Source organism: Microbacterium sp. As-52 (genome assembly GCF_049949185.1).
Classification (GTDB): Bacteria; Actinomycetota; Actinomycetes; order Actinomycetales; family Microbacteriaceae; genus Microbacterium; species Microbacterium maritypicum_A.
Window position 1 is genome coordinate 3,599,591 of record NZ_CP188171.1, and the last position, 57,671, is coordinate 3,657,261.

Here is a 57,671-nt window from a genome sequence, read left to right on the forward strand (position 1 = left end):
CGCCACGCAGGCGCGCCGATGCCCAACGCATGTCGATGGTGTGGGAAGAACGACCGAGAACACAGCACGGAGTGGGTGGCGTCGGTTGGCTTCCACAGGTGGGCTACCCCTACGCCCCAGCAGCGTCGCGCCCGTATGCTCGCGCGTCGCTCGCTTTAGTACTCCGCGCGTCTGATCAGCTCAGTGAAGAGGGCATGGAGTGGCTCGGGAACGTCTTCAGGGGAGCGCAGGCCGACCGCTAGTTTGCTGAGAATCTCCGGCTTGCCGCTGACCTCGACAGAGCTCTTTTCTCGGACCATCTTCTCAACGAGTGAACTGAACTTACCTGCCCGATGCGCCGCAAAATCATCATCTGACCATGGCTATCCATCCACTCGAGGCCACTCACGGTTTGCGCATGCAGCCCACTGAGCGTCTGAGAAGCAGTCTTCTAGTTCTCTTGTACCTACCGTCATCACGTGATCTTGAAGGCTCAGATCGTGCCGGCTCAGAGAGCCTTCTGAAAAGACCTTCAAGTCGCGCGAATCTTCATCGACAACAAGAACAACGTCACGCCCATGACGGTGGAGGTACTGAGCGAACCTCAACGCGCCGTCGTTGTTGTCACACGGCCAAACCGCGATTCCGCAGGCTTGTAGGTGTCGACCTGTTGCCAGCTTGAAGAGCACAGGCAGTGCCCGACTCTCGGTTGCTCCTTCAACTCCAACGAAGAGGCGCTCATGCAGAAGCACGGTGTTCCGGAGTCCGAGCGACGCTGCGATAGAACCGAGATGCGAACCGACCTCTGAATCGTCGGTTACCTGATCCGCGGTGGTGCGACTGTTGACATGGCGAAGGTGAACGATGCTCGCGATGTCGACACCGTCGATGAGGTTCATAGAGTGGGTGGCTACCACGACTCTAACGTTCTCTATCTCGGACTGCGCCTTCAAGAGCTTCATGAATCCGCGCTGGTGACTGTAGTCCAGGTGCGTATCCGGCTCGTCATAGAGCAGAACAACATCGGTGTCGGAGCCGCTTAGCAAGTCGGCATTGAACTCCCACACAGCTAGGGCAATTCGCCGTGTTCGCCCCGCGCCTGATTGACCTAGATGGACTGCTTCGCCGCGTTGGTTCGTCGCACTGACTTCGATTGACTTGAGGCCGCTGTCCAGACGCACAGACGGGTGAATCGCAATCTCGCCGATGTCTTCGCAAGTCTTCTTGAGGTGCTGTCTCAGAGACTCGGCGTCGTCCGCGACGCGTTCTTGCAACGTGCGTGTGATGGTGTCCAGATCGCCCTTGATTTCCTCGTCCTGGGTGTGGCTTGCGTACGAGGTCTTCAGTGTCGCAAGGATGGCGTCTTCGGGGTCCTGCGTCGACGTCGCATCGAACCGTTGCACACGGGGGAGCAGGCGTTTGATGTCGGCTACGGCTGGCACCCATTGCTCAACCTTTTCCGCATCAGGTAGCAGCGAACTGAGCCTGTCGATTAGCTCTGCCTTCAGGCCCTGGTCACTCATACCGAAGCCCTGCAGGCGGAATTTCAGAGTCTTGACGTCTTGCGCGGTGAGATCTTGCAAGCGCTCATCCACCGGCACTGCCGACAGCACCTCCAACGCGGTGCCCTTCTCGTTGTATACGCGTCGAAGCCGAGCGGTGGTGTCTCCGTCGAAGTACTGTTGCTCATCCGTACGGAGCTTGAACTCCCCCTCAACGACAGTCTCGCTAACACGTGTGGGTTGACCGTCTGGGCCAGTCTTGTCGTATGTGCGATCGCGGTCTGACAATTTGACGGCGTCTAGAAGAAACGCGATGGCCTCAATCGCTGCACTCTTCCCAGCATCGTTGTGGCCCGCGAGAACGGTGGGCGAACCGACAGGTACGCGCAAAGGTCCATCGATGGATCGGAACCCGCTGATAGTCACTGCCTCGAGAATCATTTTGCCCCCGCGTCGTTGCCAGATGTGTTGATGCCGACTGTATCGGGTCGCATGCCCGGACTCCCACGGTGGGGAGGGTCCGGGCCTTCTCTCGTGGCAGATGGGCGCTCGCAGGCGGTCGGCTCCGGGAGGCCGGATCAGCGCGAAAACAGCGCCGCCGCTACTCCCGGACGGTCCCGGACATCCCCGGTCGGTGTCCCGCGATCCGCGTGTTTCGGGGCTTTCCGGGGCGGTCGGGGTACGTCGGGGACTCAGGCCCAAGCTCTCTTAATCAGTGGGTTCTGGGTTCAAGTCCCAGGGGGTGCACGGAACAGCCTCAGTAGATCTCGCCATCTACCGAGGCTTTTCTGTTTTCCCGGTTGCTCCCCGATGGGGCGAACCTTTCCGCCCGCTTCTCCTCGACGTGTCGGCCGTGCTCGCCCCGCGTGACGACGGCGATGTCATCGTGTGTCCGAGCGACGAGCGCGACGGATTCTGCGGTATCGCGTAATGGATCGAGCCCGCCGCCGTCTCTCATATGGGGACACATGCCTCGCGCCCTCGGACGCCTCACTGCTTCGCAGCAGCGCCGACGGGATGGGCTACATCAAGAACTGGGGAAGATCTTGTACGAGAGAAACGGTGGCGCCGTCGTGCGCCGGAAGACAACCGCGATCATCGCCGCTGCGGCCGCAGCGCTGGGCGCCGTGATCACACTGGCCGGTGCGGGAGCCGCCTCAGCTGCGGAGTACGACTATCCCGCGGCCATCGATCCTTCGTCGATCACCGTGACCACGGTCGGGGGCGGCGGAGCGGTCTCGCAGTGGGACCAGGTGCGGGTCGACGCCGAGTGGTCGGTGCCGGACGGCGCGGTCGGTGGACAGACCTTCGGGTTCACCCTGCCGAAGGAGTTCGCCCGGGCGGGGACATCCTTCTCGGTACCCTCTGCGGAGGATCCGAGCAAGACGATCGCCGAGTGCACCGTGAGCACCGACGCCGCACCGGTCGTCACCTGCACGCTCACCGACTACGTGAACGGGCGCACCGGGGTCAGCGGCTCCCTGTGGTTCGTCGCCTCCGCCGATGAGCAGACGACCGAGAGCACGGTGGAGTTCACCGTCGATGGCACCATCACGCCCGTCGAGATTCCCGGCGGCGGCATCGGACCGTCGTCGCCGCTGCCCACAGAACCGCAGAAGTGGTCGTGGCAGACGGATGACGGCAGGATCGCGTGGCAGCTGGCGCTGCCGGGTGCGAGCTTCGCGGGCGCGGAGTCGATCGTCGTCGACGACACCCTGACCGGGGCGGGCGACGGATTCGCCGAACATCACAACGAGGATGAGCAGCTCGAGGTATGGAGCACGACGATGCAGGATCGGGATCCGCAGTCGATCACGAACTGGACCGGATCATGGAACGACGGCGGCACGGCCTTCCACCTCGTGATTCCCGGCCCGATCGACCCGACGCGGATGTACTTCGTCAAGTACTTCACGGTGCCGAGCTCGCAGGTCGACGGTGCCACCTACGCCAACACCGCCGACGTCAACGGGATCAAGCTCCAGGACAGGGAGGTGTGGTCTGTCACCGGTGGGGGAAGCGGAGACGGCGACGCCACCGGCGCATTCACCCTCACTAAGGTCGTCGGCGGCTCCGGTTCGTCTGAGGTACCGGCCGATGCCGTCTACACCGTGCGCTACAGCTATGGCGACCCGGTCGTCGAGCGCACCGTCACGGTCACGGCGGGGGCGACCGCACCGCTCATCCAGCTGCCCACGGGGACCGTCGTCACACTCGTGGAACTCACGCCACCGGCGGTCGAGGGGGTCGACTGGGGTGTTCCCGTGTTCTCGGGACCCGATGTGCACTCCGTGGCCGACGGCGGAGCGCAGTTCACCGTCGGCTCCGGTACGACACTCGCGGTCACGCTCACCAACACCGCGACGACGACGCCGCCCGTGATTCCGCCGACGACACCGCCGACACCGCCCACCGCGGTCACTCCGCCCACCGAGCTGCCACTCACGGGTGGGTCGTCGCTGGCCACCACCGGTGGCTATGTGCCCGCCGCGATGCTCTGGGGCGGCGCCGCTGCGCTGCTGCTCGGCATCGCTCTGACCGTTCTCGGAGCGGTCCGGGCGCGCTCGCGCGCGGCCCAGGACTGATCCATCGGACGACTGATCCATCGGACGACTGGTCCATCGGACGACTGATCCACCGGACGAGGCCGGTGCCGAGGAGTCTCCTGCTCCGCGGTACCAATTTCGTCGTACCGGCTTCGTCGCGCGCGGGAGAGCAAAGGCTCTCCGGTCTTCCGCGAGATCCTTCTCCGTGAGGTCGTTCCCGGGAGTCAGACGACGGCGATCACCGTCGCGTCCGTGATACGGCGGAGCTCGTCGAACGTCAGTGGCATGACGGTGTGCGGATGGCCCGCGGCCGCCCACAGCTCTCGATGGTCCCGCAGTGCTTCGTCGATGAACGTGCGGAGCGGCGCGGGGTGCCCGACAGGCGCGACGCCGCCGATCGCCTGGCCGGTCGCCGAGCGGACCACGGATGCGGGCGCCATGGACACGTCGTCCGCGCCGATGCTCGCCCGCAGGGTGGAGAGCTCCACGCGGTGACCGCCGCTGGTCAGAACCAGGACGGGGACGCCATCGGCGAGGAACACCAGACTGTTGGCGATCGCCGCGACGTCGCACCCGATCGCCGCAGCGGCCTCCACGGCTGTGCGTGCGGAGTCCGGAAGCACACGGATCGCTGTCTCGACGCCGGCGTCCACGAGATGCTCATGCACGAGACGGCTGCGTTCGGGGAGGGAAGGCGTTTCGCTCATCGCCCCACGATATCCAAGGCGCAGGCTGCCGGATCCAGAGGGTGCAGGCTGCGACGCCGGAGCGGGCTCCGCTGGCCGTTCCGACGTCGCAGGTCCGGTTCAGGCGGCGTCGCCCACGAGGATAGCCGCGGCGTCCTCCGTCGTCGCGTCCGCAGGCTCGTCGTCGATGTGCGCGAGCACTCGGCGTCCCAGGAACACCGTGAGTGCGGCCAGCAGCACCGAGGCAGCGGCGAACAGGTAGGGAACCGTCGCGTTGAACGCGTGCCACAGCAGCGCCGCGATCGGAGGAGCCATCGCACCGCCGAGGAATCGCACGGCGGAGTACGCCGAGGAGGCGACGGAGCGCGGAAGATCCGTGGCCTCCATCACGGCCTCCGTGAGCACGGTGTTCATGACGCCGAGCAGGAGCCCGCCGATGACGATGCAGGCGACGAGAGCAGCGGCGTTCGCGACCAGGAGGCCGGCGGCGACGAGGTCGATCGCCAGGAGGGGGAGCACGACGAGGATGATGCGCGTGCGGGGCATCCGGCGCATCAGGATCGGCGCGACCCACACGCTGGTGACGGCGAGTGCGACGCCCCATCCGAAGAACGTGAAGCCGATTCCCATCGCGCCGAAGCCGAGGGGGAACGGCGAGAACGCCAGCAGCACGAAGAAGCCGATGTTGTAGAACAGCGCTGTGATCGCGAGGACCGCCAGTGCGGGACGCCGCAGCGCGGCGAACGGCGCGGAGAACTTCACGGGAACCCGCTTCTCCCCGGGCCCCCGCAGCAGCACGAGCACGGCAACGAATGCGACGGCCATCAGCACGACGACGCCGAAGAACGGGCCGCGCCAGCTCTGCTCCCCGAGGAGTCCGCCGAGGAGAGGGCCCACGGCGATCCCGAGGCCGAGCGCCGCTTCGTAGAGCACGATGGCGGCGCTGCTGCCACCTGACGCGGCGCCGACGATCGTAGCGAGCGCGGTCGAGATGAACAGGGCGTTGCCGAGGCCCCAGCCTGCCCGGAAACCGATGACGGCGTCGACACTGCCGCTCAGGGCGCACAGCAGGGCGAAGACCACGATCAGCGCCAATCCGATGAGCAGGGTGGCCTTCGCGCCGATGCGGCTCGAGATCCAGCTGGTCACGAGCATCGCGAGCCCGGTCACGAGGAGGTAGCTGGTGAACAGCAACTCGGTCTCGACCGGCGAGGCCTGGAGCGATTCCGCGATCGCGGGCAGGATCGGGTCCACGAGGCCGATGCCCATGAAGGCGACGACGCACGCGAATGCGACGGCCCACACCTGGGCCGGTTGCTTCCACACCGAGGGGGTGGCGGGGGTGTTCACCGAGATTCTCCTGTTCGATCAGTGGCGGTGTGCGCGGCGAGAATCTCCGCCGCACGCGTGAGGGCAGCCCATTCCTCGTCGCTCAGCGCGGCGAAGCGCGGGGCGAGCGTGTCACGGAACTCGGCGCGCCAGGCGGCGAGGGCGGCGGTTCCCCGTGGAGTGATGTCGACGACCGTCGCTCGTGAATCGTCGGGATCGGGGGAGCGGAGCACGAGTCCTTCCCGTTCCAAGCCGCCGAGGAGACGGGTCATGCCGGGTTGGGTGGTGCGGGCGGCCGCGGCGAGTTCACCCACCCTTCTCGCGCCTGCCTGTTCGAGGAGGCTCAACACTCGCCACTGCGCCGCAGGTGCGTCGTTCCCGGCGTCCTGAGCGGCGATGCGGCCGAGCGCGTACCCCGACAGCACCAGAGAGGGGATGACATCGACGCGATTCATACCAACGAGTATATACCGGTTGGTATGAATGGTCGTCACCGCCTGGTGCTGGCGATCCTCGCGGAGAGTTGGTGCGCGTGCGCGAGGAGCGTGCGACCGAGTTCGGCCATCCGGTCCGGGCCGAAGCGGAACTCGACGCCGGTCAGACTCAATGCCCACTCCGGACGTCCGGCGCGATCGAAGACCGCAGCGCCCAGCCCCCAGCTGCCCTCGACGATCAGGCCGGGGTTGACGGCATAGCCCCGTTCCTTGGTCTCGGCGAGGCGTGCTCGGAGGGGGAGCTGACCGTGCGCGCGCCCCCACGCTCCCTCCAGCTCGGGGTGGCGGTCGAGATAGGCATCCACATCGTGGTCGGGGAGGAACGCCAGGATGGCGAGTCCGGCGCTGGCGACGCCGAGAGGGAAGCGGACCCCTTCGCTGAGCACGAAGGAGCGGATCGGGAACGACCCTTCCTCGCGAAGCAGGCACACCGTCTCGTCCGCCCGTCGCACGGAGAGGAACGCGCTCTCCTCGGTCTTGACCGCGAGGGAGCGAACGATGTCGCGGGCGAGCGTGGTCACGTCGTAGCGCGCCGCCGCCACGGATCCCATGAGGAACAGCTCCGGCCCGGGCATCCATCGCGTGCTCGCGCCGTCGCGATCAACGAGACCTTCCGACTTGAGGGCGCTCAGAAGACGGTGGGCAGTGGAGCGCGAGAGCTCAGCGGCGACGGCGAGCTCCTGTAAAGAGGCTCCGTCCGAGCCGGCCGCGGTCACCAGGCGCAGCAGGCGCGCGGCCCTCGCGATCGCCTGCGTGCCGGGTACTGAAGAGGCGGGTTCCATAATGTGGACGCTACCTCCGTGTTCGGCCACATCGCAAGATCTGGCTTCCCCGCAGACGGCTCTTCGGCGGATGCTGGGGTGAGCACGGAATCGAAGGAGCCGACGTGATCGACAAGCAATGGGAGTCTGCGGAGGCTGCCGTCTCCGACATCGAGGACGGAGCGTCGCTGGCCGTCGGCGGTTTCGGCCTGTCCGGGAACCCGATCGCCCTGATCGAGGCTCTCCTCGCGCAGGGCACCAAGGGCCTCAGCGTGGTGAGCAACAACTGCGGAGTGGATGACTGGGGACTCGGCGTGCTGCTCGCCGCCCAACGCATCCGCAAGATGACCTCGTCGTACGTGGGGGAGAACAAGGAGTTCGAACGTCAGTTCCTGAGTGGCGAACTCGAACTCGAACTCACCCCGCAGGGCACCCTGGCAGAGAAGCTCAGGGCCGGCGGCTCGGGGATCGCCGCGTTCTACACCCAGACGGGCGTCGGCACGCAGGTCGCCGAAGGCGGGCTGCCGCGTCGGTACAACCCCGACGGAACCATCGCCACCGCCTCGCCGGTGAAGGACGTGCGCGTCTTCGCGGTGAACGGGCAGCCGAAGGAGTTCGTCCTGGAAGAGGCGATCACCACCGACTTCTCGCTCGTGCACGCGGCACGCGGCGACCGACACGGCAACCTCGTGTTCAACAAGGCCGCGCGCAACTTCAATCCGCTCGCCGCGATGGCCGGTCGCATCTGCATCGCGCAGGTCGAGCAGCTGGTGGAGCCGGGCGAGCTCGACCCCGACGACATCCACCTCCCCGGCGTTTTCGTGCACCGGATCGTCGAGGTGGGCACTGACATCCCCAAGCGCATCGAGCGGCGGACCGTCGCCGTGGAAGGAGCCTGAGATGTCACTCACCCGTGAGCAGATGGCGGCCCGCGCGGCGATCGAGCTGGAGGACGGCGCCTACGTCAACCTCGGCATCGGCCTGCCCACCCTCGTACCCAACCATGTCCCGCCCGGGGTCACGGTCGTCCTGCAGTCGGAGAACGGCATCCTGGGCGTCGGTCCCTACCCGCGGGAGGACGCTGTCGACCCAGACCTCATCAACGCCGGCAAGGAGACGGTCACCACCCTCCCCGGAGCGGCGTTCTTCGACTCCGCGACCAGCTTCGGCATGATCCGCGGCGGCAAGATCGACGCGGCCATCCTGGGAGCGATGCAGGTCTCCGTGAGAGGCGACCTCGCGAACTGGATGATCCCGGGCAAGATGGTCAAGGGTCCCGGCGGCGCCATGGATCTGGTTCACGGAGCCGGCCGCGTCATCGTGCTCATGGAGCACGTGGCCAAGGACGGCTCCGCGAAGATCGTCGACGAATGCTCGCTGCCGTTGACCGGTCGCGGTGTCGTCGATCGGATCATCACCGACCTCGCCGTGGTCGATGTGACGGCCGAAGGCCTGGTGCTCGTCGAGACGGCGCCGGGCGTCACGGTCGACGAGGTCATCGCCGCCACGGAACCACCGCTCACCATCTCCCGCACTCTCCTCACCGGAAGGACCACAGACCATGACTGAGAACGATGTCGTCATCGTCGCCGCCGCCCGCACGCCTCAGGGTCGCCTCAAGGGGCAGCTCGCCGCGTTCACCGCACCTCAGCTCGGCTCCTTCGCCATCCGAGGTGCGCTGGAGCAGGGCTCGATCGATCCGGCTGACGTCGACGCGGTCATCGTCGGCCAGGTGCTCGCCGCGGGGTCGGGGCAGAACGCGGCGCGTCAGGCGGCCATCGGCGCAGGGATCGGGTGGGACGTTCCCGCGCACTCCGTGAACAAGGTGTGCCTGTCCGGTTTGACCGCCATCATCGACGCGGCGCGGATGATCCGCACCGGCGACGCCGATGTGGTCGTCGCCGCCGGGATGGAATCGATGACGCGCGCGCCCCATCTGCTCATGGGATCGCGCGACGGCTGGGCGTACGGCAGCGTCGAGGTTCTCGACCACATGGCATACGACGGCCTCACGGATGCGTATGACCGGGAGAGCATGGGCGCGTCCACCGAGCGGCACAACGCGCGCTTCGGACTGACCCGTGAAGCGCAGGACCGGGTGGCCGCGCTGTCGCATCAGCGGGCGACGGCAGCGCAGGAGGCAGGTCTCTTCGACGAGGAGATCGTCGCCGTCGACGTGCCGCAGCGTCGGGGAGAGCCCGTGCGCGTGACGAGGGACGAGGGCGTGCGTCCGGACACCACCGTCGAGACCCTCGCGGGACTGCGTGCCGCGTTCGCAGAGGGAGGTTCGATCACGGCGGGGAACTCGTCACCGATCTCCGACGGTGCCTCGGCTGTGGTGGTGACGACACGACGGACTGCGGACGCCAAGGGATGGCCCGTGCTCGTGACCGTCGGAGCGAGCGGTCAGACCGCCGGTCCCGACAACTCGCTGCAGGCGCAGCCGGCGCGTGCCATCGAACGTGCGTGCGAGAAGCAGGGCATCGCGCCCGCCGATCTCGACCTGGTGGAGATCAACGAGGCCTTCGGCGCTGTCGTCTCCCGTTCGCAGGAGGAGCTCGGCCTGGACGAGGGCATCGTGAACATCCATGGCGGCGGCATCGCCATCGGCCACCCGATCGGCGCATCGGGGAACCGGCTCGTGGTGCATGTCGCACATGAGCTCGCTCGTCGAGGTGGCGGTACGGCCGCCGTCGGCCTCTGTGGCGGTGGCGGTCAGGGAGAAGCCCTCATCCTCACCCGGTGACAAGAGTCTCGGGCGGGGAGGACGTCAGGGGCGAGCGTCCTTCGCGTGGTCCTGCGTGTCGGCGAGAGCCTTCTGCGACCGGAACTGCAGTCGCTGGGCCTTCTTCGCCTTCTTGACCGACTGGGGCGAGTCGGCGTCGACCAGGACGCCGCGGCGCTCACGGTTCATGTCGACGACGGCGCCGACCGCGAGTGCCATCGTGATTCCCCAGCTCACCCACGACAGGACGGCGCGCCAGGTGATCGGCTGCTCGCGCGTGCCGCGCAGCAGGGAGACCCCGGCAGAGATCGCAGCGACAAGTCCAGTGCTGAAGAGGTAGCGCATGCCCCCACGCTACCTTCCCGTACCCCAGGTCGCACCGAGCCTTGACAAGCCCTCCCTGATCCTGGCAGGGGAGTATGTGGTGAAGGACAGGCGGAGGGTGCGTTCGTCGGGGATACCGGAGAAGAACGACGTGCCCGGCACGAAAGCGACGTCGTGAGCGAGCGCTGCGGGAAGCGCCGATGCGGCGTCCCGTCCCTCGGGGAGTCGAACCCAGACGAACATGCCACCGTCGGGTCGGTTCCAGCTGCTTCCGTCCGGGAGCGCGGAGGGAAGCAGCTCCAGCATCGCGTCGCGACGAGCGGCATACGCTTCGCGGATGCGTGAGAGCGCGAGCTCGCCGCGACCCGAAGCGAGGTAGTGGGCGGCCGCTGCCTGGTCGATCGTGGAGGTGTGCAGGTCGGCCGCCTGTTTGGCGATCGTGATCGACGAGCGGATGTCGGCCGTGGTGCGGATCCAGCCGATGCGCAGGCCGGGTGCGATCACCTTGGAGAAGCTGCCGAGGCTGATGACATGTTCGGGGGCGAACGCGGCGAGCGAGGGGAGGGCATCCCCCGAGTACCGCAACTGGCGGTACGGCTCGTCCTCGACGATCCGGAAGCCTCGGCGCTGCGCGATCGCGGCGATCGTGCGTCGTGCTTCGACATCGTGCGTGCGTCCGGTCGGATTCTGAAACGTGGGCACGGTGTAGAAGAACTTCGGTCCATGGTGCGCGGCGAGGCGGTCCAGTGCGTCGAGGTCGAGGTCATCGCCGACGTAGGGGACACCGACGACGCGGGCACCGGCCAGCGCGAACGTCTGGAGCGCTGCGAGGTAGCAGGGCTCCTCAACCAGGATCGTGTCGCCGGGATCGACGAGCGTCGTCGAGATGAGCCCCAGCCCCTGCTGCGACCCCGTCGTGACGATGAGGTCGGATGCCGCGGTGGGTAGCCCGTCGGACGAATAGCGTCTGGCGACCGCGTCCCGCAGTCCCGGGTCTCCCTCGGACGTGGAGTACTGGAGCACCCCCGGGGAGTCGAGCACGGCATCGAACGCGGCGCGGATGCCCTCGACGTCGAAGAGCTCGGGCGCGGGGAGCCCGCCGGCGAACGAGATGACCTCGGGGCGCGCGGTGAGGGCCAGCAGGTCGCGGACCGGCGAGGTCTTGGCACTGCCGGCACGCTGTGAACGCGACGGGAGGGAGAGGATCGGCGCGGCGGCCTGCGGGGCAGTGGGCAACGGGGACTCCTCGGGCGCTTGTCGTTGGGCGGGTGTCGCCCAGACTAGACCCGTCCCGAGGCGCCGGCTTCCCTGCTGTTCCCCGGGCCGACCCGCTATCATGGTTTGGTCGCGGCTCGCCCGCGGCCGCACCCCGTGTATCTACCGGCCGTCGGCATTCCGACGGACAGCGGCGGCACCCGACATCGCGTCCTCGACGCGCGAGAGCCATGACACGCGCCACAGCAATCCCACCACTCACCGAGCCGAGCCTTCTGCGTCTCGCCGGTCTGCCCTACTTCCTGATCGCCTTCATCGCGCGGCTGCCGTTCGCCATGATGGTGGTCGGCGTCCTGACCGTGGTCGTGTCCGCCCGCGGTTCCCTGTCCCTGGGCGGGCTCACCTCCGCAGCCGTCGGCCTCGGCACGGCCTGCTTCGGGCCTCTTCTCGGCGCCGCCGCAGACCGCTTCGGTCAGCGCGTCGTCCTGATGGTGCTCGCCCTCGCCAACGGCGCCATGCTCCTGCTCTTCACGTTCGTGGTCTATGGCACCGCGGCAGACGGCTTCGTGCTGCTGGCCGCAGTGGGCATCGGAGCCACCGCCCCGCAGGTCGCACCGCTCTCGCGCTCGCGGCTGGTGACGATCATCAACGAACGGATGGCCGTGGCTCGCCGCGCCAAGACGGTGTCGGGCACGATGGCCTACGAGTCCGCGGCCGACGAGACCGTGTTCGTCTTCGGTCCCTTCCTGGTCGGTATCCTCGCGTCCGCCATCGCGCCGTGGGCGCCTCTGGTCGGCGCGGCCGTGCTCACGGTGGTCTTCGTCGGTGCCTTCGCTTTGCACCCCAGCGGTCGACACGTGTCGCAGGATCGCGACGCCGACGGCAGGGCGCCGTCCGCCGTCTCCGAGCTGTTCCGCCCGCAATTGCTGATCGTCGTCCTCGGCATCCTCGGAGTCGGGATCTTCTTCGGCACGATGCTCACCTCGCTGACGTCGTTCATGGCCGATCGCGGCGCGCCGGAGCAGGCCGGGCTCCTCTACGGGGTCATGGGCGTCGGTTCCGCCATCCTCGCGCTCGGCGTCGCCTGGCTTCCTGCCGCCTTCTCGATGCGGGCGCGATGGCTCGTCTTCTCCGGCATCCTGCTGGCGGGCACCCTTCTGCTCGGATTCGTCGACACACCGGGCACGATGATGCTGGCGCTCGCGATCATGGGAATCGGCATCGGACCCACCCTCGTCACGCAGTACAGCTTCGGCGCCGCCCGCAGTCCGCGCGGACGCTCGGCCACCGTCATGACCATGTTGGGATCCGGTGTGGTCGTCGGTCAGTCGATCGGAGCCGCGTTCGCCGGTGAGATCGCAGAGAACGTCGGCACTCCTGCGGCGCTTCTCTTACCGATGATCGCGGCGTTCATCGCCTTCGCGGCGGGCCTGGCCAACTGGTTCCTGACTGGTGTGGGGCGCCGGGAGGCTCTCGTCAAGGCCTGAGCGACGATCCGCGGAAATCCGCGTTCCTCGATAGCCTGGAGGAAACCCCCGGGAGGAGCCCTCGTGGCCGCAGCAGATTTCGTCGTCGTCGCCAACCGCCTGCCCGTGGATCGCGTGGTGGGGCCTGATGGTGAGGAGACCTGGCGCACCTCTCCGGGCGGACTCGTCGCCGCCCTCGAACCCATGATGCGCAGTGTCCACGGAGCCTGGGTGGGCTGGCCCGGTCAGGCCGACGTCGAGCTGGAGCCTTTCGAGGCCGACGGCATCGATCTGATTCCGGTCGCGCTGAGTGCCCAGGAGGTGGCGGAGTACTACGAGGGCTTCGCGAACGACACGATCTGGCCGCTCTATCACGACGTGATCGCTCCTCCGCAGTACCACCGCGAGTGGTGGGATGCCTACGTCACCGTGAATCGACGGTTCGCCGAGGCGGCCGCTGATGCCGCGGCGCCGGAGGGCACGGTCTGGGTTCACGACTACCAGCTGCAGCTCGTGCCGCAGATGGTGCGCGAACTGCGCCCGGATGTCACGATCGGGTATTTCCATCACATCCCGTTCCCCGCACACGGGCTCTACGCGCAGCTGCCCTGGCGTGACCAGGTGCTGCGCGGGCTGCTCGGCGCCGACGTCATCGGTTTCCAGCGCGCGCAGGACGCCACCTACTTCCTGACCGCCGTACGCCGGCGGCTGCGCTACGAGGTCAAGGGCCCCCATGTCTCCGTCCCCGAGGGAGAGGGCACCCGAACGGCGATGGCGCGGGCATTCCCGATCTCGATCGACACCACCCCGTATCTCGAGCTCGCTGCCCGCGAGGATGTGCGCGCGAGGGCGGCGGAGATCCGCGCGAGCCTCGGAAACCCCAAGCGCATCCTGCTCGGTGTCGACCGGCTCGACTACACCAAGGGCATCCGTCACCGCATCAAGGCATACGGCGAGTTGCTGGCCGAGGGACGCCTCAAAGTCGAAGACGTGACGCTCGTGCAGGTCGCCAGTCCCAGCCGGGAGCGTGTGGATGCGTACGTGCACCTGCGCGACGAGATCGAGCTCGCGGTCAGCCGCATCAACGGCGATACCGACACGATGGGCCATTCCGCGATCCGATATCTTCACCAGGGCTATCCGCGCGAAGAGATGGTCGCGCTGTACCTCGCCGCAGATGTGATGCTGGTGACGGCCCTGCGGGACGGCATGAACCTCGTCGCCAAGGAGTATGTCGCGACCCGCGTCGACGACCGCGGAGTGCTGGTGCTCAGCGAGTTCACCGGCGCCGCGGATGAGCTGCGGCAGGCGGTCCGGGTGAACCCGCACGACATCGAGGGTCTCAAGGATGCGATCATGACGGCCGTGGAGATGCCTCCGGCGGAGCAGGGGCGGCGTATGCGGTCGCTTCGACGTCGGGTGCTGGACAACGACGTCGACGCGTGGTCGTCGTCGTTCCTGGCGGCGCTCTCCGAGGTCCGTGGTCGCTGACGTTCCTCCACGACCGAGATACTGAGCGTGCGGCTCACGCCGGAGCCGCCGAGAACCACCCCTGTGATTGGAGAATCCGTGACGCGTCCCTGGACCCCCGGAAGTGCTGACGACGAACTGCAGGCTCTGGCTGCCACACCGCGGTTGGTGGTCGCCCTCGACTTCGACGGCACGGCTTCTCCTCTGGTCGCAGACCCGATGGCGGCACGGGCGCTTCCCGAGGTGGCGGTTCAGGTCGAACGCCTCGCCGCTCTGCCGGACACGCTCGTCGCCTACGTCTCCGGTCGCAGCATGCACGACCTTCGCGTGATCACCGAGCACACGGACGACTCCGCGATCGCGCTGGCCGGCTCACACGGCGCCCAGTACTGGTTCCCCGGCGAGGGCGACGTGGACGCACCAGGCGAGGAGACGGAAGAAGGGGCTCGGGAAGAGCTCTGGGCTGCGGCGAAGCCGATCATCGAACGGTACGAGGGTGCGGAGTTCGAGCCCAAGACCTTCGGCATGGGCGTGCACACCCGCCGTGCGGACCGGGAGACCGAGCAACGCGTCTTCGCCGAGATCGACGCGCTCGTCGCCGAGCGATTCCCGCACTGGCGGCGGCGCTCCGGGCACCGGGTTCTCGAATTCTCCTCGCGCACCGAGGGCAAGGACGCCGCGATGGCCGCGCTCCGCGATCGCTTCGATGCCACGGGGATCCTGTTCGCCGGCGACGATGTGACCGACGAGGACGCGATGCGTGTGCTCGGAGAAGGCGACCTCGGCGTGCGCGTGGGCCCGGGGGAGAGCGTCGCGACCTTGCGTGTGGACACTCCACAACAGATCGCCGAGCTTCTGGAGGCGTTGGCGGACGAACGCGCCTCTCGTCGGCAATAGACTTCCGTCATGTCCTCGCATGATCCCTCTCACAGCGCGCCCATCGACATCAAGCCCCGCAGCCGCGTCGTCACCGACGGCATCGAGGCCACGACCTCCCGAGGCATGCTCCGTGCCGTCGGCATGGGAGACGCCGACTGGGACAAGCCGCAGATCGGCATCGCGTCGAGCTGGAATGAGATCACTCCCTGCAACCTGAGTCTCGACCGTCTCGCTCAGGGGGCCAAGGAAGGCGTGCACTCCGGCGGCGGCTACCCGCTGCAGTTCGGCACGATCTCCGTCTCGGACGGCATCTCGATGGGCCACGAGGGGATGCACTTCTCGCTCGTGTCGCGCGAGGTCATCGCCGACTCCGTCGAGACCGTCATGATGGCCGAGCGCCTCGACGGTTCCGTGCTCCTCGCCGGCTGCGACAAGTCGATCCCCGGAATGCTCATGGCCAGCGCGCGCCTCGACCTGTCGAGCGTGTTCCTGTACGCCGGGTCCATCGCTCCCGGCTGGGTCAAGCTCTCTGACGGCACCGAGAAGGACGTCACGATCATCGACTCGTTCGAGGCGGTCGGTGCCTGCCGTGCCGGTCTCATGAGCGAGGAGGACCTCAAGCGCATCGAGTGCGCCATCGCTCCCGGCGAGGGTGCCTGCGGTGGCATGTACACCGCCAACACCATGGCGTCGGTCGCGGAGGCCCTCGGCCTCAGCCTTCCGGGCTCGGCGGCTCCGCCCGCAGCGGATCGTCGTCGCGACTACTACGCCCACCGCTCGGGCGAGGCCGTGGTGAACCTGCTCCGTCAGGGCATCACGACGCGCGACATCCTCACCAAGGAGGCGTTCGAGAACGCGATCGCCCTCGCGATGGCCCTCGGTGGTTCCACGAACGTCGTCCTGCACCTGCTCGCGATCGCCCGTGAGGCCGACGTCGAGCTGAGCCTGCACGACTTCAACCGCATCGGCGACAAGGTCCCGCACGTCGCCGACATGAAGCCCTTCGGCAAGTACGTGATGAACGACGTCGATCGTCACGGCGGCATCCCCGTGATCATGAAGGCGATGCTCGACGAGGGCCTGTTGCACGGCGACGCGCTCACCGTCACGGGCAAGACGCTCGCCGAGAACCTCGCCGACCTCGACCCGCAGCCGATCGACGGCGAGGTCATCCACACCTTCGACAACCCGATCCACGCGACCGGCGGCCTCACGATCCTGCACGGCTCCCTCGCCCCCGAGGGCGCTGTCGTCAAGACCGCCGGCTTCGACGCCGCCGTGTTCGAGGGCCCTGCACGCGTGTTCGAGCGCGAGCGCGCCGCCATGGACGCGGTCGCCGAGGGGGAGATCGAGCCCGGCACCGTCATCGTGATCCGCTACGAGGGCCCCAAGGGCGGACCGGGCATGCGCGAGATGCTCGCCATCACTGCGGCCATCAAGGGCGCGGGGCTCGGAAAAGATGTACTACTCTTGACTGACGGACGATTCTCAGGCGGCACAACCGGCCTGTGCATCGGCCACATAGCACCCGAAGCGGTGGACGCAGGTCCTATCGCCTTCGTGCGCGATGGTGATCTGATACGGGTCGATATCGCAGCTCGCTCTCTCGATCTACTCGTCGACGAGGCAGAGCTCGCCTCCCGCCGTTCTGGCTGGGAGCCGCTTCCCCCGCGCTACACCCGAGGCGTTCTTGCCAAGTACTCGCGCCTCGTGCGGTCCGCCGCCGAGGGAGCGACCACCGGCTGACCCGGACGCTCCGACGTCCGGCGTCCTCCACAGATCATCAGAAGGAAACTCATGACTGCTGATACCGCCCCGGCCGTGCCGAGGCCGCCCGCCCGTCAATCCTCTGCGCCGGAGATCACCGGCGCGGAGGCCGTGGTCCGCTCGCTCGAGCTGCTTGGCGTCACCGACGTGTTCGGTCTTCCCGGAGGTGCGATCCTCCCGGTCTACGACCCGCTCATGGATGCATCCGAGCTGCGCCACATCCTGGTGCGGCACGAGCAGGGCGCCGGTCACGCCGCCGAGGGCTACGCATCGGCCTCCGGCAAGGTCGGCGTGTGCATCGCGACCTCCGGGCCCGGTGCGACCAACCTCGTGACCGCGATCGCCGATGCCTACATGGACTCGGTTCCGATGCTCGCCATCACCGGCCAGGTGTTCTCGACGCTGATGGGAACGGACGCGTTCCAGGAAGCCGACATCGTGGGCATCACGATGCCGATCACCAAGCACTCGTTCCTGGTGAAGGATGCCGCGGACATCCCCGGCGCGATCGCCGCGGCCTACGAGATCGCGGGCACCGGACGCCCCGGCCCCGTGCTGGTCGACATCACGAAGGATGCGCAGCAGGCGACCGCCCCGTTCGTGTGGCCGCCCAAGATCGACCTCCCCGGCTATCGTCCCGTCACGAAGGCGCACGGCAAGCAGATCCAGGCTGCGGCGACGCTGCTCGCCGAGGCCAAGAAGCCGGTGCTGTACGTCGGCGGTGGTGTGATCCGCGGCAAGGCGTCGGCGGAGCTCCTCGAGCTCGCGGAGTCCACCGGCGCGCCGGTCGTCACCACGCTGATGGCGCGCGGCGCGTTCCCCGACTCGCACCCCCAGCACCTCGGAATGCCCGGCATGCACGGCACGGTTCCCGCCGTGCTGGCGCTCCAGGAGGCCGACCTCCTGGTGTCGCTCGGTGCCCGGTTCGACGACCGCGTCACGGGTAAGGCGGCTCTGTTCGCGCCGAACGCGAAGGTCGTCCATGTCGACATCGACCCGGCCGAGATCTCCAAGATCCGCACGGCCGATGTGCCGATCGTCGGCGACGTGCGCGATGTGCTCACCGATCTCGATGCGGCCTTCCGCGGGGCGACCTCCGGCGCGAAGCCCGACATCGAGGAATGGTGGTCGTACCTCGACGGACTGCGCACCGAGTTCCCCCTCGGATACGCGCCGACGACGGACGGCCTCCTGGCTCCGCAGTATGTGATCCAGCGGATCGGCGAGCTCACCGGTCCGGAGGGCATCTTCGCCTCCGGCGTCGGTCAGCACCAGATGTGGGCGGCACAGTTCATCAAGTACGAGCGTCCGAACGCCTGGTTGAACTCCGGCGGTGCCGGCACGATGGGTTACTCGGTGCCGGCCGCGATGGGGGCCAAGGTGGCGCAGCCCGAGCGTCCGGTCTGGGCGATCGACGGCGACGGCTGCTTCCAGATGACGAATCAGGAGCTCGCGACCTGCACGATCAACAACATCCCGATCAAGGTCGCGATCATCAACAACTCGTCGCTCGGCATGGTCCGACAGTGGCAGACGCTGTTCTATGACGGCCGTCACTCCAACACCGACCTGAACACGGGTCACGGCACGATCCGCATCCCCGACTTCGTGAAGCTCGCCGAGGCCTACGGCTGCCTCGCGATCCGCGTGGAGAAGGAAGAGGAGGTGGACGCCGCCATCCAGCTCGCGCTCGAGACGAACGACCGCCCCGTGGTGATCGATTTCGTCGTGAGTGCCGACTCCATGGTGTGGCCGATGGTCCCGCAGGGAGTCAGCAACAGCTATGTCCAGTACGCCCGCGAGCACGCGCCCGCATTCGACGAGGAGGACTGATCCATGTCGACCCACGTGCTGAGCCTGCTGGTGGAGAACACCCCCGGCCTGCTGACCCGTGTCGCGGGGCTCTTCGCCCGCCGCGGCTTCAACATCGACTCCCTCGCCGTCGGCGTGACGGAGGTGCCGGGCATCTCCCGCATCACCGTCGTCGTCGACGTCGACGAGCTTCCGCTCGAGCAGGTCACCAAGCAGCTCAACAAGCTGATCAATGTGATCAAGATTGTCGAGCTCGACTTCGCCACCTCCGTGCAGCGCGAGCACATGCTCGTGAAGGTGCGCACCGACAACGCCACGCGCTCGAACGTGATCGAGGTGGTGAACCTCTTCCGCGCCTCCGTGGTCGACTACGCCTCCGACGCACTCGTGATCGAGGTGACCGGTGACAAGGGCAAGGTCGATGCGATGCTGCGCGCGCTCGAGCCCTTCGGCATCAAGGAGATCGCGCAGTCCGGCCTTCTCGCGATCGGCCGCGGCGGCAAGAGCATCACCGAACGCGTCCTGCGCGGCTGACCAACCCGAGTACCGAGTTTTCGCCGCTCATCGAGTGCGCGAAGCAAGACGAAACGCAAAGAACAAGGAGAAACACATAGTGAGCACCGAGATCTTCTACGACGCCGATGCAGACCTGTCCCTGATCCAGGGCAAGAAGGTCGCGATCGTCGGCTACGGATCGCAGGGTCACGCCCACGCGCAGAACCTGCGCGACTCGGGTGTCGAGGTCGCGATCGCCCTCAAGGAGGGCTCCAAGTCGGCAGCCAAGGCCGAGGAGGCCGGCTTCCCGGTGAAGACCGTCGCCGAGGCCACCGAGTGGGCCGACGTCATCATGATCCTCGCGCCGGACCAGCACCAGCGCACGATCTACAGCGAGTCGATCGCGCCGAACCTGACGGCCGGCAAGACGCTCGCCTTCGCGCACGGCTTCAACATCCGCTTCGGTTACATCGACGCTCCCGAGGGTGTCGACGTGATCCTGGTCGCCCCGAAGGCTCCCGGTCACACGGTCCGTCGCGAGTTCGTCGCCGGCCGTGGCATCCCCGACATCATCGCCGTCGAGCGCGACGCATCGGGCACGGCCTGGGACCTCGCGCTCTCGTACGCCAAGGCCATCGGCGGCACCCGCGCCGGCGTCATCAAGACGACCTTCACCGAGGAGACCGAGACCGACCTGTTCGGTGAGCAGGCCGTGCTCTGCGGTGGCGTGAGCCACCTGGTGCAGGCCGGCTTCGAGACGCTGACCGAGGCGGGCTACCAGCCGCAGATCGCGTACTTCGAGGTTCTGCACGAGCTCAAGCTGATCGTCGACCTGATGTGGGAGGGCGGCATCGCCAAGCAGCGCTGGTCGATCTCCGACACCGCCGAGTTCGGCGACTACGTCTCCGGCCCGCGCGTCATCGACGAGCGCGTCAAGGAGAGCATGAAGGGCGTGCTGGCCGACATCCAGTCCGGCGCCTTCGCGAAGCGCTTCATCGACGACCAGGACAACGGGGCCGAGGAGTTCCTGGCACTGCGTGCGAAGGAGGAGCAGCACCCGATCGAGGTCACCGGCAAGGAACTGCGTTCGCTCTTCGCGTGGAAGCAGCAGGATGAGGACTACGTCGACGGCAGCGCCGCGCGCTGATTCGATTCTCGAAAGAACGGGCGTCCCTTCGGGGGCGCCCGTTCTTCGTGACCGAGGTCATTCTGCCTCTAAACATCCGATGTCTATGCCAGGATGGAGGACATGCGACAGGAATGGTTTGACCGGGCCCGGTTCGGCATGTTCGTCCACTTCGGCCTCTACAGCGGCGCTGCCCGGCACGAGTGGGTCCAGAACTACGAACGCCTCACCGATGAGGACTACCGGCAGTATTTCGAGCACTTCGACCCGGATCTCTTCGATGCGACCGCCCTGGCGCGCACGGCGAAGGAGACCGGCATGGGATACGTGGTGCTCACCACGAAGCACCACGACGGATTCTGCCTCTGGGACTCGAAGCTGACGGACTTCACGTCGGTGACGAACACCGGACGCGACCTCGTGCGCGAGTATGTGGAGGCGCTGCGGGCCGAGGGCCTCAAGGTCGGCCTCTACCACTCGGTGATCGATTGGCATCACCCCGACTTCACCGTGGACTGGAATCACCCGCGCCGTGACGACGAGGGCGCGCACGCGCTGAACGTCGGGCGCGACATGGCCGCGTACCGCGACTACCTCCACGGGCAGGTGCGCGAGCTCCTCACGGAGTACGGCGACATCGACTACCTCTTCTTCGACTTCACCTACCCCGAGGAGAAGGACGGATGGGTGGGCAAGGGGCCGGGCGACTGGGACGCGACAGCCCTGCTCGCCCTGTGCCGGGAACTGCAGCCGAACATGCTCGTGAATGATCGTCTGGGCATTCCGGCCGACTTCGTCACCCCCGAGCAGTACCAGCCGACCTCGCCGATCGTGCGTGACGGTGTGCCGCTGATCTGGGAGGCGTGCCAGACGCTGAACGGCTCCTGGGGCTACCACCGTGACAACACCGATCAGAAGTCGCCCACCATGCTCGTGCAGATGCTGGTGGACTCTGTGTCGATGGGCGGCAACATGCTGTTGAACATCGGCCCGGACGGACGTGGGGCGATCGCGCCCCGCGATGCGCAGACGCTGGGAGAGATCGGCGAGTGGATGCGCCTGCATCGGGGCGCCGTGATCGGCGCCGGGCACGCGTCGTTCACCCCGCCGCGCGAGGGGGTGTACACGCGTAGGGGGAACCGCCTGTACCTGAACCTGTTCAGTTGGCCGATGGGCTTCGTGCACCTGCCGGAGCTCGCCGGGAAGGTGTCGTACGCGCGGCTGCTGAACGACGGATCGTGGCTCCGGACGAGCGTGTCCGATCCGGATCGCGAGGCGGATCTGATGACGCCTGCGGGGGAGGCCGAGGGGACGCTGACGGTGCACCTCCCGGTGCGACGCCCCGACGTGCTCGTGCCCGTGATCGAACTGACGATGATCGACGACTGAGTCCCTCGTGGCGGCGGCTCAAGCCGTCGCCACGGGGATGTCCATGCCCTCGAGCGCGAGGCGCGCGGCTCCATGCAGGATGGCATCCGCACCCGTGGTCGCGGACTCGATGCGCAGGCGCTGCGTGGCGAGCGGGTGGCACGCCTCGTAGACCCGGCTGCGGACGGCGGCGATGAACGGTTCGGATGCGCTCATGCTGCCGGTGAGGAACACGGCGTGCGGGTTGAAGAAGTTCACGACGCCGGAGAGCGCCTGTCCGAGATGGGTGCCTGCGGTCCGCACCAGCGTCGTGGCCAGGGGATCCGCATCGCGCGCCAGGCTGAGCACATCGGTCGTCGTGTGCACGGAGTCGTTGCCGCGGTCTCGCATCTGCCGCACGAGGCTCGCCCCGCTCGCCACGGTCTCGAGGCAGCCGGTGTTGCCGCAGGAGCAGGGGATGTCGCCGCTGCCGTCGATGCGGGTGTGCGTGATGTCGCCGGCGGCGGAGGTCGCACCGCGGTGCACGCGGCCGTCGACGATGATGCCGCTGCCGATCGCGGTTCCCGCCTTCACCGTGATGCTGTGGCCGGTGTGGCCGAAGCGCTCACGGTGCTCTCCCAGGGCGGCGAGATTGGCGTCGTTGTCGACCGCCACCGGAACGTCGTAGCGCGTGGAGAGGTGCTCGCCGACGCGGAACCCCGGCCATCCGGGCATCCGCGATGGCTGATCGACCGAGCCTGTCGCGATGTCGACGGGGCCCGGAAGGCTGATGCCGATCGCGTGGACGCGGCCGGCGGACGCCAGGCGGTCGAACACGACACCGAGGCGGTCGAGCGTCGCCTCGGGGCCCTCGGTCACATCGACGGCGATCGACTCGCTGTCCAAGAGGGCGCCACTGAGGGAGTGCCTGCCGATGCGCGCGTGGCCCCCGCCGAGGTCTGCCGAGAGTACGAAGCCGTCCGCGGCGATCTGGAGGACCCGGGGACGTCGTCCGCCGCGCGAGGTGCCGTCGCCCGCTTCGCGGAGGACTCCGGCGTCGAGCAGGGACTGCACGCGGAGTCCGACCGTCGATGCGGCGACGCCGAGCGATGTGGCGAGCTCCGATCGCGAGCGGGCCTCGCCGCGCGCGACGAGGTCGAGGATACGCCGCGTGTGCGGGTCGTCGACGGTGGTGTCAGCGGTGTTCGTCATGGGAGCACTTTCCTGTCGGAGCATCGTCAGCGTAGCGGGGGATGGTCGTGTTTCCCGGGAGTTACGAATTATCAAAGTCCGATAAACATCGGATGTTCAGCTTGCGGCCCCTTCCGAAGTATGAAACGGTAACTTCATACGAAATCCTACTAGGTTAATTCGAGCCTCGAAATAACCAGTTCCCTTCCAGGAGGCATTCAATGAAGAAGTTGCGTGTAGGGGCTGTTGTCGCCGTCGCCGGCGTCGCAGTCGCGATGACCGGCTGCGCGAGCGGCAACGGCACCGGCGGTTCCGCCGACGGCGACACGATCGTCGTCGACATGTGGGCGGGGAGCGAGTCCGACGTCGATGCCCTCGAGGCCCAGGTCGCATTCGCGCAGGAGCAGAACCCCGACATCAAGATCAAGCTGCAGACGTCGCCGTGGAGCGACTTCTTCACGAAGCTGACCACCAACATGGCCAGCGGCAACATGGCGTGCGTGACCGGTATGAGCGGAGCGCAGCTGGGCGGCTACACCGGCGGATTCCGTGAGCTGAGCGATGCCGACCTCAAGACGGCCGGCATCGACTGGTCCGAGTTCAACCCGAGCGCCGACGGCATCCTCAGCTTCGAGGGCAAGACCTATGGCGTGCCCTTCGACGTCGCCACCATGCTCGTGTACTACAACCAGGACATGCTGACCGCAGCGGGCGCCCCCACCCCGGAGATCGGGTGGACGTTCGACGACTTCGACACCATCGCCGCCGCTGCCACCAAGGACGGCAAGTACGGCTTCGGCATGGGCATGGGTGGATACCAGTGGATGTCGATGCCGATCGCGTACTCCGCGACGCAGCCAGCCTCCGAGGACGGCACCCTGCACATCGACGAGAAGGCGTTCGTCGACGCCTCGACCTGGTACGCCGAGCTCGTGACCGAGAAGAAGGTCGCGGCCCCCGTGGCGTCCGCCTCCGACACCGGATGGGGCGAGAACCAGTACACCGGCGCCAATGCCGCGATGGCCGTCGACGGCACGTGGAACGCCGTGAGCTACCTCGACAACGAGTCCGGCTTCGCCGCCGGCATGGTGCCGCTGCCCGCAGGCGCGGACGGCAACCCCGGCCCGATCCTCGGCTCCGGTTACGGCATCTCGGCCAACTGCAAGAACCCGGAGGCCGCCCTCAAGGTCATGGGCTCGCTGCTGGGCGAGGACGCGCAGGACTACATCGCATCCTCGGGACGCTCGTATCCCGCGCGCACGTCGTCGCAGCCGCTGTACTTCGAGTCCATCGACGAGAAGTACCGCGACCAGGTGCAGTCGGTGTTCGAGGCCGCGTTCGGCGACACCGTTCCGCTGTACATGACGAAGAACTGGCAGAAGCTCGACAGCTACATCCAGCCCAACCTGGTCAGCGTCTACAACGGTCAGATGACGATGGAAGAGCTGCTCTCCAACGCGCAGGCGCAGTTCGGCGAGTGACCCGGCTCCGGCCACCGCAGTAACGCAGCAACAGAGAAAGAACTGAGATGACGATCACGACGAGACGTCGACGATCGCTCGCCAAGGTGGAGGCCGGTCAGGCGCTGGGGTTCGCAAGCCCCGCCCTGATCGGGCTCGCCCTGTTCACGATCGTGCCCGTCGGGCTCTCGATCGTGATGAGCGTCTTCGACTGGCCGACCTTCGGCGAGCGGACCTTCAACGGCGTGGACAACTACGTCAAGCTGTTCACCAGCAGCCCCGACTTCTGGCCGGCGCTGCGCAACTCGGCGGTGTACACCCTGCTCTACGTGCCGCTGAGCGTCGCTCTCTCGCTCGTGCTCGCTCTCGGCCTCGGATCGCGAATCCGCGGACGAGGAGCCCTGCGCGTGCTCTTCTTCATCCCCGTGGTGACTCCGATGGTCGCCAACGTGCTGGTGTGGAAGATGATGCTGCAGCCGCAGGGGCTGTTCAACGGTCTCTCGCAGACCTGGTTCGGCATCGAGCTGCCGAACTTCCTCGCCGACCCGTCATGGGCCATGATCATGGTCGTCGTGATGAGCGTCTGGCAGGGGCTCGGCTACAACATGCTGATCTTCTCGGCCGCTCTCGAGCAGCTCCCCGAGAGCGTGCTGGAGGCGGCGAGCATCGACGGCGCCCGAGGGTTCCGCCGGGTATGGAGCATCATCATCCCGATGATCTCGCCGTCGATCTTCTTCGCGACGATCATGACGATGATCACCTCCCTGCAGGTGTTCGTCCAGCCGCAGATGCTCACCGGCGGCGGTCCCGGCAACGCCACCAAGCCGCTCGTCATGTACATCTGGGAGCAGGGGTTCACCTTCGGCGACCTCGGCCTCGCCGCCGCAGCCGCGTGGATCCTCTTCGCGATCATCATCGCGATCACCGGGCTCCAGTTCGCCGCGCAGAAGAAGTGGGTGCACTATGAGCACTGAGACCCTCGTCCGCCCCACGGGCCGTGCCGGCCGCTCCGATCGGGAGCGTGCGCGCGGCGCGGCGACCACACCGGGTGCCCGCGCGCGACTGATCCTCGCCCATGTCGCGATCTACATCGCGGCGCTGATCTTCATCTCCCCGCTGATCTACGCGTTCTTCTCGGCGCTCAAGCCGAACGCCGAGATGTTCTCGATGCCGCCGACCCTGGTGGGTTCCGAGCTGCGGTGGAGCAACTTCGTCGACGTGTTCGCCTACGGGCCGTTCCTGACCTACATCATGAACTCCTTCATCGTCGCGATCGGCGGCACCCTCGTCGTTCTGGTCGTCTCGACCACGGCAGGGTACGCCTTCGGGCGTCTGCGCTGGAAGGGCCGCGACGCGGTGTTCGTGCTGTTCCTCGCGACGCTCATGGTGCCGGCCGAAGTCCTCGTCATCCCAATGTTCCAGGTGATGCAGTGGTTCAACTGGGTCGACACCTACCAGGCGCTGATCCTGCCCTTCGCCTTCGGGGCCTTCGGCACGTTCCTGATGCGGCAGTTCTTCCGCGGCATCCCGTACGAGCTGGAGGAGGCGGCACGCGTCGACGGCGCCGGCCCCGTGCGCTCGTTCCTGCAGATCATCCTTCCGCTGTCGAAGTCGGCCGTGGCGGTGCTCGCGGTGTTCACGTTCCTCTCGTTCTGGAACAGCTACCTGTGGCCGCTGATCGTGACGGTCGACTACAACGCGCACGGAACGCTCCCCGTCGGACTCGCGAGCTTCGCAGGACTCACCGGCACGCGGTGGGACCTGCAGATGGCCGCGGCCATCATCTCGATGGTGCCGACGACGATTCTCGTGATCGTGTTGCAGAAGCACCTCGTCAAGGGCATCGCGATGGCAGGACTGGGCGGGCGCTGAGCATGATCGGTCAGGAACAGCGCACCACCATGCCCGTCGACGGCATCGTCCTCCCCAACGGCACCGGTCTGGTCGGGATCGACATCGGCGGCACCAAGATCGCGGCCCTCCTCGTCAGTGCCGAAGGAACAGTCCTCGCCAGGGGAAGCGTCCCGGCACCCGCTGCCCTCGGCGGAGGCGCGATGGCCGATGCGGCGGCAGAACTCACCCGCGCGCTGGTCGCCGAGGCCGACGTGACACTCGTCGCGGCAGGGGTCGGCGCAGCGGGGGTCATCGACCATGAGACCGGGACGATCCGCGCGGCATCGGCCACCTTCGTCGGGTGGGCGGGGTTCCCCCTGGCGGACGAACTCGAAGCACGTCTCGGCGTCCCCGTACGTGTCGAGAACGACGTCAACGCCTTCCTGCTCGGCGAGGCCGCCGCCGACGGGCGCACGGACCGCGATGTGCTCGGCGTGATGCTCGGCACGGGCGTCGGCGGTGCGCTCATGATCGACGGTGAGCTCCATCACGGTCCGCACGGTGCGGCGGGGGAGATCGGACACACCCCCGGCTACAGCGAGCTCGTATGCACCTGTGGCCAGACCGGCCATCTGGAGACATTGGCGTCGGGCACCTCGATCGCACAGCGCTTTCAGGAGCGCACGGCGGGACCGATCCTCGACGCCAGAGACGTCGCCGACCGTGCCCGACGGGGCGACGTGGACGCGATCGCGGTGTTCGACGCCGCCGGGCACGCGCTCGCGCTCGCGTGTGCCAGTGCGGCGACGATCATGGATCTGCCCTGTGCGATCGTGGGCGGCGGCGTCGCCACCGCCTGGGACCTCCTCGAGCCGGCGATCGCGCGCACGCTGCGCACGGACTCCCCGGTATCGGGCATCCCGCTGCGCATCATCCCCGCCGTCCTCGGTTCCGATGCCGTCGCCCTCGGCGCCATCGAGACCGCCCGCCGTGCCCTCGTGTCGGCACGAGCAGACTGATCCCGGTTCGCACCGACCACTCGATGAGCACCGACCACTCGATGAGCCCCGACCACCCGATGAGTCCACCCGACGAGCCCCGACAAGGAGCACACCACGTGACTGCACGTCCCGAAGCCCACGAGATCTGGATGGGTTCCCTTCCTTCCGTCGCAGACGGCGGGCTCCCGAGACCCCGCATCGGCATCGCCGGGATCTCGATCGAGTCGAGCACGTTCTCCCCTCATATCTCCGGTGACGAGGCCTTCACGGTCCGCACCGGAGAGGCCCTGCGCTCGTACTATCCCTTCCTCCAGGACGGGCGCGAGCTCGAAGCCGCCGCGGAGTGGGTACCGCTCACACACGGACGCTCCCTGCCGGGCGGAGCCGTGGCTCCGGAGACCTACCACCGGATGAAGGATGCGATCGTGGAGGGCATCCGCACGCAGGGGCCCTTCGACGGCTTCTTCTTCGACATCCACGGCGCCATGAGCGTCGTCGGCATGGAGGACGCCGAGGGGGATCTCGCTCTCGCGGTGCGCGCGGCCCTCGGCCCCGACACGCTGGTGTCGACCTCGATGGATCTGCACGGCAACGTCTCGGAGGTGCTGCGCGACGCGGTCGATCTGCTGACCTGCTACCGGATGGCGCCGCACGAGGACTGGATGAACACCAAGGAGCGGGCGGTGTGGAACCTGCTCTCGCGACTGCGGGGGCCGCACGGCACCGACCCGCTGCGTCGGCGCCCGTTCACGGCGTGGGTGCCGGTCCCGGTGCTGCTGCCCGGGGAGAAGACCAGCACCCGCCTGGAGCCGGCGCGCAGCATCTACGCGCAGCTGCCCGAGATCGAAGCGCTTCCCGGCGTCGTCGACGCCTCGGTGTGGATCGGCTATGCCTGGGCGGATGAGCCGCGGTGCCAGGCGTACGTCGTGGTCACCGGCGACGACGAGGAGCTGATCGCGCGCGAGGCCGAGCGCGTGGCACGGATGTTCTGGGACGCCCGCGAGGACTTCGTCTTCGTGGCCGAGACCGGATCCCTCGATGAGGCGCTCGAGAAGGCGCTCGCCCCGGGAGCGCCGCATCCGTACCTGATCTCGGACTCGGGCGACAACCCGACCGCCGGTGGTGCGGGCGACGTGACCTGGACGCTCGCGCACCTGCTGCAGCGTGCGGAGCTGACCGACGGCAGCCGCACCACTCTGGTCGCCTCGATCTTCGATCCCGTGGCCGTCACCCAGGCAGCGGCCGCCGGTGTCGGCGCCACCGTCACCCTCGACGCCGGCGCAGGGGTCGACGCAGGCCCGCACGGCCCCGTGCCGATCACCGGGACCGTGTTCTCCATCACCGACGGGGATCCCGATGCGGGCACGCAGGTCGTGATCGCAGTGGGCGGGCTGCACGCCATCATCACCGAGCGCCGCAAGCCGTTCCACCACCTCTCGGATTTCCGGATGCTGGGGCTCGAGCCCACGAGCGCCGACATCGTCGTGGTGAAGATCGGCTACCTCGAACCGGAGCTGTACGAGCTCGCCGTGGGCTGGACCCTCGCATTGACGCCCGGAGGTGTCGATCAGGACCTGCTGCGTCTGGGCCACCACCGCCTGCGGCCCGGCGTCTACCCCTTCGACCCGAACGGGAATCCCGATCTCACCGCGGTCGTCGTCCGTCGCGGAACCCCTGAGGAGCGGAGCGCATGATGAACTTCGAGAAGCGCACCGGACCGGACCTCGGCGCGGACGCTCCGACGTACCCGACGCAGGGTGTGCCCGACTGGTACCGCGACGCGAAGCTCGGCTTCTTCGTGCACTGGGGTCTCTACTCGGTGCCGGCGTGGGCCGTGCAGCACGGCAAGGGCGTGAACATCCCGACCGAGGACGCGTACGCCTGGCACCAGTACGCCGAGTGGTACGGCAACACCGTGCGCATCGCCGGCAGCCCCACGTGGGAGCGGCACCAGCAGCTGTTCGGGCCGGGCACCTCGTACGAGGACCTCGCCGATCGGTGGGATGCCTCGGCGTTCGACGCGGATGCCTTCGTGGGCGAGCTCGTCGGCGCGGGAGCCCGGTACATCATCCCCACGACGAAGCACCACGAGGGGTTCTGTCTGTGGGACACCGCGACGACCGGCTTCAACGCGGTGGCTCGTGGACCGCGCCGTGACCTGATCTCCGAGTTCCACGATGCCACCCGCCGGGCGGGTGCGAAGTTCGGCGTCTACTACTCGGGCGCGCTCGACTGGCATGTGAGCGACTTCCCGGCGATCGAATCGGACACCGATCTGTTCCGGTTCCGTCGCAACGACGCGCACTTCGCCGGCTACTCCGCCGCACAGCTCGACGAGCTCGTGGCGCGCTTCTCGCCTGACGTGCTCTGGAACGACATCGAGTGGCCGGACGGTGGCAAGGGGCGTGACGAGTACGCGGTCGCCGCGCTCCTGGAACGGTACTTCGATGCCGTACCGGATGGTGTCGTCAACGACCGCTGGGGTGTGCCGTACCACGGCTTCCTCACCCGCGAATACACGGACATCCCCGAGATCATCCCGGAGCCATGGGAGTCGACCCGCGGCCTCGGCTACTCGTTCGGCTTCAACCAGGCGGAGGACGAGCGGCACTCGCTGTCCGGGGCGGCGCTCATCCGCCTGCTCGTCGACGTCGTGGCCAAGAACGGCAATCTGCTGATCAACGTGGGGCCTGCGGCCGACGGCTCGATCCCGGAACTGCAGCGGAGCGCGATGCGCGAGCTGGGTGCGTGGCTGCAGGCGAACGGGTACGCGATCTACGGCACACGACCGTGGATCCGGATGGGGGAGCGGAGCGGCGCTCCGCGTCGCTACACGACCACAGGGGCGACGGTGCACGTGCACGCGCTCGACCCGAGCGTCGGCGCGATCGGGTTGCCCGATGAACTGCGCACGCGCGATCTGCGCTGGTCGGACGGGTCCGTCGCCGAGCGGTCGGCGCAGGACAGCGCGGTCGTCGTGATCCCGGCCGGTCTGCGCGAAGAGGCTGTCGCGGTCCTGTCCGCAGGCTGAGACGGATCGGATCGCGACGAGGCGAGGGCCCTCCCGACCACGAGTCGGGAGGGCACTCGCTGTGTGCGCCCGCGCTCAGGGGCGGGTGAGCTCCTCGAGCACCTCGATCACATGCCGATACGGTCGCCCTGTGGCACGTGTCATCCCGATCTCGCAGGTGCGGTTGGCCGACACGAACGCATCGAAGTCGCCGCGCGTGCTCTCGGCCTCCGCGATCTCCGCCGACTCCTGAGCGGTCGCGCTGGCCGTGAGCTCGGGGTGCAGCATGCCGCGGTCCCCGGCGAAGGCGCAGCAGCCCCACCCCTCGGGCACGAACACGTCGTCGGCGACGGCTCCGGCGATCGCGGTCAGTGCCCCGGTCGCCCCGAGCGCCGTCGTGGAACAGGTCGGATGCACCGCGATGGTGGGCAGCTTCGCCGTGACGGTCAGCTTCGGCAGCACCTCGCGGGCCACGAAGGTCGTGGCGTCCTCGATACGCAGCCCGGCGTACCGGGGGTTCTTCGCGACCGACTGTGCGAGCATCACGTCCAGGCCCTCGGTGCAGGACGCCGCATCGCACACCACGGGAAGCTCGCCGTGCCGGCTCGCGACCCACAACGACTCCAGGACCCGGTCCGACATGCGTGCGTATCCGTCGAGATGGCCCTTCGACTTCCACGGTGTGCCGCAGCAGAGTCCGCCGTTCTCCTCGGGGATCACGACGGGGATCCCCGCCCGGTCGAGCAGTGCACGCAGGGCATCCCGAGATCCCTCGCCCTCGCCCTCCGCACCGAACATCGTCCCGATGCAGGCGCCGAAGAAGACGGCCTGCGCATCGGTCGGCGACTCCGGGCGCGGGGGCTTCGAGCCGCCGTGCGGGAGCCCGCCGTCGTAGAGGGGCACGGTGTCGGTGCCGAGGACCGCGCGGCCGAGCTGCGTGACGCCGCGCACGAGCGGAGCGGGGAGGGCATCGGCGACGGTGAGCGCGACCCCTCCGGCCCGGGTGACCGTGCCCCAGTGCTTCGCGGCCACGCCCCACACCGCGCCTTCGATCGCGTTCGACTGCTCCGCACGAAGCCGACGCACGAGGTCGCCGGTGTTGATGTCGACCGGACAGGCCACACCGCACATGCCGTCGACCGCACACGTCTGGACGCCGTCGTAGTCGTAGTCCTTCTGCAGGTCGCGCAGCAGCTCGGTGTCGCCCTGCTCCTCGGCCCACGCCATGTCGCGGCGGATCACGATGCGCTGTCGAGGCGTGAGGGTGATGCTCTTGCTCGGACAGGTCGGTTCGCAGTACCCGCATTCGACGCAGCGGTCGACCTCGCCCTCGACCGTCGGCACCCGCTTGAGGTCATGCAGGTAGGAGTCCGGGTCGTCGGAGAGGACCACCCCCGGATTCAGGATGCCGTCGGGGTCGAGGAGGCCCTTGATCTCCCACATCATGTCGGTGAGCTCGTCACCGTACTGGCGGCGTACGAACGGCGCCATGATGCGCCCGGTCCCGTGCTCGGCCTTCAGCGATCCCTGCTGGGACAGCACGAGGTCCACCAGATCATCGGTGAAGCGCCGATAGCGCGCGACGCTGTCGGCATCGTCGAAACGCTCGTTGAGGAGGAAGTGGACGTTGCCGTCCTTGGCGTGTCCGAAGATCACCGAGCCCTCGTACCCGTGCGCGGCGAACAGCTCGATGAGCCGCTCGCACGTGTGGAGAAGACGCGGCACCGGCACCACGATGTCCTCGAGGAGAGCCGTCGTTCCCGAGGGTCGGGCGCCGGCGACCGCGGTGTAGAGACCTTTGCGCACGTGCCACAGCGCGGCGCGTTCTCCGGAGTCCGTGGTGAGGCGCGGTGTCACGGCGAGCGGCAGTGCCTCGAAATGCGCCTGTGCCGTCGCACTCGCCTCCCTGAGCGCATCGTCGTCGGAGGCGTGCACCTCCACCAGGAGAGCGGCGTGCCCCTGCACCTCGATCTCCGCGATCGATGCCGGGACGTCGCTCGACCCCTGCGCGACCCGGAGGGAGGCGGCGTCCATGAGCTCGATGGTGGCGAGTCCGAGTCGGGTGAGGTCGGGAAGTGCCGTCATCGCGGCGGACAGCGTCTCGAACACGAGCAGCCCCGTCGCGATCGAGGGGCGCACCTCGATCGTGCGGAAACGGGCCTCGGCAACGAAGGCGAGTGTGCCCTCGGAGCCGATGATGAGGTGCTCCAGGATGCGCACGGGGTCATCGAAGTCGAGGAGCGCGTTCAGCCCGTAACCCATGGTGTTCTTCATGGAGAACTGCTGGCGCAGGAAGGCGACGTGCTCGGGCGAGGCGAGCAGACGTGCCCGCAGATCGAGCAGGCCCGCGGCGATCGCGGGTTCCGCGGCGTGCAGCAGCTCATTCGCATCCGGACGGCCGGTGTCGAGGATCGTTCCGCTCGGGAGCACGATCGTCATCGACTCGATCGTCCGGTACGAGTTCTCGGTGATGCCGCAGGCCATTCCGCTGGAGTTGTTCGCGACGACTCCGCCGATCGTGCAGGCGATCTCGCTGGCGGGGTCGGGGCCGAGCTTGCGGCGATAGCGCGTGAGTCTGGTGTTGACCTGGCGCACGGTGGCGCCGGGGCCGACGCGCACGGTCGCGCCGTCGTCTTCCACGCGGATCTCGCGGAAGCCGCTGCGGGTGTCGACGAGGATGTCCCCGCTCACGCTCTGCCCGGAGAGGCTGGTACCCCCGGAGCGGAACGTCATCGTGCGGCCGGCGGCGCGAGCGGCTCCGAAGGCGCGTGCCACCCCTTCGGCATCCGCGGGGGAGAGCACCGCATCCGGGATCAGCAGGTAGTGGGAGGCGTCGTGGGCGCGGGCGAAGCGGTCGATGGAGCGCGAATGGACCTGAGTCGCGGAGCCCAGCAGGGCGGGGTCCAGCGGTTCGGCGAGGGTGGTCGGCACGGTGCTCCTCTGCTCCGTCGGAAGGTGATCAACACGATTGTCAGACAAGTGTACCGAGCGTGCGGCTCTTCGATAGGCTGACCCGCATGACCACCACTTCGGACGCACCGCTGGGGATCGTCGGCGTCGTGGATGCCGTCACCGCACAGCTGCGCGGTCGTATCCTCGGCGGCGAGATCCGCTCGGGGGATCCGATCACGGAAGCGGCCGTGTCGCAGACCTTCGGAGTTGCGCGTCCCAGCGCGAAAGCGGCGATCGAACAGCTCGTCGCCAGTGGCCTGCTCGTGCGCACGGCGCATCGAAGCGCGCGTGTGGTCGGGATCGACCCCGCGACAGTGCGTGACGTCTACCGCACCAGGGCCCGACTCGAGAGCGCGGCGCTTCGCGAGCTCGCGAAGACCAGCACCGTGCCGCGCGCGGCGCGCGATGCGAATTCGGAGATCCTCGCGATGCCCCCGGGTCCCGACCCGGCGACCGTGAACCCCGATCTGCGGTTCCACACCGCCATCATCGATGCACTCGACAGTGAACGCACCGGGCGCATGTACCGCAGCGTGCTCGACGAAGTGCGGCTGTGCATGGCGCAGGTGCAGGGGCGCCGGCTTCTCGACGCCTCGGTGATCGCGTCGCAGCATGCCGAGATCCTCGACGCGGTCGCTTCAGGCGACGGAGAACGGGCAGCGGCTCTTCTCGACGCGCACCTGTCGTCGGCCGAGCAGCGGCTGGTGGAGGCGCTCGACGCGGAGTAGCGTCGAGCGGGCCGTCACTCCGCCGGAGCTTCCTCGACCACGATCGGGGCTTCGGCCGGATCAGCCCACACCGGTGCCGGGAGCACGGTGTCGGTCTGGCCGGCCTGGATCGATCGCAGCGCCTCGGTGATCTGCTCGTCGTTCTCGGGGACGGGAAGGTCGCAGGCGCGCAGTTCCGAAGCGAACTGCAGGGTCAGCCGGATCTTGCCCGCCTCGACGGCCTGTGCGGTCGTACCGGTGCGGATCTCGCTCCCGGTCTGGATCGCCGGGACGTCATCGCAGACGTGGTAGACCTTGCCGCCGTCGACCCAGACCACCTCGTCCTTGCCCAGAAGCTGGATCACGGCCGACTGGTCGGCCGTGTACTGCTCGACGGACGCCGGAGCGAAGTCGACGCCGATGAAGACGGCCAGGGCCGCGAGGACGACGCCGACGATTCCAGCCGTGGTCTTCTGGCCCTTGTCCATGTCCTTGTTGAGGAAGATCAGGATGACCAGCGGGAGGAACGCCACGACTGCGACGATCGCACCGAGCTGGTTCTGTACGAAGAACCGCGTCTTGTCCGCCCTGCGCGCGGGGTCGAGGCGGTTGGCCTTCTTCCACAGCACCGAGCCGGTGATGGACAGGGCCGCGATCACGACGAGCAGCACGAGGAGCGTGATGAACGCCCACTGCGGGAACGTCGCGGTGACACCCTGCTCCTCGAGCAGGCCGGTGTCGGGGTTGCGGACGAGGGTGCCGTCTTCGCCGACGAACACACGCTGGCGCAGGAGCCAGAAAATGCCGACGCCTTCGCCGATGATCGCGACAGCCCAGAGGATGGCGGCGATCCAGCGGAAGCGCGTCGCCTTGGCCTTGGCTTCGGGGGTGGGGACCCAACCGGCAGGCGGTTCGGTCGCCGCGCTCTTCGCGGACTGGGCGACGCGGGCGTCGCTGTTCCCGGTCTCGGCGTTCTCGCTCGCAGCCACGGTGTTCCCTTCCCCTCCGGTGCCCGCCGATCCGGCTCAGGGCAACCCCGATCCTAGTGGACCGGGTGTCCTACGCTGGGGACATGACTTCCGATTCCGACGACGCGCTCAGCTGGGACGGCGACGAGGCCTCGACACCGAAGGATCGCGCGCTTCCGCACGGCTGGAACGCCGTCGGCAAGGGCAGCGACGACGTCGGGACGATCGAGGACGACGGCACCGTCACACCGGCGACCGATGACGAGCCCTCGGGTCTGAGCACCCCGATGCTGCTGCTCGTCGGTGTCGTCGGCGGCGTCTACCTTCTCTACACGATCGGCTGGATCGTCGGAGGGCTCCGGTTGCAGCCGCTGGCATCCTTCCTCGTCTCCGACGTGATGTTCCTGCCGTGGTTCTTCCTCGCGATCGCTGCGCCCGCGCTGTGGTTCCTGGCGACCTGGGTGCTCACACGGGGGAGTGCGGCCTGGATCCGCGTCGCCGTGTTGTTCGCGGGGGTCGTGCTCCTCGTCCCCTGGCCCTTCGTCACCGTGGGGGTGATCGGATCATGACCACGTCGTCGAACGAAGCGCAGGTATCCGCGGATTCTCCGCGTTGGCTCGTCGGGCTCGTCATCGGCCTGGCAGGACTCTTCTACGCCTACGCGGTCTGGAATGCCGTCGCGCACCTCATCACGATGGCCCAGACCGGACTGAGTGTCGGCGGGTGGGCGACGCTGCTGTTCGGCGTCGCCTTCCCCGCGATCGTGTTCGTCTTCGCCTATGTGATCGGCCGGCGGCGCCGTGTCGGCGAACTGGCGCTCGTGTTCCTCGCCGGACTCGGCGTCGTCGCGGTGTTCTGGATGAGTCTGATCGCGCTGAGCCTCACGATGCCCAGCGCGTGAGCGGCCTGCCGTACCGCGTCACACGGCACGGAGGGCTGCGCCTGCTCCGGTAGAGTTGACGCGATCGCGCCCCCATGGTGTGCGGCGCATCGGCCCCTGCCGCGCTGCCCCGAAGGATCCACTGTGCCGAAGCCTGTCGTGCTTATCGCCGAAGTACTCTCTCCCGCCACGATCGACGCTCTCGGTCCCGACTTCGACGTCCGTGACGTCGACGGCACCGACCGGGAGGCGCTGTTCGCGGCGCTCGCGGATGCCGATGCCGTGCTGGTCCGCTCGGCGACGCGCATCGACGAGGAGGCGCTGGGGCACGCCCCGAAGCTGAAGGTGGTCGCCCGCGCCGGAGTGGGCCTCGACAACGTCGACATCAAGGCGGCCACGGCTGCCGGCGTCATGGTCGTCAACGCGCCGACCTCGAACATCGTCTCCGCCGCCGAGCTCACAGTGGGCCACATCCTGAGCCTCGCCCGCCGCATCCCGGCGGCGCATGCCTCACTGTCTGCCGGTGCCTGGAAGCGCAGCTCCTTCACCGGCGCCGAGCTGTTCGAGAAGACGGTCGGCATCGTCGGTCTCGGCCGCATCGGCGCGCTCGTCGCCGCGCGCCTCGCGGCTTTCGACATGCGGGTCGTCGCCTACGACCCCTATGTCACGTCTGCTCGCGCACAGCAGCTCGGCGTGCAGCTGCTCTCGCTCGACGAGCTCGTGGCGGAGTCGGACTTCCTGACGATCCACATGCCGAAGACGCCGGAGACGACCGGCATGATCGGTGCCGAGCAGTTCGCAGCCATGAAGCCGACCGCCTTCGTGGTCAACGTCGCACGCGGTGGGCTGATCGACGAGGAGGCGCTGCACGCGGCCCTCGTCGCGGGTGAGATCGCGGGTGCCGGTCTCGACGTGTTCACCTCCGAGCCTCCGGCAGAAGGGGGCACCGCTCGACCGCTCCTCGACCTGCCGAACGTCGTGGTCACCCCTCACCTCGGTGCCAGCACCGAAGAGGCGCAGGAGAAGGCCGGTGTCTCGGTGGCCCGCTCGGTGCGCCTCGCTCTCGGCGGCGACCTCGTCCCCGACGCGGTGAACGTCGCGGGTGGCATCATCGATCCCTACGTGCGTCCCGGCATCTCGCTCGTCGAGAAGCTCGGTCAGATCTTCGCGGCACTCGCGACGTCGCCGCTCACCAGCCTCGATGTCGAGGTGCACGGAGAGCTGAACGACTACGACGTCAGCGTGCTCAAGCTCGCTGCGCTTAAGGGCGTGTTCACCAACATCGTCAGCGAGACGGTCTCTTACGTCAACGCGCCGCTCCTCGCCGACCAGCGTGGGATCGCGGTGCGTCTGCTCAAGGATGACGTCAGCGACGAATACCGCAACGTCATCACGCTCGCGGGCGCGTTGTCCGACGGCTCGCAGCTCTCGGTGTCCGGCACGCTCACCGGTCCGAAGCAGACCGAGAAGCTCGTCGGCATCAACGACCACCGGCTCGAGCTGCCGATCGAGAAGCACCACGTCGTCATGCTCTACACCGACCGCCCCGGCATCGTCGCGGTGTACGGCCAGAAGTTCGGGGAGGCCGGCATCAACATCGCCGGCATGCAGATCGCCCGTCAGGCCGCCGGGGCCCAGGCGCTCAGCGTGCTGACCCTGGACTCGCCGGTCTCGGACGAACTGCTCGACGACGTGCGCGACGCGATCGACGCCGACCTCTTCCGTCAGATCGAGATCACCGAGGTCTGATCGCACAGGTCTGGCTGCACCGGTGCCAGTGCGCAAGTGCAGAAGAGGGCGGGAGCGTGATGCTCCCGCCCTCTTCTCATCTCTCGGCGGGTCAGGCCGTGGCTCTGAGGACCAGGGCGATCAGCTCGGCGAGTTCGTCGCTGCGGGGGACGAGCCGCTCGGGGCCGTGCACGTCTAGCGAGTTGTTGAAGTAGAGCCCGTCGCTCACGAGCATCACGAGGTCGAGGCTCGCATTGTCGCGCACATGCGGGCGGATCGTCTCCGCCCAGCGTCGTCGCGTGTCGCGGAGCATGTCGGCGGCAGGGATCGATCCGCCCTGGGCCAGCCGCGTCGTGGCGATCAGCACGCGATCGAGGGCGTCGTCCTCCATGACCGAGGTGCGCACGTAGTAGGCGACCGGCCCCTCGTCGGCTGCGGTCATGCGTTCGAGGTCGAGCGTCGTGAGCCGGTCGAGCCGCTCGACGAGCCCTGCCTCCAGTTCATCCTTCGACCCGAAGTGGTAGAGGAGGCCACCCTTGGAGACGCCGGCCGCCTTCGCGGTCGCATCGAGCGTCGCTGCACGTTCGCCGTCTTCGATGAGGATCGCTTCGAAGGCGTCGAGCACCTTCTCGCGGGCGAGGGGAGGTCGGGGCATCGTGGATCCTCTGCACAGGGGAGGGGCGGGAATTCTGTTACTATACCATCTGGACGGTTCACTAACCTTGCCGTCATGATTCTGAGAGGTGTTCCATGAACCGTACTGCGTCGATCCCGACGACAGAGACGGACGCTCCCCGCGTCGGAGCCCGCGGCTGGGCGGCACTCGTCGTCCTCATGCTGCCGGTGCTGCTGGTGTCGGTGGACAACACGGTGCTGAGCTTCGCGCTCCCCGAGATCTCGATCGCGCTCGCTCCCACGGGGGCGGAGCAGCTGTGGATCATCGACGTGTACCCCCTGGTGCTCGCCGGCCTCCTGGTCACGATGGGGACGCTGGGCGACCGTTTCGGGCGCCGGAAGATGCTGCTGATCGGTGCGACCGGCTTCGCCGCCGTCTCCGCACTGGCCGCCTTCGCGCCCACTGCCGGGCTGCTGATCGCCGCCCGGGCGCTCCTCGGCTTCTTCGGCGCCATGCTGATGCCGTCGACCCTTTCCCTCCTGCGCTCGATCTTCCAGAATCGCGACCAGCGCCGCATGGCGATCGCCGTGTGGGCGTCGGCGTTCTCCGCGGGCTCCGCGCTCGGACCGATCGTCGGCGGCTTTCTCCTCGAGCACTTCGCATGGGGTTCGGTCTTCCTCATCGCCGTGCCCGTGTTGATCCCGCTGCTCGTCGCCGCGCCGCTGCTGGTGCCCGAGAGCCGCGACCCGAACCCCGGGCGCATCGATCTGATCAGCATCGCGCTGTCGATGGCGACGATGATCCCGGTCGTCTACGCGATCAAGTCGCTGGCCGTCGACGGGCCGAGTCTCAAGGTCGGAGCCTGGGCGCTGCTCGGCTTCGTGATGGGCTACCTGTTCGTCCGTCACCAGCTGCGTGCCAAGACGCCGATGCTCGACATGGCGCTCTTCCGTCGGGGCTCCTTCTCCGGTGCGATCCTGGTCAACCTGCTGAGCGTCGTGGCTCTGGTCGGTTTCCTCTACTTCGTCTCGCAGCACCTGCAGCTCGTCCTCGGGCTGTCCCCGATGATGGCCGGGCTCGCGCTCGTGCCCGGAATGCTCGCGATGATCGTGGCCGGACTCTCGGTCGTCCCGATCTCCCGTCGTATCCCGCCTCACATCGTGATCCCCGTCGGGCTCGCGTTCTCTGTGGCCGGCTACCTGATCGTGGCGTTCACGACGCACGAGCACGGCGTCCTGCCGCTGGTCGTCGCATTCGTGGTGCTCGGCATCGGCATCGGTGCCGCCGAGACGATCTCCAACGAACTGATCCTCTCCAGCGCCCCCGCCGCGAAGGCGGGAGCGGCGAGTGCGGTCTCCGAGACCGCCTATGAACTCGGCGCGGTGCTCGGCACCGCGGTGCTCGGTGGCATCATCACGGCCTTCTACCGCGGGGCTCTCGTGCTTCCGGAGGGCTTGCCGGCAGACGTGGCGCACGCGGCGGGGGAGACTCTCGCCGGGGCCTACACGGCGGCGCAGGCGCTGCCGGGCCGGCTCGGCACCGCGCTGTGGGAGGCGGCGGCGGCCGCATTCGGCTCCGGGGTGATGGTGACCTCGCTGATCGGCGCTGGTCTCGTCGTCGTCGCGGGCGTGATCGCCGCCGTCACACTGCGCAAAGCCCCCACGCACTGACCAGTACGCTGGGAGGACCGGCTCGCTCGCCCTGCGGTGAGCCCGAGCCGGTCCATCCCCGTGCAGTGCGCAAGGAGTCTCATGTCGCGTGTCGTGAAGCTGGCCGTCATCCCCGGAGACGGCATCGGTCCCGAGGTCATCGCCGAAGCGGAGAAGGTGCTCGACGCCGTCACCGCCGACAGTGGTGTGGTCTTCGACAAGACCCGTTTCTCGCTCGGCGCCGGACGCTTCCTCGAGACCGGCGACACCCTCACGGACGATGACCTCGCCGCGATCTCCGCGAACGATGCGATCCTGCTCGGCGCGGTCGGCGGCACCCCGGGCGACCCGCGCCTCAAGGACGCCAACATCGAGCGGGGCCTGCTGCTGAAGCTGCGTTTCACCCTCGACCACTACGTGAACCTGCGGCCGTCGAAGCTGTTCGTCGGTGCCTCGGGCCCGTTGGCCGAGCCCGGCGACATCGACTTCGTCGTGGTGCGTGAAGGCACCGAGGGGCCGTACGTCGGCAACGGCGGGGCCATCCGCAAGGGCACCCCGCAGGAGGTCGCGAACGAGACCTCGGTGAACACCGCCTTCGGCGTCGAGCGCGTCGTGCGCTACGCGTTCGACCTCGCCGAGCGTCGTCATAAGAAGGTCACGCTGGTGCACAAGACCAACGTGCTCGTGCACGCCGGTGCCATCTGGCAGCGCGTCGTGAACGAGGTGGCGGCCGAGCACCCCGACGTCGAGGTCGACTACCTGCACGTCGACGCCGCCACGATCTTCCTGGTCACCGACCCCTCGCGCTTCGACGTGATCGTCACCGACAACCTGTTCGGCGACATCCTCACCGACCTCGCGGGCGCGGTCACGGGTGGCATCGGCCTCGCCGCCTCGGGGAACATCAACCCCGACGGCGCGTTCCCGTCGATGTTCGAGCCGGTCCACGGCTCAGCGCCCGACATCGCCGGACAGCAGAAAGCCGACCCGACGGCGGCGATCCTCTCGATCGCGCTGCTGCTCGACCACCTCGGACTCACCGAGGAATCCGCACGGGTCGGTGCCGCGGTCGAGGCGGACATCGCGGCACGGACGGCGGCTCGCACCACGGCGGAGATCGGCTCCGCGATCACCGCACGCCTCTGACTGCAGGCGTAGGCTGAACGGGCGCGAGGATGCGCCCACCCACGAGGAATGGATGATGAGATGACGACCATCGATGCCGAGGCGACCGTGGCTCCCCTGGAGTTCGCCGTCACGAAGAACCTGACCGCTGCGTCTCCCGCACGGCTCGCCGAGGTGCTGGAGAATCCGGGCTTCGGCGTGGTCTTCACCGATCATATGGTCGACATCTGCTGGTCCGCCAAGGGTGGCTGGCACCGTCCTCGCGTGCAGCCGTACGGTCCGATCCCGCTCGACCCCGCGGCGTCGGTGCTGCACTACGCGCAGGAGATCTTCGAGGGCATCAAGGCCTACCGCCATGCGGACGGCTCGATCCACACGTTCCGACCCGACCGCAATGCTGCGCGTCTGCAGGCCAGCGCTCGTCGTCTCGCTCTGCCGGAGCTGCCGACCGAGTACTTCATCCAGTCGCTGCGCGAGCTCATCGCCGTGGATGGCCGCTGGGTTCCGGACGGCGCCGACCAGAGCCTGTACCTGCGCCCGTTCATGTTCGCGAAGGAGGCGTTCCTCGGCGTGCGCGCCGCGCAGAAGGTCGCCTATTACGTGATCGCGAGCCCCGCAGGCGCCTACTTCTCCGGCGGGGTGAAGCCGGTGCGCATCTGGCTCTCCGAGGAGTACGCCCGCGCCGGCAAGGGCGGAACCGGCAAGGCCAAGACCGGAGGCAACTATGCCTCGAGCCTGCTCGCCCAGAGCGAGGCGAGCGCGAAGGGGTGCGACCAGGTCGTGTTCCTCAACGAGAAGCGCGATGTCGAGGAGCTCGGCGGCATGAACGTCGTCTTCGTCTTCAAGGACGGACGTGTGGTCACCCCCGAGTCGGACAGCATCCTCGAGGGCATCACGCGTGACTCGCTCCTGCAGCTGGCGGAAGACCGCGGCTACACGGTCGAGAAGCGCCCGATCTCGATCGATGAGTGGCGCGAAGGCGTGGCCTCCGGCGACATCGTCGAGGTGTTCGCGTGCGGCACCGCCGCGGTCGTCACCCCGATCGGCGCACTCGTCGGAGACGGGTTCGACGAACCGCAGCCGCTGGGCGAGCTCGCACTCTCGCTGCGTGAGGAGCTCACGGACATCCAGTACGGCCGCCGCGAGGACAAGCACGGCTGGCTTCTGCGCCTCGACGCCTGACCGCTCGGACGGTACCAGCGCCCATCACCGAGACCCACGCCTGCCGCCTGCGCACGTGTGGGTCTCGGTGTCTGCGGTGCGTCTCGGCGGGGTGGGACGCCCTCGCTAGGCTGGATCCCATGAAGATCGCCCGGTTCAGCCACGACGAAGCCATCATGTACGGGATCATCGACGAGCGTGAGCTCGTCGTGCTCGCCGGAGACCCGATGTTCACCGGGTACGAGACCACCGGCGCCCGTGTGCCGCTCGCGGATGCCGCGCTGCTCGCTCCGGTGATCCCGCGGTCGAAGGTCGTCTGTGTGGGCAAGAACTATCACGACCACGCGGCCGAGATGGGGGGAGAGGCTCCCGAGGAACCGCTGCTGTTCCTCAAACCGAACACCGCGGTGATCGGACCTGGTGACGCGATCGTGCGTCCGCCCCTCTCCGATCGCACCGAGTACGAGGGTGAGCTCGTCGTGGTCATCGGCAAGATCGCCAGGAACGTGAAGGCCGAGAACGCGCTCGACTACGTGCTGGGCTACACGATCGGCAACGACGTGACCGCGCGCGATCTGCAGCGCAAGGACGGACAGTGGGCGCGCGCGAAGGGCTTCGACACGTTCTGCCCGCTCGGACCCGTGATCGAGACCGACTTCGATCCCGCGACCGCCACGATCGAGACGCGGGTGAACGGCGAGGTGCGCCAGCACGCTCCGCTCACCGACATGATCCACTCGGTACCGGCGATCATCGAGTACGCCTCGGCCGTGTTCACCCTGCTCCCGGGCGATGTCATCATGACGGGCACGCCGGCGGGCGTCGGAACCTTCGGCGCAGGAGACGTCGTCGAGGTCGAGATCACGGGGCTGGGCATCCTGCGCAACACCGCGCGGGACGCCGCACCCGCGTCATGACCGATGTGGCCCTGACGGCGGCGCAGCAGACGGCGGTCCAGCGACGCACCGTGCTGGTGCTGTCGCTCGGGCAGGTGCTCGGCGGCATCGCCTTCGGTGCCACGGTGTCGCTCGGAGCGCTCCTGGCGGCGGACATCTCGGGGAACGACGCGCTCTCCGGTCTGGCGACCGCCTCGGTCACGCTCGGAGCGGCGGCGTGCGCGATCCCGCTGGCCCGCCTCGCCGCTCGTGTCGGTCGGCGTCGTGCACTCACGCTCGGCAACCTGTTCGCACTGGTCGGCATCGCGGTCGTCATCCTCGCTGCCTCCCTGCGCCTCTTCCCGCTGCTGCTCGCCGGCATCCTCATGATCGGCGCGGGCAACGCGGGAAACCTGCAGTCTCGCTTTGCCGCGACGGATCTCGCCGCCCCGCAGCACCGCGGCCGGGATCTGTCGATCGTCGTCTGGTCGACGACGATCGGCGGGGTTGCCGGGCCCCTTCTGCTGGGGCCGGGAGAGATCGTCGGGCAGGCGGTCGGGATGCCTCCGCAGACGGGTTCTTATCTGTTCTCGTTCGTTGCGCAGTGCGCGGCACTCCTGCTCTACATCGTCGCGCTGCGCCCTGATCCGCTTCTCGCGGCGCAGCGGCTCGCCACGGCGTCGGCGGCTGCCGCCGGAGCGGTGGCAGAGGACCGGCCACGGGTGGCGCGCTATGCGATCTTCGCGATCGCGGGGTCTCACGTGGTGATGGCGTCGGTCATGGCCATGACCCCGGTGCACCTGTCGCACATGGCGCACGGCGCCGGAGGCATGGCGGCGACCCCGGCGGATGTCTCGGCTCTGGTGGGGATCACGATCGCCCTGCACGTGGGCGGGATGTACGCCCTGTCGCCGGTCTTCGGTGTGCTCGCCGACAGGTGGGGCCGACTCAAGGTCGTGCTGCTCGGCCAGGTGCTGCTCGCCGGTGCTCTGGCGTTCGCCGTGTTCACGGGTACCGAGGCCTGGGGTGTCATGGTCGCGCTCATCCTGCTGGGGCTGGGGTGGAGCGCGGCGACGGTCGCCGGGGCGGCGCTGCTCACCGAGGCCTCCGCACCCGAGCTCCGCACGCGCAGACAGGGTCGCAGCGATTCGCTCATGAGCCTCTCGGCTGCGGCCGGCTCGGTGCTGGCCGGAGTAGTGCTGTCGAACTTCCAGTACTCCGGACTCGGGATCGCAGCCTTCATCCTGGTCGTCGCGATCGTGGCGCTGTCTCCGCTGGCTCGCGCGGGAGCACGGTGAAGGACTGGTCCGGGGTCGGTGAAGCGTACTCCGCCTCCTACTCGGCGCTGTGCGCCGGGACCTTCGTCGCGATGCGGGAGGCTCTGGGCGAGCCGCACGGCCGCAGCCTGGTCGACGTGGGCGCCGGAGACGGCACCCTGGCTGCGATGTGGACCGCCGAGGGATGGACGGTGACCGCGTGCGAGCCGGAGTCGACCATGCGCGCGGGCTCGCGTCGCCGGCATCCTCGGATCGACACCATCGACGGCACCTTGCCGGCGCTTCCGTTCGCAGACGGCGCGTTCGACGTCGCCATCGCGAGCTTCGTGTTGAATCACGTCCCGTCACCGCGTTCGGCCGCCGCAGAGCTGCGACGGGTCAGCCGGGGTGCGGTCGTGGCGACGACCTGGACGCTCTCTCCCTCGTGGTTCTGGGCCGAGATCACCGAGCGTGCCGGTATCGCGCCCTTCGCGGGGCCGAGGCTCCCGGATGACGAGGACTTCGAGCGCACGGCCGACGGGTTCGGGCGGATGCTGCAGGAGGCCGGTCTGCAGCGCGTAGAGGTCACCGAGCTCGACTGGACCTGGAGCGCGGATCCGCGAGCCCTCTGGCGGTCTGTCGAAGGGGGAGTGGCGGGTGCCGGTGCGCTCTACGCCCGTCTCGACCAGGTCGACCGGCAGCAGTTTCGGACCGCTTTCGACCAGGTGGTCGATGAGCGGAGTGCGAACGGTTTCCTACCGCTGGCGCATCGTGCCGCGGTCGCCGTGAGCACCGCTCGCTGAGCGCTTCGATCCTCCAGCGGTGCGGTCACCCGTCCCCGTAGAATCGAAGGGCTATGGCTACCCCTCACCCCCTCACCACGACTGTCAGTGGTGCCGACGTCCGCGTCCGCTTCTGCCCCTCACCGACCGGTCTGCCGCACGTCGGCATGGTCCGCACGGCTCTCTACAACTGGGCCTACGCCCGACACAACGGCGGGAAGATGGTGTTCCGCATTGAGGACACCGACGCCGCCCGTGACAGCGAGGAGAGCTTCCGCCAACTGGTCGACGCGCTCACCTGGCTCAAGATCGACTGGGACGAGGGCGTCGAGGTCGGCGGACCGCATGCGCCCTACCGGCAGTCGGAGCGTCACGACATCTATCGCGAGGTGATCGACAAGCTCATCGCGACGGGCGCCCTCTACGAGAGCTACTCGACGGCCGAGGAGATCGACGCGCGCAACGAGGCCGCAGGCCGCGCCAAGCAGCTCGGCTACGACAACTTCGACCGCGACCTCACCGACGAGCAGAAGGCGGCCTTCCGCGCCGAGGGTCGACAGCCCGCTCTGCGCCTGCGCGTGCCGGACGAGGACGTCACGTACGTCGACCTGATCCGTGGCGAGGTCACCTTCCCCGCCGGTTCATTCCCCGACTTCGTGGTCGTGCGTCCGAACGGCGTGCCCCTGTACACGTTCGTGAACCCGGTCGACGACGCACTGATGGGCATCACGCACGTCCTGCGCGGTGAGGATCTGATGCCGTCGACCGCGCGCCAGCTCTCGCTGTACGCGGCTCTCATCGATGCGGGCGTCACGACGTTCGTGCCGCGATTCGCCCACATGCCGCTGGTGCTGGGGGAGACGGGCAACAAGAAGCTCTCCAAGCGCGACCCGCAGGCCGATCTGTTCCTGCACCGCGACCGCGGCTTCATCCCCGAGGGACTGCTGAACTATCTCGCGCTCCTCGGCTGGTCGATCGGCCCCGACCGCGACGTGTTCTCGCTCGACGAGTTCACCGCGGCATTCGACATCGTCAACGTCAACCCGAACCCGGCCCGCTTCGACCAGAAGAAGGCCGAGTCGATCAACGGCGACCACATCCGGATGCTGGGGGAGAAGGACTTCGCCGAGCGGACGATCCCGTATCTCGCCGCCGCCGGGCTCTTCGACGAGCCCACACACGAGCAGCTGGTGACGGCGTTCCGTGTCGCCCCTCTCGTGCAGGAGCGCGTCCAGCTGTTGGGCGAGGTCCCCGGGATGGTGGGCTTCCTCTTCACCGACGAGGTCTCATACGCCGAGGACGCGCTCAAGGGACTGCCGGCGAATGCTGCCGAGGTGCTCGATGCCTGCGTCGTCGCTCTCGAGCCGCTGGAGGAGTTCACGCCCGAGAAGATCCAGGAGGCTCTGGCTGCAGAGCTGGTGGAGAGGCTCGAGCTCAAGCCGCGTATCGCCTACGGCCCGCCGCGCGTGGCCATCACCGGCCGCCGGATCTCGCCGCCGCTGTTCGAGTCGATGGAGCTGCTGGGTAAGGACGAGTCGCTGCGTCGTCTGCGTTCCCTGTCGGTGTTCCTCGCGAACTGAGTCGCGACGCGCCCGGGCGGCGGCGCACGGCACCGGTTTTGGTGTTCCGCCGCCGCTCGGGTAGGCTTGATTCTCGGTGCGAGGCTCCGGTTTCGCCCTTGGGGTATGGTGTAATTGGCAACACGACGGTTTCTGGTTCCGTTATTCTTGGTTCGAGTCCAGGTACCCCAGCAAGATGAAAACCCCCGCTCAGGCGGGGGTTTCTTCGTTAGGTGATGCGTCGGAGTCGTCCGCCGCGAGAATGACGCGTTCGGCGGCGGCCCCCGGCCATCCGTGTCAGCACGGAAAGCAGGGGGCCTTCGCCATCGGTCGTCAGGCCGCGCGGCGGCGCAGGCGGGCCAGCCACGCGCCAGCCCCCAGCAGGGTGGCAGCCAATCCCGCCCACACCCAGAGGATCGCCACGTCTGCTCCGGTCGTCGCGAGCGGAGCAGCGGAGCCGTCGGTTCCAGGTTTCGCCACGGTGCCGTCTCCGCGTCCCGTGCCGCCGTTCCCGTTGCCGCCCTCGCCGGGGGTGCCGCCCTCGCCGGGCGTGCCGCCCTCGCCGGGGGTGCCGGTGTCGGCCGTGGCGAAGTCGATCGAGGCGAGCACGCGGCTCTCGACGCCTGTCAGCACCAGTTCCGCACCTTCGATGGCGAAGCTGTCGACGCCGCTGACCGTGACCGTTGAACCCGCGATCCCGAAACCGGCAGCCGGCGTGAGCGTCAGGCGCACCTGGCCGCCGCGATCCGCAACGCCCTCTGCGGGCGAAACGGTGCCGCCGCGCACCTCGGTGCGATAGCTGAAGCGCACGGCCTGGGCCTCCACGGCGTCGACGGCGGCCTTCAGCGACTCGAAGCTCGTCCGCAGCTGTGCCTTCGTCGGTGCGACGGCGGCGACTGTCGCGACCGTACCATCGGTCGAGCCATCCCGCGCCCCCGGAGATCCCGCGAGCAGAGCCGCACTGTGGGCTGTCGCCGCGGCGAGAGCATCGCCGAGCGTCTCATCGAAGACACGTCCGTTCGCCGCCTCGACCTCGTTGACGTTCATCAGCTCGGTCGCGTATTCGACGGCCTGGGTGAGTGCGGCAGTCTCTGTGGTCGAATCATCGGCGGCGAAGAGGGCGGCGACCTCGGTCGTGGACAGAGCCGTGTCCCACATCCGCAGGTCGTCCATGTCGAGACCGATGCCGTAGCTCTTGCTCCCGTCGACGCCCACGAGCATGTTCAGGCCGCTGGTCATGCTCCCGATCCCCGCGATGCTCGTCTCCTTGGCCAGCATGCCGTCCATGTAGGTGCTCGCGGTGTTGCGCGTGCGGTCGACGGTCACGGTCATGTGGTGCCAGGAGCCGTGGTACTCGCCGACGTCGCCGGTCGCGTAGACGCCGTCGGTGCCGTCGCCGAGCGTGAACTCGAGCTTGCCGGTGTTCGTGCCCTCCGGGGCGAGGTTGATGCCCGAGCGGTACCAGTTCGCCCAGTTCTTGTTGCTGATGATCGCACCGTAGCCGTTGACGCCGGTGACCTTCGTCCAGAAGCTGATCGTGAGGTCCTTGTCGGCGCCGAGGTCGAACTCGGGTCGGGATCCGAGATCGACGTAGCTGCCCGCGCCTCCGCCGATGCGCACGGCCGTTCCCGAAGCTCCGGGGCGGTCGGAGGCGACATATGAGACCGCGCCCACCGGCTTCGCCGCGGGAGCCGTTCCCGCGTGCGTGCCGGTGTCTCCGAGGTCGCCCTCGAAGGCGAGGTGCAGGAACTCGCCGACCGGTGCGGGCGCCGGCGCGTCGGGGAAGTCCGGGAAGACGAGCTCGCCGGCCGTGCGCACGAGGCCGGTGAGCGGCTCCGACGCGTTCTGGAAGTCGTCGTACGCGGTGACCGTGACGGTGTAGTTCTTCGCCGGTTTCAGACCGCGGACGTCGAATCCCATCGTGTTCGGTGTCATGTAGAACCGCGAGTACGCCTTGAAAGATCCGGTGACGGACTTCGCCGCGTTCTTGCCGAAGTCCGGCACCTGGTTCGCCGTGTACGCGACCGGGTTGCCGGCCTGGTCACGGATCTCGACCTCGTAGTAGTTCACGAGCTCGTCGTCCTTGGCCTGGTCGAAGCGCAGCGTGAGCGTCTCTTCGGTGACATCGGTCGCGGTGACGGCGGCGGCACCCCACCACGGCGCGGTCGTGCTGCGCTGATCGGCCGTGTAGCTGAACCCGCTCTTGCCTTTGGTCGTGTCGACCACCCAGGGCATGCCGACCCAGCGCTGATGGGTGACGTCGAATCGACGGATGACAGTGGAGCCGTCGGTGAGCACGGAGATGAAGTTCGCGTACTTCTGCGACACCCCGGCAGCAGGGTCTCCCTGATTGCCCCCGAAGTAGCCGCCGCCGAGGAAGTCGCTCGGCACGTCCTGGTAGATGTAGTTCATCGAGGCGTTCTCGTAGACCGTGAAGTCTTTCTGGAAGATGCTCGTCTCCGGGTTCGAGGAGAAGTGCGTGTGCGCCGAGCCGAGCATCACCTGCGGATAGGACGCGAGGATCCGCTGCAGGTCGGGACCTGCCATGTCGTAGTCGGCGTGGAAGGGCCCCCCGAGCGACGTGCCCGCGTAGCCGCTGTGGATCGAGACGAAGATCGGCTTGGCGGGGTCGTAGTCGGGCTTCGCAGCGATGTCCTGCAGCGTGCTGGTGAGGAAGGCCTGGTAACCGGTGCGCTGCCCGCCGTACCCGAATGTGCTGGTGCCGTTGTAGTCGAGACCGATGAAGTCGATGCCCTCGATGGTCGTGTGGAAGTTGCTCACGTATGCGCTGTCGGCGTTCGGGTAGTGCCACGCGGGCGCGTCGGCCGGTGCATTCTTCCGCGCGGAGTCGAAGGTCGTGCCCATCAGATCGGCGATGTCGTGGTTGCCCTGGGTGAGCAGGACCTGCGACTCGGGGAAACTCTCGCGCATGACCCGTTCGACCGCGCGATACCAGCCGGCGACCTTCTCGCTGTCGCCGGCGAGGTGGGCGGAGTACTCCGGGTCGTTCGCACCGACGACATCGCCGTTGTCGACCACGACGCGCGGGTCGAAGCCCTTGGCGTCCGCCCAGGAGCGGAGGGCCTGGAAGTGCGGCTTCGCGCCCTCGTAGGCCACCTGCTCGGATGTCTTGTCCGCCGTGGCGGCGCCCCCGAGCTCGGTATCGGACATCGTGATGAACTCGAGTGTGGCGTCGGCGCCGTTGTAGGCGTCGTTCGCGGCGTCGATGCGCTGTTGCGTCATCGGTTCCACGGCGGACGACGAGGTCGGGACGGCCGTCGGCGCGACCGCCGCCGCCGGGAGAACGGGGACCAGGAGCGTGAGCGCCGTCGTGGCCGCGATCATCCCTCCACCGAGTGCGCGGCGTAGGGCCGCCTCCGGACGGGGGCGTGTCGTCTTCGGGCGATCAGGGGTCAGCATGGGGTTCCTCGCAGGTGTCGTCGGGGTTCGGAAGGCGGTCGAGAAGTGTGGGGACGTCAGGGAAGCGCGGGCAGGGAGGGCATCAGTGAAGCGACCCAGGGTGCCGTCACGGCGCGGAGGTCGGGGATGCAGGCCGTCGTGCCGCTCGCGTCCCTGTGGTCGGCCCGGACCTGCACGACGCGGCATCCGGCAGCGACGGCAGCACGCACGCCGACCTCGGAGTCCTCGAACACCAGGCACGCGGCCGGATCGACGTCGAGCAGGCGGGTCGCCCGCAGATAGGGTTCTGGGCTCGGCTTCGTGCGTCGCACATCGTCCGCGGTCACGACGACGTCGAATACGCCGAGGCTCACGTTCTCGGCGACCGCATCGACCCATGCCCTGGTCGAGCTGGTCACGAGACCGATTCGGATTCCCTCGCGCCGCAGGTGCGCGAGTGCTTCCTCGGCACCGGCGACCCATTCCAGACGCCCCGCGAAGGAATCGATCGTGACGAGCTCCAGCTCCGCCGCGAGGGCGCTCGCACTCGCACGCGTACTCCCGAGCCCGATGAGAGCGCGGGCGGCATCGATGCCGGACAGCCCTTCGAACCCGGCGAGCTGCGCCGACGACACCGTTGTGCCGAGGTGTGCGAGGTGGGCGCTGATCACGTCGAGCCACGCCCGTTCACTGTCGACGAGTGTGCCGTCGAGGTCGAAGAGCACGGCGGCGGGTCGAGCCGCGGCGGGCCGCGCGGGGGTGGAACGAGGGGAGGCGGAGCGATCAGAGGCGGAGCGATCAGAAGCGGAGCGATCGGAAGCGGGCGTCGACGAGGTCACGGGACGATTACCCCGCTCCGTGGTGTGCACGGGGCGGCGTGCAGATGAACGACGTCTGAACGATAGCCGCCGGCGGGCGTGCAGCGGGGGACAACTGTGAACTGCTGTCCTGATCGCGCGATCGACGGTATCGCGGCTCACCTAGTCTGAGACGGTGTTACCGGCGACCCCGCGCTCCCATCGCGAGATCATGAGCGATCTGATGACCAGGATCATCGATGGGGAGTTCTCTCCGGGCTCCCGTCTTCCGTCGGAGACGAAGTTGAGTCTGCATTACGGCTCGACCCGTGGCACGATCCGACGGGCTCTCGCGGGTCTCGAGGACCGAGGGCTGGTATCCCCGGTTCAAGGCGCGGGCTGGACCGTTCGTTCGGGCCGACAGAGTCAGTCGTTCGAAGAACTGCGTTCGTTCGCGCAGTGGGCGCGGTCCAAGGGTCTGGCGCCGGGCGGGCAGGTGCGTCGCAAGGAGTTCGGGGAGGCGACCGCGGCGGAGGCGCGTCGCCTGTGGGTGAGCCCGCGGACGCGTGTGCTGCGCGTGACCAGGACGCGTAGCATCGACGGCCGCGACGTGATGCTGGAGCGCACCAGCTACCCGGACTGGATCGCCGATCGGCTGGCCTCGATCGCTGATGACGAGGCCTCCGTCGTCGAGGCGCTCTCGCGTGACTTCGGGATCGTGACCGCGTTCGCCGAGCACGCCATCGATGCCGTCCCCGTGTCCAGCGCCGACGCCGAGCTGCTCGGCGTGCGTCGGGCGAGCGCGCTGCTGCGGGTGCGCCGCGTGAGCTACACCGCGGCAGGCGAGCCGATCGAGTACGGCGAGGACCGCTACCTGCCCGACACCGTCACGTTCCTCGTCACGGCATCGCGGGAGAGCACACCCCTCACGCGCACCGAGTTCTCGCGGTAGCGGTTCAGCTCGCGTCGTCACCCCGCGTCGCGTCCGGCGATGTCGAGGGCGCCGAGTAATGTGAATACGTGACAGGAACACGAGCAGAAGCGGCATTCTCGCGCGCTGTCACCGCATTCAGCACGCCGACCCTCGACCTCCTCCACGGACGTTTCGCGCCCTTCGTCGTCGCGTCCCTCTCGCTGCTGTTCACGGCAGACCGGGCATCCATCCCGATCGCTGACGCCCAGGCTGAGCTCGCCGAGATCCTCGATGAGCTGAGGGGAGCGGGCTCCGACGATGACGACCGCCGGGTTCCCGCAGGGACCGGCCGCGACGTCGCGCGGAACTGGGTGCGACTGGGCTGGCTGGTGCAGCAGATCGACGAGGACATCGAGGTGTACCGACTCTCCGCGCACGCCGTCGAGGCGCTGGAGATCGCCGGACGCACGGGCGGGGGGCGCACACGTGTATCCAACTCCCGTGTGCGAACGCTCCTCGACGCCGTGGAGCACCTCTCCGACAGCGCCGAGGCCGATCCCGAGCGTCGCCTGGCTCGTCTTCGGAAGGAGCGGGCGGCACTCGACGCCGAGATCGATCGGATCGAGGAATCGGGCAGGGCGGATCCGCTCGACGATGAAGAGCTGTTCGAAGAAGCGGAGAACGTGCTGCACCTGGCACGGGAGCTCCCCGCCGACTTCACCCGCGTCGCCGAGTCGCTCAAGCTCATGCAGCGCGACGTCGTCGCCCATCTGCGGCGTGACGAACGCCCGACCGGCGAGGTGCTCCGCGAGTATCTGCGACGCGCGCAGGACGTGATGAACTCGACCCCGGAGGGGCGCGCGTTCTCCGGCGCCCTGCGGCTGATCGGCGATCCGGATCGCATCGACGCGCTCACCGAACAGCTGCACGGCCTGCTCCGGCAGCCGTTCGCCCGCATGCTCGACAGCACGCAGCGTGCCGAACTCGACGCCATCGGACGTCGGGTCGAGCTCGGCGTCGAAGAGGTCCTCGCCGCACAGCGTCGAGCGTCGCACGTCATCACCGGCCAGGTGAAGACCCACGATCCGCTGCGGGACCGTCAGATCGACGATCTGCTGCGCGACGTCATCGCCGCTCTCCACATCTGGGACGGTGCGGGGGCGAGCGACTCGCCGGTGCGCAGTCTCCCGCTCGCAGATCTGGGGCACCTCAGGCAGACGGTGAGCAGCATCCGCCCGCCGGCCGTCCCCGCACCTCTCGCGGACGCCGACGACGTCGAGTTCGCCGACGTCGACTCCCGCGCGTGGGGCGGTCCGCGATATGCGGAGCTCGAGGAGTACGTGTCGGGTCTCGGCCCGGAGTTCGACCTCGCCGCGGCCTTCACCCAGGGAGCCGACGATACCCGTCGTCCAGTCGACCTCGTCGGACTGCTCGAGATCGCGCACCGCAACGGCATGACCGAGGGCGAGGAGGTCTCGGTGGTCGAAGCGCGGCGTCCGGACGGATCGACGCGACGTTTCGCTTTCGGCGCCGTCACGGCGCGCAACCCGAAGGAAGAATCACATGCCTGAAGAGAGCCTCGTGACGGAGACGCCGGTCGAGGATCCGTTCATCGCCCCGGTCCCGATGGAAGACGACATCGAGGAGCACTTCGCGGGTGACCGCGGCACGCTGGACCCCGAGATCCGGCGCCTGCTCGCGCACATCCTCCAGCGCCGTTTCATCGCCGCGGAGCGCAACCGCCGGGAATGGGCCCTGCTGCTCGACCATCAGCACGTGATCGAGTCGCGCCTGAACGACCTCTACCTCCGCCTGGTCGTCGACCACGGCCGCGGGTTCGCATACAAGCAGCAGCTGCGCTCCGACGAGATCGACATGCCGGTGTTGCTGAAGGACGCGCCGTACACACGCGCCGAGACCCTGGTTCTCGTGCATCTGCGCACGGTCTATCAGCGCGAGTCCGCCGCCGGCGAGGCATCCGTGCGCATCGACATCGAGGATCTCGAGCAGACCGTGCTGAGCTACTTCAGTGACGTCGACGGCGGCACAGCCCGGCAGCAGAAGGCGATCCGGAACGCGATGGATCGCCTGGATCGAGAGGGCATCGTGCAGGAGGAGACCAGCGGGCGCTATCGCATCAGCGCGCTCGTCGAGGTCGTCCTGAGCGCCGAGACCCTGAAAGAACTCCGCGACTGGCTGCGGTCGCAGGAAGCGGTGGAACGATGACCATGGTCGACACGCTCTTCGGCCTCATCCCGGCGGGTTCGCGCGGGCAGCAGTGGGTGGCGGAGGAGCTGCAGCTGATCAACTGGGGCGGGTACGACGGCGGACCCCATCGTGTGCGCTTCTCGCCGCACGCGACCCTGCTCTGCGGAGGCTCGGGCTCCGGCAAGTCGACGTTGATGGATGCGTACATCGCCTTGATGATGCCGCACACGACGCCGTTCAACGGAGCGTCGAACGGTGGTGTGACGGGTCGCCCGCGCGGCGAGGAGCAGCGGAACATCCTCTCCTACGGGCGAGGGAAGATCGACGAATCCCGCACCGAGGAGGGCACGAAGCTGCGTGTGCTCCGCGGAGACGGGGAGGACACGTGGAGTGCGATCGCGACGACGTGGATCGACCACGACGGGTCGCGGTTCACGGCCGTGCGTGCGTGGTACATCCCCGCGGATGCGCGCGTCCTCGAGGACACGACGCGGGTCAGGGCCACCGTGAACGGGGCGTTCGATCTGGGACTGCTGGAGCGCGCGGCGACGCAGCGGCTCTCGGATGCGTCGGTGCGGGCGACGGGGCTGGAGACCCTCGCGACGGACCGTGAGTTCGCGGCGCGCCTGCAGGCGGTGCTCGGGATCGGTGCGGCCGGCTCCGGTGCCAAGGCCATCAGTCTTCTGGCGAGGATCCAGGCCGGGCAGCAGATCACGACGGTCGACGATCTGTACAAGAAGCTCGTCCTCGAAGAGCCCGAGACCATGGCCACCGCAGATGCCGTCGTGGCGCATTTCGACGAGCTCGAGAGCACGCGCATGAGGATGCTCACGGCGAAGCAGCAGGTGAACGCGCTCGAGCCGATCCGGGGCATCAAAGACCGCATCGTCTCGGCGTCCGAGCGTGTGCGCGTGATCGACGAGGTCGGCGTGTTCACGGATCCGACCTCTCTGGCCGCCCTCTGGAACGCGCAGCGACGCCTCGATCTCCTGCGCGACGTGGAGGTCGAGCTGGGGGATCGTTCCCGCGCGCTGAGTCTTGCCGTGCGCGAGAAACGTGCTCTCGTCGATGCCGCGGATGTCGAGCGCGAAGGGCTTCTCGACGTGCTGCGCCAGTCCGGCGGCGACCGTCTCGAGACAGCTCAGCGCGAACTCCGCGTCGCCGAGCGCAGAGTGGACGACGTCCGGCGGGAGCGGGCGAAGTTCGACATCATCGTCCGGGAGCTGGGAGCGGAGGTGGAGACCGCCGCGCAGTTCGACGCCTTCGCCGCCGACGTTCGGGGGTCGGCTCCGAAGTCCGAGATCCGTGCTGCCCGTGCCGCTTTCGCCGATGCCGAGAGCACACGCCGGACGACGGAGGCCGAGATCCGCCGCCTGCGCGAGGAGCGTGAGAAGACGAGTCGCGTACGCGGGAGCATCCCCGCGCATCTCGACGAGTCGCGCAGCCTGCTCGCAGAAGCGGTCGGGCTCGACCCGGCCGATCTTCCGTTCGTCGGCGAGCTCATCGAGCTGCGGACCGAGTTCGAGCCGTGGCGGGAGGCATTCAACCTCGCGCTCGGAGGCTTCGCCAGGACGCTTCTGATCGACGTCGAGCACCTCGCTTCGTTCCGCACGGCCATCAACTCCGTGCGCACCCCGGAACGTCTGAACTACGAAGGCGTCCATACCGGCATCCCCGAGGTGCGGAACGCCGACCCGAAGACGCTTCCCGGGCGGCTCGAGTACCTCCCGACGCCCTTCACCGGTTGGCTTCAGCAGCGACTTCAGGATCGCTTCGGATACGTCTGTGTCGACTCGTCGTCGCAGTTGGGCGCACACCAGAAGACCCTCACGATCAGCGGCCAGGTGTCCCAGGGGAGTCGAGGTGCCCACGGAGGGCAGGGGCGCAGCAACGTCCTGGGCTTCACCAACGACCGTCGCCTGCGCGAGATCGACGAACAGCTGCGGCGGCTGACGGCGCAGCACGAGGAGTGCGCGTCCGCTGCGCACGAGGCCGAGGCCGCCCTCGACCGCATCGAGGCGCGGTCGACATCCTTCGCGAAGATCGAGGACCTCACGTGGGAGCAGATCGATGTGGTCACGGTGGAGGCCGAGCGGGAGCGCTGGCTCGCGGTCGAGGCGGAGGTCACCACGGCCAGCCCCGAGATCGCGCAACTCAAGCGCCAGGCCGAAGAACTGCGGGCGCGGGCGGCGCGGCTCCGCGATGAAGAGGCGCGTCTCGGCAACGAGCTCGCTCAGACCCAGGAGCAGTGGGGTCGGGTCACCGACGACGTCGACAGCTGTCAGTCGGTCATCGACTCTGCCGCGGCATCCGGACTCGTGCTCGCGGACGGGCACGCCTCGTTCCTCGACAGCCGATTCCTGCACGCCGAGACCGGAGGATCCGCGACGGCGGCGCAGCGCCTGACCCATTTGGACACCGCCCTCAGGACGGCAGCTCAGCGCCTTCTCGATGACCGCCGCGAGGCGGCCGAGGCGCACGAGCAGCAGCGCGAGAGCATGCGCCGACTCATGACGGGGTTCCTCGAGCGCTGGGACACCCTCACGATCCTTCCGGATCCCGACGCTTCGGTCGGGGAGTTCGAGAGCATCCTGGAGGCTCTCCAGACCAACGGGCTCCACGAGCTGGAGACCGAGTGGCGCGACAGCCTGCTCAAACTGTCGGGAAACGACCTGACGAGTCTCGACTCGACGCTCAGCCGGTCGCTCCGTGAGATCAAGGACCGGATCGATCCGATCAACCGGATCATGGAGGAGCTGCCGTTCTACGACGACGATCATCGTCTGCAGATCACCCCCCGGGAGAACCAGACGGAGGCTCGCAAGCGCTTCCGCCGTGAGCTCCGTGAGGTGCGGGGACTCATCGATGCGGCGGCGACGGATGCGGAGCGGGAGACCGTGTACCGCAAGATGAGTCGCCTCATCGCGCGCATGCGCCGCACCGCCCCCGACTTCGCGGAGCTCATCGATGTGCGAAACCATGTGCGGGTGAGCGCGGAGCGCGTCACAGCCGCCACGCGAGAGCACGTCGCGCTCTACGATCACATCGGTGAGAAGTCCGGAGGCGAGTCGCAGGAACTCGTCGCGTTCATCGTCGGGGCCGCCCTCCGGTACCAGCTCGGAGACGCGGGCGCCGCTCGACCTCGCTATGCGCCGGTGTTCATGGACGAGGCGCTGATCAAGGCCGACGCCCACTTCACCAAGCGTGCGATCGGTGCGTGGCGCGGGCTCGGCTTCCAGCTCGTCATCGGTGCGCCGAACGACAAGTACAGCGCGATCGAGCCGCATGTGGACGTCGAGTACGACATCCTCAAGGACACGCGCGGTCGGTCCTGGGCCAAGGCGAAGGTGGGTCTGCCGGAAGCGGGGGTCTGACCGTCGGTCGTCGACGCGCGAGCACCCGTATCGTCAGTCGCACTCCCCGAGGAACCCGAGGTAGCAGACGGCCTCGTGAGTGACTGCTGCTTCGTAGTCGTTGTTCGAGACCTGTCGCGTCGCGACCTCCGGTGTGCGGGTGAGGTGGCCGAAGTCTCCGAGCGAGGCGACGACCGATCCTTCGGAGTCCTCCGCGCGCATGCGATCGATCTCGGCGCGATGCTGTTCGCAGAGCATCGCCGCGGCGGGAACGAGCTCGACGCCGGCGCAGGCTCCCGCATACTGGGCCTCCATCGCGTCGATG

At 68.1% G+C, this 57,671-nt stretch carries 47 protein-coding genes and 1 tRNA gene (1 of these 48 cut by a window edge); 34 read left to right on the forward strand and 14 right to left on the reverse strand.

Annotated elements, in window-relative coordinates; translation table 11 throughout:
* Positions 1-362: 362 nt before the first annotated feature.
* The gene (locus ACLFA2_RS17375) at positions 363-1,922 is read right to left on the reverse strand and encodes an ATP-dependent nuclease (protein ID WP_426621712.1); all 1,560 of its coding nucleotides are present in this window, start codon (positions 1,920-1,922) and stop codon (positions 363-365) included.
* A 632-nt stretch (positions 1,923-2,554) separates the two neighbouring features.
* Here ACLFA2_RS17375 and ACLFA2_RS17380 point away from each other — a divergent pair.
* The gene (locus tag ACLFA2_RS17380; protein WP_031207583.1) at positions 2,555-4,066 is read left to right on the forward strand and encodes an Ig-like domain-containing protein; all 1,512 of its coding nucleotides are present in this window, start codon (positions 2,555-2,557) and stop codon (positions 4,064-4,066) included.
* Between the two features lie 185 nt (positions 4,067-4,251).
* Here the strand turns inward: ACLFA2_RS17380 and ACLFA2_RS17385 are convergent, their stop codons facing one another.
* From ACLFA2_RS17385 to ACLFA2_RS17400, 4 genes are all read right to left on the reverse strand, one after another.
* Complete coding sequence (locus tag ACLFA2_RS17385) at positions 4,252-4,734, reverse strand: YbaK/EbsC family protein (RefSeq protein WP_021200364.1); 483 nt, start codon at positions 4,732-4,734, stop codon at positions 4,252-4,254.
* Positions 4,735-4,833: 99 nt separating this feature from the next.
* Positions 4,834-6,063 (reverse strand): MFS transporter, encoded by a 1,230-nt coding sequence (locus ACLFA2_RS17390; protein WP_036271558.1) that lies wholly within the window; start codon positions 6,061-6,063, stop codon positions 4,834-4,836.
* On the reverse strand, positions 6,060-6,497 hold the full coding sequence (locus tag ACLFA2_RS17395; protein WP_021200366.1) for a MarR family winged helix-turn-helix transcriptional regulator: 438 nt from the start codon (positions 6,495-6,497) through the stop codon (positions 6,060-6,062). Before ACLFA2_RS17395 ends, ACLFA2_RS17390 begins: the two co-directional genes overlap by 4 nt.
* A 35-nt stretch (positions 6,498-6,532) precedes the next feature.
* Positions 6,533-7,318, reverse strand: coding sequence for an IclR family transcriptional regulator (locus tag ACLFA2_RS17400; RefSeq protein WP_021200367.1), 786 nt, complete (start codon positions 7,316-7,318; stop codon positions 6,533-6,535).
* Positions 7,319-7,422: 104 nt separating this feature from the next.
* Here ACLFA2_RS17400 and ACLFA2_RS17405 point away from each other — a divergent pair, with 104 nt between their 5' ends.
* The 3 genes from ACLFA2_RS17405 to ACLFA2_RS17415 are packed head-to-tail and all read left to right on the forward strand — an operon-like array spanning position 7,423 to position 10,043.
* Positions 7,423-8,196 (forward strand): CoA transferase subunit A, encoded by a 774-nt coding sequence (locus ACLFA2_RS17405; RefSeq protein WP_021200368.1) that lies wholly within the window; start codon positions 7,423-7,425, stop codon positions 8,194-8,196.
* Position 8,197: 1 nt separating this feature from the next.
* Positions 8,198-8,866 (forward strand): CoA transferase subunit B, encoded by a 669-nt coding sequence (locus ACLFA2_RS17410; protein WP_021200369.1) that lies wholly within the window; start codon positions 8,198-8,200, stop codon positions 8,864-8,866.
* Positions 8,859-10,043 (forward strand): acetyl-CoA C-acetyltransferase, encoded by a 1,185-nt coding sequence (locus ACLFA2_RS17415; protein ID WP_401121715.1) that lies wholly within the window; start codon positions 8,859-8,861, stop codon positions 10,041-10,043. The genes ACLFA2_RS17410 and ACLFA2_RS17415 overlap by 8 nt, the downstream gene beginning before the upstream one ends.
* A gap of 24 nt (positions 10,044-10,067) precedes the next feature.
* Here the strand turns inward: ACLFA2_RS17415 and ACLFA2_RS17420 are convergent, their stop codons facing one another.
* Together ACLFA2_RS17420 and ACLFA2_RS17425 are read right to left on the reverse strand one after the other, a co-directional pair.
* Positions 10,068-10,367 (reverse strand): hypothetical protein, encoded by a 300-nt coding sequence (locus tag ACLFA2_RS17420; RefSeq protein ID WP_021200371.1) that lies wholly within the window; start codon positions 10,365-10,367, stop codon positions 10,068-10,070.
* Between the two features lie 9 nt (positions 10,368-10,376).
* Positions 10,377-11,582: a PLP-dependent aminotransferase family protein gene (locus ACLFA2_RS17425; RefSeq protein ID WP_401121712.1), complete on the reverse strand. Its 1,206-nt coding sequence runs from the start codon at positions 11,580-11,582 to the stop codon at positions 10,377-10,379.
* 209 nt (positions 11,583-11,791) lie between these two features.
* Here ACLFA2_RS17425 and ACLFA2_RS17430 point away from each other — a divergent pair, with 209 nt between their 5' ends.
* The 8 genes from ACLFA2_RS17430 (at position 11,792) to ACLFA2_RS17465 (ending at position 21,965) form a co-directional block, all read left to right on the forward strand.
* On the forward strand, positions 11,792-13,048 hold the full coding sequence (locus ACLFA2_RS17430) for an MFS transporter (protein WP_021200373.1): 1,257 nt from the start codon (positions 11,792-11,794) through the stop codon (positions 13,046-13,048).
* A gap of 63 nt (positions 13,049-13,111) precedes the next feature.
* Complete coding sequence (locus tag ACLFA2_RS17435; RefSeq protein ID WP_021200374.1) at positions 13,112-14,518, forward strand: alpha,alpha-trehalose-phosphate synthase (UDP-forming); 1,407 nt, start codon at positions 13,112-13,114, stop codon at positions 14,516-14,518.
* Positions 14,519-14,596: 78 nt separating this feature from the next.
* The gene (gene otsB / locus ACLFA2_RS17440; protein WP_426621713.1) at positions 14,597-15,394 is read left to right on the forward strand and encodes a trehalose-phosphatase; all 798 of its coding nucleotides are present in this window, start codon (positions 14,597-14,599) and stop codon (positions 15,392-15,394) included.
* Positions 15,395-15,403: 9 nt separating this feature from the next.
* Positions 15,404-17,122, forward strand: a complete 1,719-nt coding sequence (ilvD, locus tag ACLFA2_RS17445; protein WP_021200376.1) for a dihydroxy-acid dehydratase — start codon at positions 15,404-15,406, stop codon at positions 17,120-17,122.
* Between the two features lie 51 nt (positions 17,123-17,173).
* Positions 17,174-18,976 carry an acetolactate synthase large subunit gene (locus tag ACLFA2_RS17450; RefSeq protein WP_021200377.1) on the forward strand — a complete coding sequence of 601 codons (1,803 nt, stop codon included), beginning with the start codon at positions 17,174-17,176 and terminating at the stop codon, positions 18,974-18,976.
* A gap of 3 nt (positions 18,977-18,979) precedes the next feature.
* Positions 18,980-19,489: an acetolactate synthase small subunit gene (gene ilvN, locus ACLFA2_RS17455; protein WP_017830816.1), complete on the forward strand. Its 510-nt coding sequence runs from the start codon at positions 18,980-18,982 to the stop codon at positions 19,487-19,489.
* 79 nt (positions 19,490-19,568) lie between these two features.
* Positions 19,569-20,597, forward strand: a complete 1,029-nt coding sequence (gene ilvC / locus ACLFA2_RS17460; RefSeq protein ID WP_029265509.1) for a ketol-acid reductoisomerase — start codon at positions 19,569-19,571, stop codon at positions 20,595-20,597.
* A 138-nt stretch (positions 20,598-20,735) separates the two neighbouring features.
* Complete coding sequence (locus ACLFA2_RS17465) at positions 20,736-21,965, forward strand: alpha-L-fucosidase (RefSeq protein WP_426622484.1); 1,230 nt, start codon at positions 20,736-20,738, stop codon at positions 21,963-21,965.
* Between the two features lie 18 nt (positions 21,966-21,983).
* Here the strand turns inward: ACLFA2_RS17465 and ACLFA2_RS17470 are convergent, their stop codons facing one another.
* Positions 21,984-23,135: an ROK family transcriptional regulator gene (locus ACLFA2_RS17470; RefSeq protein ID WP_021200380.1), complete on the reverse strand. Its 1,152-nt coding sequence runs from the start codon at positions 23,133-23,135 to the stop codon at positions 21,984-21,986.
* Positions 23,136-23,335: 200 nt separating this feature from the next.
* On the opposite strand from ACLFA2_RS17470, the gene ACLFA2_RS17475 reads away from it, so the two are divergent.
* From ACLFA2_RS17475 to ACLFA2_RS17500, 6 genes are all read left to right on the forward strand, one after another.
* Positions 23,336-24,595: an ABC transporter substrate-binding protein gene (locus ACLFA2_RS17475; RefSeq protein ID WP_029265506.1), complete on the forward strand. Its 1,260-nt coding sequence runs from the start codon at positions 23,336-23,338 to the stop codon at positions 24,593-24,595.
* Positions 24,596-24,642: 47 nt separating this feature from the next.
* Positions 24,643-25,548: a carbohydrate ABC transporter permease gene (locus ACLFA2_RS17480; protein WP_017830811.1), complete on the forward strand. Its 906-nt coding sequence runs from the start codon at positions 24,643-24,645 to the stop codon at positions 25,546-25,548.
* Entirely contained in the window at positions 25,538-26,446 is a 909-nt protein-coding gene (locus ACLFA2_RS17485) for a carbohydrate ABC transporter permease (protein WP_029259044.1), read from the forward strand. Before ACLFA2_RS17480 ends, ACLFA2_RS17485 begins: the two co-directional genes overlap by 11 nt.
* 2 nt (positions 26,447-26,448) lie before the next feature.
* Positions 26,449-27,426, forward strand: a complete 978-nt coding sequence (locus ACLFA2_RS17490) for an ROK family protein (protein ID WP_426621714.1) — start codon at positions 26,449-26,451, stop codon at positions 27,424-27,426.
* Between the two features lie 131 nt (positions 27,427-27,557).
* Positions 27,558-29,102, forward strand: coding sequence for a M81 family metallopeptidase (locus ACLFA2_RS17495; protein WP_426622485.1), 1,545 nt, complete (start codon positions 27,558-27,560; stop codon positions 29,100-29,102).
* Entirely contained in the window at positions 29,099-30,439 is a 1,341-nt protein-coding gene (locus tag ACLFA2_RS17500; RefSeq protein ID WP_426621715.1) for an alpha-L-fucosidase, read from the forward strand. The genes ACLFA2_RS17495 and ACLFA2_RS17500 overlap by 4 nt, the downstream gene beginning before the upstream one ends.
* A 75-nt stretch (positions 30,440-30,514) precedes the next feature.
* On the opposite strand, the gene ACLFA2_RS17505 is transcribed toward ACLFA2_RS17500, so the two are convergent.
* The gene (locus ACLFA2_RS17505) at positions 30,515-33,349 is read right to left on the reverse strand and encodes an FAD-binding and (Fe-S)-binding domain-containing protein (protein WP_426621716.1); all 2,835 of its coding nucleotides are present in this window, start codon (positions 33,347-33,349) and stop codon (positions 30,515-30,517) included.
* Between the two features lie 86 nt (positions 33,350-33,435).
* Here ACLFA2_RS17505 and ACLFA2_RS17510 point away from each other — a divergent pair, with 86 nt between their 5' ends.
* Positions 33,436-34,098, forward strand: a complete 663-nt coding sequence (locus ACLFA2_RS17510; RefSeq protein WP_401064074.1) for a GntR family transcriptional regulator — start codon at positions 33,436-33,438, stop codon at positions 34,096-34,098.
* A gap of 14 nt (positions 34,099-34,112) precedes the next feature.
* On the opposite strand, the gene ACLFA2_RS17515 is transcribed toward ACLFA2_RS17510, so the two are convergent.
* On the reverse strand, positions 34,113-35,066 hold the full coding sequence (locus ACLFA2_RS17515) for a hypothetical protein (protein WP_021200388.1): 954 nt from the start codon (positions 35,064-35,066) through the stop codon (positions 34,113-34,115).
* Positions 35,067-35,149: 83 nt separating this feature from the next.
* Here ACLFA2_RS17515 and ACLFA2_RS17520 point away from each other — a divergent pair, with 83 nt between their 5' ends.
* The 3 genes from ACLFA2_RS17520 to serA all read left to right on the forward strand — a co-directional run bounded on the left by ACLFA2_RS17520 (position 35,150) and on the right by serA (position 37,674).
* Entirely contained in the window at positions 35,150-35,614 is a 465-nt protein-coding gene (locus tag ACLFA2_RS17520; protein WP_021200389.1) for a hypothetical protein, read from the forward strand.
* A complete protein-coding gene (locus tag ACLFA2_RS17525) occupies positions 35,611-35,946 on the forward strand; it encodes a hypothetical protein (RefSeq protein WP_426621717.1) in 336 nt (111 codons plus the stop codon). Before ACLFA2_RS17520 ends, ACLFA2_RS17525 begins: the two co-directional genes overlap by 4 nt.
* A gap of 123 nt (positions 35,947-36,069) precedes the next feature.
* Complete coding sequence (serA, locus tag ACLFA2_RS17530; protein ID WP_426621718.1) at positions 36,070-37,674, forward strand: phosphoglycerate dehydrogenase; 1,605 nt, start codon at positions 36,070-36,072, stop codon at positions 37,672-37,674.
* A 91-nt stretch (positions 37,675-37,765) separates the two neighbouring features.
* Here the strand turns inward: serA and ACLFA2_RS17535 are convergent, their stop codons facing one another.
* Positions 37,766-38,308 (reverse strand): TetR/AcrR family transcriptional regulator, encoded by a 543-nt coding sequence (locus tag ACLFA2_RS17535; protein ID WP_021200392.1) that lies wholly within the window; start codon positions 38,306-38,308, stop codon positions 37,766-37,768.
* 95 nt (positions 38,309-38,403) lie between these two features.
* Here ACLFA2_RS17535 and ACLFA2_RS17540 point away from each other — a divergent pair, with 95 nt between their 5' ends.
* The 8 genes from ACLFA2_RS17540 to ACLFA2_RS17575 all read left to right on the forward strand — a co-directional run bounded on the left by ACLFA2_RS17540 (position 38,404) and on the right by ACLFA2_RS17575 (position 46,868).
* Entirely contained in the window at positions 38,404-39,939 is a 1,536-nt protein-coding gene (locus ACLFA2_RS17540) for an MFS transporter (RefSeq protein WP_426621719.1), read from the forward strand.
* Positions 39,940-40,020: 81 nt separating this feature from the next.
* A complete protein-coding gene (locus tag ACLFA2_RS17545; RefSeq protein WP_029259054.1) occupies positions 40,021-41,064 on the forward strand; it encodes a 3-isopropylmalate dehydrogenase in 1,044 nt (347 codons plus the stop codon).
* Between the two features lie 60 nt (positions 41,065-41,124).
* Positions 41,125-42,225 (forward strand): branched-chain amino acid aminotransferase, encoded by a 1,101-nt coding sequence (locus ACLFA2_RS17550; protein ID WP_029265497.1) that lies wholly within the window; start codon positions 41,125-41,127, stop codon positions 42,223-42,225.
* A gap of 119 nt (positions 42,226-42,344) precedes the next feature.
* The gene (locus tag ACLFA2_RS17555; protein WP_426621720.1) at positions 42,345-43,121 is read left to right on the forward strand and encodes a fumarylacetoacetate hydrolase family protein; all 777 of its coding nucleotides are present in this window, start codon (positions 42,345-42,347) and stop codon (positions 43,119-43,121) included.
* Positions 43,118-44,377 (forward strand): MFS transporter, encoded by a 1,260-nt coding sequence (locus ACLFA2_RS17560; RefSeq protein WP_426621721.1) that lies wholly within the window; start codon positions 43,118-43,120, stop codon positions 44,375-44,377. Before ACLFA2_RS17555 ends, ACLFA2_RS17560 begins: the two co-directional genes overlap by 4 nt.
* Positions 44,374-45,138: a class I SAM-dependent methyltransferase gene (locus ACLFA2_RS17565; RefSeq protein ID WP_426621722.1), complete on the forward strand. Its 765-nt coding sequence runs from the start codon at positions 44,374-44,376 to the stop codon at positions 45,136-45,138. Before ACLFA2_RS17560 ends, ACLFA2_RS17565 begins: the two co-directional genes overlap by 4 nt.
* 53 nt (positions 45,139-45,191) lie before the next feature.
* Entirely contained in the window at positions 45,192-46,697 is a 1,506-nt protein-coding gene (gene gltX / locus ACLFA2_RS17570) for a glutamate--tRNA ligase (RefSeq protein WP_426621723.1), read from the forward strand.
* 99 nt (positions 46,698-46,796) lie between these two features.
* Positions 46,797-46,868 (forward strand) — tRNA-Gln (locus tag ACLFA2_RS17575).
* Positions 46,869-47,009: 141 nt separating this feature from the next.
* Here ACLFA2_RS17575 and ACLFA2_RS17580 read toward each other — a convergent pair.
* Together ACLFA2_RS17580 and ACLFA2_RS17585 are read right to left on the reverse strand one after the other, a co-directional pair.
* Complete coding sequence (locus ACLFA2_RS17580) at positions 47,010-50,096, reverse strand: LamG-like jellyroll fold domain-containing protein (protein WP_426621724.1); 3,087 nt, start codon at positions 50,094-50,096, stop codon at positions 47,010-47,012.
* A 56-nt stretch (positions 50,097-50,152) separates the two neighbouring features.
* Positions 50,153-50,800 carry an HAD family hydrolase gene (locus ACLFA2_RS17585; protein WP_426621725.1) on the reverse strand — a complete coding sequence of 216 codons (648 nt, stop codon included), beginning with the start codon at positions 50,798-50,800 and terminating at the stop codon, positions 50,153-50,155.
* A 268-nt stretch (positions 50,801-51,068) separates the two neighbouring features.
* Here ACLFA2_RS17585 and ACLFA2_RS17590 point away from each other — a divergent pair, with 268 nt between their 5' ends.
* From ACLFA2_RS17590 to ACLFA2_RS17605, 4 genes are all read left to right on the forward strand, one after another.
* On the forward strand, positions 51,069-51,824 hold the full coding sequence (locus ACLFA2_RS17590) for a GntR family transcriptional regulator (protein WP_235045236.1): 756 nt from the start codon (positions 51,069-51,071) through the stop codon (positions 51,822-51,824).
* 68 nt (positions 51,825-51,892) lie between these two features.
* Complete coding sequence (locus tag ACLFA2_RS17595; protein ID WP_426621726.1) at positions 51,893-53,356, forward strand: DUF3375 domain-containing protein; 1,464 nt, start codon at positions 51,893-51,895, stop codon at positions 53,354-53,356.
* Positions 53,349-54,011 (forward strand): DUF4194 domain-containing protein, encoded by a 663-nt coding sequence (locus ACLFA2_RS17600; protein WP_021200404.1) that lies wholly within the window; start codon positions 53,349-53,351, stop codon positions 54,009-54,011. Before ACLFA2_RS17595 ends, ACLFA2_RS17600 begins: the two co-directional genes overlap by 8 nt.
* Entirely contained in the window at positions 54,008-57,367 is a 3,360-nt protein-coding gene (locus tag ACLFA2_RS17605; protein WP_426621727.1) for an ATP-binding protein, read from the forward strand. Before ACLFA2_RS17600 ends, ACLFA2_RS17605 begins: the two co-directional genes overlap by 4 nt.
* 33 nt (positions 57,368-57,400) lie before the next feature.
* Here ACLFA2_RS17605 and ACLFA2_RS17610 read toward each other — a convergent pair whose 3' ends face one another.
* On the reverse strand, positions 57,401-57,671 hold the 3' portion of the coding sequence (locus tag ACLFA2_RS17610; protein WP_029259065.1) for a hypothetical protein. The gene runs 566 nt beyond the window's last position; only the last 271 of its 837 coding nucleotides appear in the window; its start codon lies off the right edge, out of view; the stop codon is at positions 57,401-57,403.

Bases quoted from the DNA above. Each gene is read 5' to 3' on its own strand.
- ACLFA2_RS17500 (WP_426621715.1), top strand. From the start codon at position 29,099: ATGATGAACTTCGAGAAGCGCACCGGACCGGACCTCGGCGCGGACGCT.
- ACLFA2_RS17395 (WP_021200366.1), bottom strand. From the start codon at position 6,497: ATGAATCGCGTCGATGTCATCCCCTCTCTGGTGCTGTCGGGGTACGCG.
- ACLFA2_RS17535 (WP_021200392.1), bottom strand. From the start codon at position 38,308: ATGCCCCGACCTCCCCTCGCCCGCGAGAAGGTGCTCGACGCCTTCGAA.
- ACLFA2_RS17525 (WP_426621717.1), top strand. From the start codon at position 35,611: ATGACCACGTCGTCGAACGAAGCGCAGGTATCCGCGGATTCTCCGCGT.
- ACLFA2_RS17410 (WP_021200369.1), top strand. From the start codon at position 8,198: ATGTCACTCACCCGTGAGCAGATGGCGGCCCGCGCGGCGATCGAGCTG.
- ACLFA2_RS17490 (WP_426621714.1), top strand. From the start codon at position 26,449: ATGATCGGTCAGGAACAGCGCACCACCATGCCCGTCGACGGCATCGTC.
- ACLFA2_RS17430 (WP_021200373.1), top strand. From the start codon at position 11,792: ATGACACGCGCCACAGCAATCCCACCACTCACCGAGCCGAGCCTTCTG.
- ACLFA2_RS17580 (WP_426621724.1), bottom strand. From the start codon at position 50,096: ATGCTGACCCCTGATCGCCCGAAGACGACACGCCCCCGTCCGGAGGCG.
- ACLFA2_RS17550 (WP_029265497.1), top strand. From the start codon at position 41,125: ATGACGACCATCGATGCCGAGGCGACCGTGGCTCCCCTGGAGTTCGCC.
- ACLFA2_RS17400 (WP_021200367.1), bottom strand. From the start codon at position 7,318: ATGGAACCCGCCTCTTCAGTACCCGGCACGCAGGCGATCGCGAGGGCC.
- ACLFA2_RS17415 (WP_401121715.1), top strand. From the start codon at position 8,859: ATGACTGAGAACGATGTCGTCATCGTCGCCGCCGCCCGCACGCCTCAG.
- ACLFA2_RS17560 (WP_426621721.1), top strand. From the start codon at position 43,118: ATGACCGATGTGGCCCTGACGGCGGCGCAGCAGACGGCGGTCCAGCGA.
- ACLFA2_RS17375 (WP_426621712.1), bottom strand. From the start codon at position 1,922: ATGATTCTCGAGGCAGTGACTATCAGCGGGTTCCGATCCATCGATGGA.
- ACLFA2_RS17555 (WP_426621720.1), top strand. From the start codon at position 42,345: ATGAAGATCGCCCGGTTCAGCCACGACGAAGCCATCATGTACGGGATC.
- ACLFA2_RS17600 (WP_021200404.1), top strand. From the start codon at position 53,349: ATGCCTGAAGAGAGCCTCGTGACGGAGACGCCGGTCGAGGATCCGTTC.
- ACLFA2_RS17510 (WP_401064074.1), top strand. From the start codon at position 33,436: ATGACCACCACTTCGGACGCACCGCTGGGGATCGTCGGCGTCGTGGAT.
- gltX (WP_426621723.1), top strand. From the start codon at position 45,192: ATGGCTACCCCTCACCCCCTCACCACGACTGTCAGTGGTGCCGACGTC.
- ACLFA2_RS17520 (WP_021200389.1), top strand. From the start codon at position 35,150: ATGACTTCCGATTCCGACGACGCGCTCAGCTGGGACGGCGACGAGGCC.
- ACLFA2_RS17420 (WP_021200371.1), bottom strand. From the start codon at position 10,367: ATGCGCTACCTCTTCAGCACTGGACTTGTCGCTGCGATCTCTGCCGGG.
- ACLFA2_RS17385 (WP_021200364.1), bottom strand. From the start codon at position 4,734: ATGAGCGAAACGCCTTCCCTCCCCGAACGCAGCCGTCTCGTGCATGAG.
- ACLFA2_RS17475 (WP_029265506.1), top strand. From the start codon at position 23,336: ATGAAGAAGTTGCGTGTAGGGGCTGTTGTCGCCGTCGCCGGCGTCGCA.
- ACLFA2_RS17605 (WP_426621727.1), top strand. From the start codon at position 54,008: ATGACCATGGTCGACACGCTCTTCGGCCTCATCCCGGCGGGTTCGCGC.
- ACLFA2_RS17495 (WP_426622485.1), top strand. From the start codon at position 27,558: ATGGGTTCCCTTCCTTCCGTCGCAGACGGCGGGCTCCCGAGACCCCGC.
- ACLFA2_RS17485 (WP_029259044.1), top strand. From the start codon at position 25,538: ATGAGCACTGAGACCCTCGTCCGCCCCACGGGCCGTGCCGGCCGCTCC.
- ACLFA2_RS17545 (WP_029259054.1), top strand. From the start codon at position 40,021: ATGTCGCGTGTCGTGAAGCTGGCCGTCATCCCCGGAGACGGCATCGGT.
- ACLFA2_RS17450 (WP_021200377.1), top strand. From the start codon at position 17,174: ATGACTGCTGATACCGCCCCGGCCGTGCCGAGGCCGCCCGCCCGTCAA.
- ACLFA2_RS17465 (WP_426622484.1), top strand. From the start codon at position 20,736: ATGTTCGTCCACTTCGGCCTCTACAGCGGCGCTGCCCGGCACGAGTGG.
- ilvD (WP_021200376.1), top strand. From the start codon at position 15,404: ATGTCCTCGCATGATCCCTCTCACAGCGCGCCCATCGACATCAAGCCC.
- ilvN (WP_017830816.1), top strand. From the start codon at position 18,980: ATGTCGACCCACGTGCTGAGCCTGCTGGTGGAGAACACCCCCGGCCTG.
- ACLFA2_RS17470 (WP_021200380.1), bottom strand. From the start codon at position 23,135: ATGACGAACACCGCTGACACCACCGTCGACGACCCGCACACGCGGCGT.
- ACLFA2_RS17480 (WP_017830811.1), top strand. From the start codon at position 24,643: ATGACGATCACGACGAGACGTCGACGATCGCTCGCCAAGGTGGAGGCC.
- ACLFA2_RS17540 (WP_426621719.1), top strand. From the start codon at position 38,404: ATGAACCGTACTGCGTCGATCCCGACGACAGAGACGGACGCTCCCCGC.